General features: G+C 67.1%; 46 protein-coding genes and 1 tRNA gene (2 of these 47 running past the window's edge). 33 read left to right on the top strand and 14 right to left on the bottom strand.

Annotation, left to right across the window (positions count from 1 at the left end):
• The 5 genes from hrpA to WS49_RS29885 all read left to right on the top strand — a co-directional run.
• Positions 1-2,212, top strand: partial view of an ATP-dependent RNA helicase HrpA gene (gene hrpA / locus WS49_RS29905; protein ID WP_059535901.1) — the 3' portion only. Its footprint begins 1,982 nt before the window's first position; 2,212 of the gene's 4,194 nt are visible here — the last part of the coding sequence; its start codon lies beyond the left edge, outside the window; the stop codon is at positions 2,210-2,212.
• A 161-nt stretch (positions 2,213-2,373) separates the two neighbouring features.
• Positions 2,374-3,363 carry a YVTN family beta-propeller repeat protein gene (locus WS49_RS29900; protein ID WP_059535900.1) on the top strand — a complete coding sequence of 330 codons (990 nt, stop codon included), beginning with the start codon at positions 2,374-2,376 and terminating at the stop codon, positions 3,361-3,363.
• Positions 3,364-3,379: 16 nt separating this feature from the next.
• Positions 3,380-4,354 carry a sterol desaturase family protein gene (locus tag WS49_RS29895; protein ID WP_059535899.1) on the top strand — a complete coding sequence of 325 codons (975 nt, stop codon included), beginning with the start codon at positions 3,380-3,382 and terminating at the stop codon, positions 4,352-4,354.
• Between the two features lie 111 nt (positions 4,355-4,465).
• Complete coding sequence (locus WS49_RS29890) at positions 4,466-5,293, top strand: EI24 domain-containing protein (RefSeq protein ID WP_059535897.1); 828 nt, start codon at positions 4,466-4,468, stop codon at positions 5,291-5,293.
• Entirely contained in the window at positions 5,290-6,105 is an 816-nt protein-coding gene (locus tag WS49_RS29885; protein WP_059535895.1) for a competence/damage-inducible protein A, read from the top strand. Before WS49_RS29890 ends, WS49_RS29885 begins: the two co-directional genes overlap by 4 nt.
• Positions 6,106-6,241: 136 nt before the next feature.
• Here WS49_RS29885 and WS49_RS29880 read toward each other — a convergent pair whose 3' ends face one another.
• Positions 6,242-6,706: a rhodanese-like domain-containing protein gene (locus tag WS49_RS29880; protein WP_059535893.1), complete on the bottom strand. Its 465-nt coding sequence runs from the start codon at positions 6,704-6,706 to the stop codon at positions 6,242-6,244.
• A 406-nt stretch (positions 6,707-7,112) separates the two neighbouring features.
• Between WS49_RS29880 and glnA the strand changes: the two genes are divergently transcribed.
• The 4 genes from glnA (at position 7,113) to WS49_RS29860 (ending at position 13,614) form a co-directional block, all read left to right on the top strand.
• Positions 7,113-8,528, top strand: a complete 1,416-nt coding sequence (gene glnA / locus WS49_RS29875) for a type I glutamate--ammonia ligase (protein ID WP_059535891.1) — start codon at positions 7,113-7,115, stop codon at positions 8,526-8,528.
• A gap of 161 nt (positions 8,529-8,689) precedes the next feature.
• Complete coding sequence (glnL, locus tag WS49_RS29870; protein ID WP_059535888.1) at positions 8,690-9,832, top strand: nitrogen regulation protein NR(II); 1,143 nt, start codon at positions 8,690-8,692, stop codon at positions 9,830-9,832.
• 46 nt (positions 9,833-9,878) lie between these two features.
• Positions 9,879-11,408, top strand: a complete 1,530-nt coding sequence (gene ntrC / locus WS49_RS29865; protein WP_059535886.1) for a nitrogen regulation protein NR(I) — start codon at positions 9,879-9,881, stop codon at positions 11,406-11,408.
• Positions 11,409-11,487: 79 nt separating this feature from the next.
• Positions 11,488-13,614 carry a prolyl oligopeptidase family serine peptidase gene (locus WS49_RS29860; RefSeq protein WP_059535884.1) on the top strand — a complete coding sequence of 709 codons (2,127 nt, stop codon included), beginning with the start codon at positions 11,488-11,490 and terminating at the stop codon, positions 13,612-13,614.
• A 25-nt stretch (positions 13,615-13,639) separates the two neighbouring features.
• On the opposite strand, the gene xth is transcribed toward WS49_RS29860, so the two are convergent.
• Positions 13,640-14,416, bottom strand: coding sequence for an exodeoxyribonuclease III (xth, locus tag WS49_RS29855; RefSeq protein WP_218921273.1), 777 nt, complete (start codon positions 14,414-14,416; stop codon positions 13,640-13,642).
• Positions 14,417-14,597: 181 nt separating this feature from the next.
• Here xth and WS49_RS29850 point away from each other — a divergent pair.
• Positions 14,598-14,674 (top strand) — tRNA-Met (locus WS49_RS29850).
• A gap of 82 nt (positions 14,675-14,756) precedes the next feature.
• On the opposite strand, the gene WS49_RS29845 is transcribed toward WS49_RS29850, so the two are convergent.
• A complete protein-coding gene (locus WS49_RS29845) occupies positions 14,757-15,449 on the bottom strand; it encodes an aspartate/glutamate racemase family protein (protein WP_059535880.1) in 693 nt (230 codons plus the stop codon).
• Between the two features lie 170 nt (positions 15,450-15,619).
• Here WS49_RS29845 and dinB point away from each other — a divergent pair, with 170 nt between their 5' ends.
• Positions 15,620-16,825: a DNA polymerase IV gene (gene dinB, locus WS49_RS29840; protein ID WP_059535878.1), complete on the top strand. Its 1,206-nt coding sequence runs from the start codon at positions 15,620-15,622 to the stop codon at positions 16,823-16,825.
• Positions 16,826-16,885: 60 nt separating this feature from the next.
• On the opposite strand, the gene WS49_RS29835 is transcribed toward dinB, so the two are convergent.
• The 4 genes from WS49_RS29835 to fixL form a co-directional block, all read right to left on the bottom strand.
• Positions 16,886-18,973 (bottom strand): M3 family metallopeptidase, encoded by a 2,088-nt coding sequence (locus WS49_RS29835; RefSeq protein ID WP_059535876.1) that lies wholly within the window; start codon positions 18,971-18,973, stop codon positions 16,886-16,888.
• Positions 18,974-19,227: 254 nt separating this feature from the next.
• Positions 19,228-20,085 carry a bifunctional methylenetetrahydrofolate dehydrogenase/methenyltetrahydrofolate cyclohydrolase FolD gene (gene folD, locus WS49_RS29830; protein ID WP_059464202.1) on the bottom strand — a complete coding sequence of 286 codons (858 nt, stop codon included), beginning with the start codon at positions 20,083-20,085 and terminating at the stop codon, positions 19,228-19,230.
• A gap of 244 nt (positions 20,086-20,329) precedes the next feature.
• Positions 20,330-20,968, bottom strand: coding sequence for an oxygen response regulator transcription factor FixJ (gene fixJ / locus WS49_RS29825; protein WP_006493245.1), 639 nt, complete (start codon positions 20,966-20,968; stop codon positions 20,330-20,332).
• The gene (fixL, locus tag WS49_RS29820; protein WP_059464201.1) at positions 20,965-23,481 is read right to left on the bottom strand and encodes an oxygen sensor histidine kinase FixL; all 2,517 of its coding nucleotides are present in this window, start codon (positions 23,479-23,481) and stop codon (positions 20,965-20,967) included. The genes fixJ and fixL overlap by 4 nt, the downstream gene beginning before the upstream one ends.
• Before the next feature lie 273 nt (positions 23,482-23,754).
• Here fixL and aceE point away from each other — a divergent pair, with 273 nt between their 5' ends.
• The 3 genes from aceE (at position 23,755) to lpdA (ending at position 30,210) form a co-directional block, all read left to right on the top strand.
• Positions 23,755-26,451 carry a pyruvate dehydrogenase (acetyl-transferring), homodimeric type gene (gene aceE / locus WS49_RS29815; RefSeq protein ID WP_059535874.1) on the top strand — a complete coding sequence of 899 codons (2,697 nt, stop codon included), beginning with the start codon at positions 23,755-23,757 and terminating at the stop codon, positions 26,449-26,451.
• A 70-nt stretch (positions 26,452-26,521) separates the two neighbouring features.
• Positions 26,522-28,168: a dihydrolipoyllysine-residue acetyltransferase gene (aceF, locus tag WS49_RS29810; protein WP_059535872.1), complete on the top strand. Its 1,647-nt coding sequence runs from the start codon at positions 26,522-26,524 to the stop codon at positions 28,166-28,168.
• Positions 28,169-28,440: 272 nt separating this feature from the next.
• Positions 28,441-30,210 carry a dihydrolipoyl dehydrogenase gene (gene lpdA / locus WS49_RS29805; RefSeq protein ID WP_059535870.1) on the top strand — a complete coding sequence of 590 codons (1,770 nt, stop codon included), beginning with the start codon at positions 28,441-28,443 and terminating at the stop codon, positions 30,208-30,210.
• Between the two features lie 197 nt (positions 30,211-30,407).
• On the opposite strand, the gene WS49_RS29800 is transcribed toward lpdA, so the two are convergent.
• A complete protein-coding gene (locus WS49_RS29800) occupies positions 30,408-30,974 on the bottom strand; it encodes a phasin family protein (RefSeq protein WP_059450463.1) in 567 nt (188 codons plus the stop codon).
• Positions 30,975-31,627: 653 nt separating this feature from the next.
• On the opposite strand from WS49_RS29800, the gene pbpG reads away from it, so the two are divergent.
• The gene (gene pbpG, locus WS49_RS29795) at positions 31,628-32,779 is read left to right on the top strand and encodes a D-alanyl-D-alanine endopeptidase (RefSeq protein ID WP_059535869.1); all 1,152 of its coding nucleotides are present in this window, start codon (positions 31,628-31,630) and stop codon (positions 32,777-32,779) included.
• A gap of 101 nt (positions 32,780-32,880) precedes the next feature.
• Here pbpG and WS49_RS29790 read toward each other — a convergent pair whose 3' ends face one another.
• Positions 32,881-33,690, bottom strand: coding sequence for an IclR family transcriptional regulator (locus WS49_RS29790; RefSeq protein WP_059535866.1), 810 nt, complete (start codon positions 33,688-33,690; stop codon positions 32,881-32,883).
• 183 nt (positions 33,691-33,873) lie between these two features.
• Here WS49_RS29790 and WS49_RS29785 point away from each other — a divergent pair, with 183 nt between their 5' ends.
• The 12 genes from WS49_RS29785 (at position 33,874) to iscX (ending at position 43,017) form a co-directional block, all read left to right on the top strand.
• Positions 33,874-34,596: a (Fe-S)-binding protein gene (locus WS49_RS29785; protein ID WP_059535864.1), complete on the top strand. Its 723-nt coding sequence runs from the start codon at positions 33,874-33,876 to the stop codon at positions 34,594-34,596.
• A 34-nt stretch (positions 34,597-34,630) separates the two neighbouring features.
• Positions 34,631-36,043 (top strand): lactate utilization protein B, encoded by a 1,413-nt coding sequence (locus WS49_RS29780; RefSeq protein WP_059535861.1) that lies wholly within the window; start codon positions 34,631-34,633, stop codon positions 36,041-36,043.
• Positions 36,044-36,170: 127 nt separating this feature from the next.
• Positions 36,171-36,398, top strand: a complete 228-nt coding sequence (locus WS49_RS29775) for a hypothetical protein (RefSeq protein ID WP_059535859.1) — start codon at positions 36,171-36,173, stop codon at positions 36,396-36,398.
• Between the two features lie 101 nt (positions 36,399-36,499).
• Positions 36,500-36,982: a low molecular weight protein-tyrosine-phosphatase gene (locus WS49_RS29770; RefSeq protein WP_059535856.1), complete on the top strand. Its 483-nt coding sequence runs from the start codon at positions 36,500-36,502 to the stop codon at positions 36,980-36,982.
• Positions 36,983-37,101: 119 nt separating this feature from the next.
• On the top strand, positions 37,102-37,641 hold the full coding sequence (iscR, locus tag WS49_RS29765) for a Fe-S cluster assembly transcriptional regulator IscR (RefSeq protein ID WP_009691731.1): 540 nt from the start codon (positions 37,102-37,104) through the stop codon (positions 37,639-37,641).
• Positions 37,642-37,704: 63 nt separating this feature from the next.
• Positions 37,705-38,928 (top strand): IscS subfamily cysteine desulfurase, encoded by a 1,224-nt coding sequence (locus tag WS49_RS29760; RefSeq protein ID WP_059535854.1) that lies wholly within the window; start codon positions 37,705-37,707, stop codon positions 38,926-38,928.
• A 68-nt stretch (positions 38,929-38,996) separates the two neighbouring features.
• Complete coding sequence (gene iscU, locus WS49_RS29755; RefSeq protein ID WP_009691729.1) at positions 38,997-39,404, top strand: Fe-S cluster assembly scaffold IscU; 408 nt, start codon at positions 38,997-38,999, stop codon at positions 39,402-39,404.
• Positions 39,405-39,468: 64 nt separating this feature from the next.
• Positions 39,469-39,792, top strand: coding sequence for an iron-sulfur cluster assembly protein IscA (iscA, locus tag WS49_RS29750; RefSeq protein ID WP_011885413.1), 324 nt, complete (start codon positions 39,469-39,471; stop codon positions 39,790-39,792).
• Positions 39,793-39,886: 94 nt separating this feature from the next.
• Positions 39,887-40,414 (top strand): Fe-S protein assembly co-chaperone HscB, encoded by a 528-nt coding sequence (gene hscB, locus WS49_RS29745; RefSeq protein ID WP_034176899.1) that lies wholly within the window; start codon positions 39,887-39,889, stop codon positions 40,412-40,414.
• A gap of 54 nt (positions 40,415-40,468) precedes the next feature.
• A complete protein-coding gene (hscA, locus tag WS49_RS29740; protein ID WP_059535851.1) occupies positions 40,469-42,337 on the top strand; it encodes a Fe-S protein assembly chaperone HscA in 1,869 nt (622 codons plus the stop codon).
• Positions 42,338-42,421: 84 nt separating this feature from the next.
• Positions 42,422-42,763, top strand: a complete 342-nt coding sequence (gene fdx, locus WS49_RS29735; RefSeq protein WP_059535849.1) for an ISC system 2Fe-2S type ferredoxin — start codon at positions 42,422-42,424, stop codon at positions 42,761-42,763.
• 44 nt (positions 42,764-42,807) lie between these two features.
• Positions 42,808-43,017, top strand: a complete 210-nt coding sequence (gene iscX / locus WS49_RS29730; RefSeq protein WP_040144569.1) for a Fe-S cluster assembly protein IscX — start codon at positions 42,808-42,810, stop codon at positions 43,015-43,017.
• Positions 43,018-43,145: 128 nt separating this feature from the next.
• Here the strand turns inward: iscX and WS49_RS29725 are convergent, their stop codons facing one another.
• The 5 genes from WS49_RS29725 to WS49_RS29700 form a co-directional block, all read right to left on the bottom strand.
• Positions 43,146-43,889 (bottom strand): glycine zipper 2TM domain-containing protein, encoded by a 744-nt coding sequence (locus WS49_RS29725; RefSeq protein ID WP_059535846.1) that lies wholly within the window; start codon positions 43,887-43,889, stop codon positions 43,146-43,148.
• A gap of 348 nt (positions 43,890-44,237) precedes the next feature.
• Positions 44,238-45,764, bottom strand: coding sequence for a lysine--tRNA ligase (gene lysS / locus WS49_RS29720; RefSeq protein ID WP_059535844.1), 1,527 nt, complete (start codon positions 45,762-45,764; stop codon positions 44,238-44,240).
• Between the two features lie 75 nt (positions 45,765-45,839).
• Positions 45,840-46,944 (bottom strand): peptide chain release factor 2 gene (gene prfB, locus WS49_RS29715; RefSeq protein ID WP_107938119.1). Its coding sequence is split into 2 segments (ribosomal slippage): positions 45,840-46,862 and positions 46,864-46,944, totalling 1,104 coding nucleotides; the frame shifts between segments, so codons are not numbered across the junction.
• 161 nt (positions 46,945-47,105) lie between these two features.
• A complete protein-coding gene (gene recJ, locus WS49_RS29705) occupies positions 47,106-48,803 on the bottom strand; it encodes a single-stranded-DNA-specific exonuclease RecJ (protein ID WP_059535842.1) in 1,698 nt (565 codons plus the stop codon).
• A gap of 10 nt (positions 48,804-48,813) precedes the next feature.
• The gene (locus tag WS49_RS29700; protein WP_059535840.1) at positions 48,814-49,890 is read right to left on the bottom strand and encodes a hypothetical protein; all 1,077 of its coding nucleotides are present in this window, start codon (positions 49,888-49,890) and stop codon (positions 48,814-48,816) included.
• Between the two features lie 152 nt (positions 49,891-50,042).
• Between WS49_RS29700 and WS49_RS29695 the strand changes: the two genes are divergently transcribed.
• The 6 genes from WS49_RS29695 to WS49_RS29670 form a co-directional block, all read left to right on the top strand.
• Entirely contained in the window at positions 50,043-51,296 is a 1,254-nt protein-coding gene (locus WS49_RS29695; protein ID WP_059535838.1) for a lipoprotein-releasing ABC transporter permease subunit, read from the top strand.
• A gap of 55 nt (positions 51,297-51,351) precedes the next feature.
• On the top strand, positions 51,352-52,047 hold the full coding sequence (gene lolD / locus WS49_RS29690; protein ID WP_059450449.1) for a lipoprotein-releasing ABC transporter ATP-binding protein LolD: 696 nt from the start codon (positions 51,352-51,354) through the stop codon (positions 52,045-52,047).
• Between the two features lie 64 nt (positions 52,048-52,111).
• On the top strand, positions 52,112-52,900 hold the full coding sequence (locus WS49_RS29685) for a TatD family hydrolase (protein ID WP_059535835.1): 789 nt from the start codon (positions 52,112-52,114) through the stop codon (positions 52,898-52,900).
• A gap of 54 nt (positions 52,901-52,954) precedes the next feature.
• On the top strand, positions 52,955-55,447 hold the full coding sequence (locus WS49_RS29680; protein WP_059535833.1) for a DNA internalization-related competence protein ComEC/Rec2: 2,493 nt from the start codon (positions 52,955-52,957) through the stop codon (positions 55,445-55,447).
• A 134-nt stretch (positions 55,448-55,581) separates the two neighbouring features.
• Positions 55,582-56,427, top strand: a complete 846-nt coding sequence (locus tag WS49_RS29675; RefSeq protein ID WP_059535830.1) for an alpha/beta fold hydrolase — start codon at positions 55,582-55,584, stop codon at positions 56,425-56,427.
• A 174-nt stretch (positions 56,428-56,601) separates the two neighbouring features.
• Positions 56,602-57,671, top strand: partial view of a CTP synthase gene (locus WS49_RS29670; RefSeq protein ID WP_059535827.1) — the 5' portion only. It continues 589 nt past the right edge of the window; only the first 1,070 of its 1,659 coding nucleotides appear in the window; it begins with the start codon at positions 56,602-56,604; the stop codon falls past the right edge of the window.

The raw sequence follows: 57,671 nt of genomic DNA, 5'->3' as shown, positions 1-57,671 counted from the left end.
GACCTACGAGCAGGTCCATCTGGCCCTGTTGACGGGCCTGCTCGGCAACCTCGGCATGAAGGCCGACGACGATCCGCATTACCTCGGCGCGCGCGGGATCAAGTTCTACCTGTGGCCGGGCTCGGCGCTCGCGAAGAAGGCAGGCCGCTGGGTGATGGCGGCCGAACTCGTCGAGACGAGCCGGCTGTATGCGCGCTGTCTCGCGAAGATCGAGCCGGAGTGGGTCGAGAAGATCGGCGCGCACCTGCTGAAGAAATCGCTGTCGGAGCCGCATTGGGAAAAGCGTCCCGCGCAGGTCAGCGCGTTCGAGCGCGCGACGCTGTACGGGCTGCCGATCTACCACCGCCGGCGCGTCTCGTTCGGCAAGCAGGATCCGGCGCGGGCGCGCGAGCTGTTCATCCGCGGCGCGCTGGTCGAGGGCGAGTTCGACACGAAGCTGCCGTTCTTCGCGCACAACCGCAAGCTGCTCGCCGACATCGAGCAGCTCGAGCACAAGTCGCGCCGCCAGGACGTGCTGGTCGACGACGAGCTGATCTACGCGTATTACGACCAGGCGATTCCGGAGGGCATTCACACCGGCGCCGCGTTCGAGCGCTGGTATCGCGACGAGGTGAAGAAGGGCGGTCAGGCGGAGGAGAAGCAGCGCCTGCTGTACCTGTCGCGCGACGACCTGATGCGCCACGAGGCGGCCGGCGTGACGACCGAGCTGTTTCCGAAGCGCGCGACGATGGCCGGTGTCGAGATGGCGCTCACGTACCATTTCGAGCCCGGCACGCCGCGCGACGGCGTGACGCTCGCGGTGCCGCTGTACGCGCTGAACCAGGTCGACGCGCGCCGCTGCGAATGGCTGGTGCCCGGGATGCTGAAGGAAAAGGTGCAGCTGCTCCTGAAGTCGCTGCCGCAGAAGCTGCGCCGGCACTGCGTGCCGCTGCCCGAATACGCGGCCGGCTTCGTCGAGCGCACGGGCCGCGAGCGCTTCGGCGCGGGCGGCCTCGTCGAGGCGCTGATCGCCGACGTGCGCGGCGAGACCCAGGTCGCGATGAAGACGGCCGACTTCAAGCTCGAGACGTTGCCCGCGCACCTGTTCATGAACTTCAAGGTGATCGACGAGCACGGCCGTCAGCTCGCGATGGGGCGCAATCTGGCGCAACTGCGCCAGGAGCTCGGCGCGCAGGCGCAGCAGCAGTTCCAGAAGATCGCGGCGGCGTCGACGATCGCGCCGGGCGGCGAAGCGGGCGACGGCGACGCGGGCGGCGCGCCGGCGCTTGCCGCGGCGGCGGGTTCGACGGCGAAGGGCGGCAAGCCGGGCAAGGGCGCGGCGCCGCACACGGCCGCCCCGGCGGAAGCCGGCGCGACTGCGCTGTACGAGAACCTGACGACGTGGAACTTCGGCAAGCTCCCCGAGCTGCTGGAGATCCGCCGCCGCGGCCAGACGCTGTACGGCTATCCGGCGCTCGTCGATCGCGGCACGCATTGCGACGTCGAAGTGTTCGACTCGCCGGAGGAGGCCGCGCGGATCCACCGGGCCGGCTTGCGGCGGCTGTTCGCGCTGCAGCTGAAGGAGCCGATCAAGTTCCTCGAGAAGAACCTGCCGGGGCTGCGCGAGATGGCGATGCAGTACATGTCGCTCGGCACGCAGGACGAGCTGCGCGATCAGCTGATCGACACGGCGCTCGACCGCGCGTGCCTGCAGGATCCGCTGCCCGACGACGACGCGAGCTTCCACGCGCGCCGCGACGAGGGCAGGAGCCGCCTCAACCTGCTCGCGCAGGAGATCGCGCGGCTTGTCGGGCAGATCCTCGCCGAGTATGCGGGGCTTGCGAAGAAGCTCGCGCAGGCGAAGCCGTTCGCGCAGGCCCATGCGGATCTGCAGCAGCAGCTCGCCGCGCTGGTCGGCAAGCGTTTCGTGATCGACACGCCTTACGTGCAGCTTGCACACTTCCCGCGCTACCTGAAGGGCATCGCGCTGCGGATCGACAAGCTGAAGGCCGACCCGGCGCGCGACGCGAAGCAGTCCGGCGAGCTGCTGTCGCTCGTCCAGCAGTATCAGCGCGCGGTGTCGCAGCGCGGCGGCGTCGCCGATTCGCGCCTCGCGGAATTCCGCTGGTTGCTGGAGGAGTTGCGAATTTCGCTGTTCGCGCAGGAACTGCGCACGCCGATGCCTGTCTCTGTCAAGCGTCTGCACAAGGTGTGGGAGTCGATGCAGCGTTAGCGCATCGGCGACCGGCGGGGCCCGCACCGGTTGCGGACCCCGCCGCGGCCGGCCGCACGGCGGCCGCGACGTGCGTCGAAGTGGCGCAACCCCGCCTTCCGTCAACCGGTGGGGCCCGCCGAGCGTTTTACAATGACTGCTGTTCCACGACGTGAGTCTTCATGCGCACTTTCCTTTCCTTCGGCCGCACGCTTGCGCTGGCCGCCGCCGTGCTGGCGCCCGCCGCACACGCCAATAACGTAATCATCCTCAATTCGGCCGAAGCGACGCTTTCCCTGATCGACCAGCAGACCCGCCAGGTCGTCGGCACGATGCCGACCGGCAAGGAGCCGCACCATCTGATGGCGACGCCGGACAATTCGTCGCTGATCGTCGCGAATTCGGTCTCGAACAGCCTGATGTTCGTCGATCCGAAGACGGGCAAGCTGCAGCGCACGGTCGAAGGCATCGAGGATCCGTACCAGCTCGGCTTTTCGCCCGACAACAAGTGGTTCGTGTCGACCGGGCTGCGCCTCGACCGGCTCGACATCTACGGCTACGACGGCCGCGACCTGCATCTCGTGAAGCGCTTGCCGCTCGCGGTGATGCCGAGCCACATCGCGTTCACGAAGGACAGCAAGACCGTGCTCGTGTCGCTGCAGGTGTCCGGCGAGATCGCGGCGGTCGACCTCGCGACTCAGACGGTCAAGTGGAAGATGAAGGTCGGCAAGGTGCCGGCCGGCCTGTGGCTCACGCCGGACGACAAGTTCCTGCTGGTCGGGATGACCGGCGCGGATTACGTCGCGGTGGTCGACTGGCGCAACCAGAAGATCGTCAAGCAGATCCACACGGGCAACGGCGCGCACAACTTCCGCTCGCTCGCCGACGGCACGCACGTCGCGGTCACGAACCGGGTCGCGAACACGATCAGCATCATCGACGAGAACACGCTCACCAACGTCGGCGACATCACCGGCCTGCTGCCGGGACCGGACGACATGGAACTGTCCGCCGACAAGAAGACGCTGTGGGTGACGTTCCGCTTCGCGAAGAAGGTCGGTATCATCGATCTCGCATCGCGCAAGCTGGTGCAGACGATCGCCGTCGGCCGTTCGCCGCACGGGATCTACTTCTACGACCGCGCGCCGTGGAAGGCTGCGAACGGCGCGTGACGGGCGGAGGCGAGCGATGCTGCACCTGATCGATGCGTTCGTGTCGGACATCCAGACCTGGCTGTACGTCGACGTCGTGCAGCCGCTTCTCTTCAAGTTCAACCTGATGGGCTATGACGAGGACACCTACGACGCGCTGTACTGGGTGATCATCGGCGCGCTGCAGATGGTGCTGATGTTCGTGCTGCTGCGCCCGCTCGAGGCGCTGCTGCCGGTCGAGCGCTGGCAGAACCGCCGCGCGGTGCGGGTCGACGTGATCTATACGGCGATCGCGAAGCTCGGCATCTACGCGCTGTTCTTCTTCTTTGCGCTGCAGCCGGTGTTCGACGGCTTCCAGGCATGGCTGCGCCTGCACGGCGTCGCGAACGTCAACCTCGACTATCTGTGGCCCGGCGTGACGTCGCGGCCGATCGTCGCGTTCGCGATCTACCTCGTCGTGCTCGACTTCGCCGGCTACTGGTATCACCGCTGGCAGCACAAGTTCGGCATCTGGTGGGAATTGCACGCGGTGCATCACAGCCAGCGGCAGATGTCGCTGTGGTGCGACGACCGCAACCACCTGCTCGACGACGTGATCCAGTCGTGCTTCTTCGCGTCGATTGCGCTCGTGATCGGCGTGACGCCGTCGCAGTTCGTCGTGCTGACCGCGGTCACGAACTTCATGCAGAGCATCCAGCATACGAATGCGCGGCTGTCGTTCGGCCGGCTCGGCGAGCGCCTGCTCGTGAGCCCGACCTTCCACCGGCGCCACCACGCGGTCGGCTACGGCCACGAAGGTACCAAGTACGGCTGCAACTTCGGCGTACTGTTCCCGTGGTGGGACATGATGTTCGGCACCGCGTCGTGGAACCGCACGGTCGAGCCGACCGGCATCCGCGAGCAGATCGAAGGCGTGTCCTACGGCGACGGCTTCTGGGCGCAGCACGGCCTCGCGTTCGTGCGCATCTTCCGGCGCCTCGTTCCCGCGAAGCGCGGCGCGGCGTCGGCCTGACCTCGTCACTTTCCCATTGAACGGCTCTCCTGCACGGCCCGCAAGCGCTTTGGCGCATGCGGGCCGTGTGGTTTATCCTTTCCCCGTTTTTCTTCGTCGATACAGGTTCGCATGAACGACTTGCTGCGCTCCTTCGTCCGGGCCTTCGTCAGCGCGCTGCATCCGCGCATGCTGTGGCTCACCCTGATGCCGTTCGTCGTCTCGGCGCTGCTGTGGGGCGTCGTGCTGTGGTTCTCGTGGCAGACGCTGATCGACGCCGCGCGTGGCGCGCTCGACGGCTTCGTGCTCACGGCGGTGCTGTACCGCATGTTCGACGCGATCGGGATGTCGCAGCTGCATGCGGTCGTCGCGCCGTTCGTCGTCGTATCGCTCGCGATTCCGCTGATCGTGCTGACCGTGCTGCTGCTGATCGCGACGATCTCGATGCCGGTCGTGATCAAGCACCTGTCGAACCGGCAGTTCGCCGCGCTGGAGGCGAAGCGGGGCGGCACGTTCTTCGGCAGCGTGTTCAATTCGCTCGGCGCGGCCGTCGTCGGCGTCGTGCTGCTCGTCGTCACGATCCCGCTGTGGCTCATTCCGCCGTTCTTCGCGCTGCTGCCGCCCGTGATCTGGGGTTGGCTGACCTACCGCGTGATGACCTACGACGCGCTCGCGCAGCACGCGAGCCGCGACGAGCGCCGTGCGCTGGTGCGGCAGCATCGCTGGCCGCTGATCGGCATCGGCGTCGCGACCGGGCTGCTCGGTACCGTGCCGACCTTCGTATGGGTGTCGTCGGTCTGGATGATGGTGCTGTTTCCGTTCGTGGCGGCGGCCATGATCTGGGTTTACGCTTTCATCCTCGTCTTTTCGGCGCTGTGGTTCGGGCACTATTGCCTGCGCGCGCTGGACGACCTGCGCGCGAGTTCGCGCGCCACCGCAATCGACATGGGGCAGGCATGAGCATCGGCATCATCATCATCGGCGACGAAATCCTTTCGGGCCGCCGGCAGGACAAGCACCTGGCCAAGGTCATCGAGCTGCTCGGCGCGCGCGGCCTCGCGCTCGACTGGGCCGAATACGTCGGCGACGATCCGGCGCGGATCACCGCGACGATCGCGCGCGCGGTCGCATCCGGCGACATCGTGTTTTCCACGGGCGGGATCGGCGCGACGCCGGACGACCACACGCGCCAGTGCGCGGCCGCCGCGCTCGGCGTGCCGCTCGAGCTGCACCCGGAAGCGAAGGCGCTGATCTCGGAGCGCATCCGCGAGACGCACACCGATCCGGCCCGGCCGGTCGATTTCGAATCGCCGGAAAACCAGCACCGCTTCAACATGGGCGTGTTCCCGGCCGGCGCGACGATCATCCCGAACGGCTACAACCGGATTCCCGGGTTCTCGGTCGGCGATCTCCATTTCGTGCCGGGCTTTCCGGTGATGGCGTGGCCGATGATCGAATGGGTGCTCGACACGAAGTACCAGCATCTCCATCACGCGACGCCGCACGCGGAGCGCTCGTTGTACGTGTTCGAACTGCCGGAATCGACGCTCACGCCGCTGATGGAGAAGATCGAGCGCGATTTCCCGGGCGTGCGCGTGTTCAGCCTGCCGAGCGTCGGCGATGCCGAGCGCGGCGGGATCTACGCGCGCCGGCACATCGATCTCGGCGTGAAGGGCGAGCCGGAGGCGGTCGCGGCCGCGTTCGTGAAGCTGCGCGAAGGCGTGCACCTGCTCGGCGGTGACGTGGTCGAACCGGACGTGCCGCGCGCCTGAGGCCGCGCACCGATCACTGATGCGGGCCGCGCAAGGGCCGCACAAAAACCACGGGCCGCGCAATGCGGCCCGTCATCGGGATGTCATCGCCCGGCTCGACGATGTCGCAGTCGGGCGTGCCTGGGCGGATGCGCCGTCAGGCGCCGATCCACGGCAATTTCCGGAAGCACCAGCCGTCGACCGTCTTGCGGTGGCCTTCGGCATCCTTGCCGCCCTCGAAGCCTTCGAGCAGGTCGAAGGCCTTCGTGAAGCCGGCCTGCGTCGAGGCGACCGCGGCGAGCTTCGAGCGCGCGGCGCTGCGGCACAGGAACAGGATGGGCGTATCGGCCGGGAGGGCCGCTTTCAGTTGATCGACGAATTCGGCGTTCGGCACGCCGCCCGGATAGCGCGTCCATTCGAGGTGCAGGTACTGGCCGTCGCCGACGAGCGGGCGGCCGATCCAGTCGAGCTCGGCGCGGGTGCGCACGTCGACGAGGCGTGCCGACGGGTCGAGCTGCAGCAGTTCGAACGCCTCGACCGGCAGCAGTGCGCCGGCATAGTGGAGCGCACCCTGGGCGCGGCGTTCTTCGGCCTTCGCGTAAAGCTGGTCGAGCGTACTCATGGCAGGAGGTCTCCGTATCGGTCAAACGATCATTCTAGCGCGGCACCGCCGCGCGGATGTCCGGTTGCCCGGCAGGGTATGCACCGCCCACGCATTCACCAAAAAAGTGCAGAATGGCACGCATGCACCAGAATGAATCTGCGGCATGGGCATGCTTCGCCATTTGCACCATGGAGGTGCGGTAATGCGATCGCCGATGCGGCGCCTGGCCCCGGAATCGCGCAGCCGGGCCCTGCCGTGGCGCGGTCTGGCGCGATTCGTGTCGCTTCTGTGCATGGCTGGCACGGTTGCTGCTATATAGAATTCGGTCGACCCGGGGCGCGCTGCGCCAAAGCCAGACTCCGGGCAGCTCGATAAACGAGGCGGTTCCCAGTCCGCCGGAATTGTTCAATCAGGAGAAGAGGTTATGAGTAAAACCGTCGCCGACGTCATGCAGCTCGTGAAGGACGAGGACGTCAAGTTCGTCGATTTCCGCTTCACGGATACGCGCGGCAAGGAACAGCACGTGTCGGTGCCGGTTTCGGCGTTTGACGAAGACAAGTTCGAAAGCGGTCATGCATTCGACGGCTCGTCGATCGCCGGCTGGAAGGGCATCGAGGCGTCGGACATGCTGCTCATGCCGGACCCGACCGCCGCATTCATCGACCCGTTCTACGAAGAATCGACGCTGGTGCTGACCTGCGACGTGGTCGAGCCGGCCGACGGCAAGGGCTACGAGCGCGACCCGCGTTCGCTCGCGAAGCGCGGCGAAGCGTACCTGAAGAGCACGGGCCTGGGCGACACCGCCTACTTCGGTCCGGAGCCGGAATTCTTCATTTTCGACTCGGTCCAGTGGAACACGGACATGTCGGGCTGCTTCGTGAAGATCAACTCGGAAGAAGCGCCGTGGTCGGCAGGCAAGGAATTCGAAGGCGGCAACACGGGCCACCGTCCGGGCACGAAGGGCGGCTACTTCCCGGTCGCGCCGGTCGACACGTTCCAGGACATGCGTTCGGAAATGTGCCTGCTGCTCGAACAGCTCGGCATCCCGGTCGAAGTGCACCACCACGAAGTGGCGGGCCAGGGCCAGAACGAAATCGGCACGAAGTTCTCGACGCTGGTGCAGCGCGCCGACTGGACGCAATGGTCGAAGTACATCATCCATAACGTCGCGCACTCGTACGGCAAGACGGCGACGTTCATGCCGAAGCCGGTCGTCGGCGACAACGGTTCGGGCATGCACGTTCACCAGTCGATCTGGAAGGACGGCCAGAACCTGTTCGCGGGCAACGGCTACGCCGGCCTGTCGGAATTCGCGCTGTTCTACATCGGCGGCATCATCAAGCACGCCCGTGCGCTGAACGCGATCACGAACCCGACGACGAACTCGTACAAGCGTCTGGTTCCGCACTTCGAGGCACCGGTCAAGCTCGCCTACTCGGCACGCAACCGTTCGGCATCGATCCGCATTCCGCACGTGTCGAACCCGAAGGGCCGCCGTATCGAAACGCGCTTCCCGGACCCGATGGCCAACCCGTACCTGTGCTTCACGGCACTGATGATGGCCGGTCTCGACGGCGTGCAGAACAAGATCCACCCGGGCGAAGCTGCGGACAAGAACCTGTACGACCTGCCGCCGGAAGAGGATGCAAAGATCCCGACCGTCTGCGCAGGCCTCGACCAGGCACTGGAAGCGCTCGACAAGGATCGCGAGTTCCTGACGCGCGGTGGCGTGTTCACCGACGGCATGATCGATGCGTACCTCGCGCTGAAGGAGCAGGAGCTGGCGAAGTTCCGCATGACGACGCATCCGATCGAGTTCGAGATGTACTACTCGCTGTAATCGGCGATGGCGCTTCGATTCAGCGCCGTCATGCCGATTCGTTCCCGTCGCGCGGCTTGCGGCGGGAACCGCGGAGTCTGAAAGGGGACGGCGTCCAGCCGTCCCTTTTTTGTTCCGAGCATTTCCATTTTCCGACCCGCTGAGGCGCGACGACACGCACGATGGCTCTGAAGAATCTGATCAAGGCGAAGACGGGGCAGCCCGAGCGACTGACGGAAGACGAGCGCCTCTCGCGCTCGGGCCTGCTTGCCGGGCTGGAAGCGCTGCCGACGGTCGTGATCGTGCTCGACCGCAAGACGCTGCGGGTCGCGTTCGCGAACCCGTCCGCGGAGGCGATGCTCGACATCTCGCGCCGGCAGCTCGCGCAGCGGCCGTGGGGCGAGATTTTCCCGAACGCGAACGAGCTCGCGTCGACGATCACCGCGATCGGCGAGGAGCGCTTTCACGCGACGCATCTCGATACCGTGCTCGACCGGCCCGGTCGCGAACCGCTGCACGTGCATGCGATCGTTGGCTTCCTCGAGACCGCGCCCGATTTCGTGCTCGTCGAGCTGTTCGAGAACGAACGGCAGTCGCGCACCGATCGCGAGGAGCGCATCCACGACCTGACCGCGGTCAACAAGCAATTGATCCGCAACCTCGCGCACGAAATCAAGAACCCGCTCGGCGGCATTCGCGGCGCAGCCCAGCTGCTCGAATTCGAACTGAGCGAGCGCGAGCGCGGCGAGTTGCGCGAATACACGCAGGTGATCATCAAGGAGTCCGATCGGCTGCAGACGCTCGTCGACCGGTTGCTGGAGCCACATCGGCATCCGCACATCGTCGGCGACGTCAACATTCATGAAGTGTGCGAACGCGTGCGCGCGGTGATGCTCGCGGAATTTCCGCGCGGGCTCACCATCGAGCGCGATTACGACGTGAGCGTGCCGGACCTGCGCGGCGACAAGGAGCAGCTGATCCAGGCGCTGCTGAACATCGTGCGCAACGCCGCGCAGGCGCTGCGCGAACGGATCGCGCAGGGCGACGCGAAGATCGAGCTGCGCACGCGCGTCGCGCGCAAGGTGACGATCGCGAAGCGCCTGTACAAGCTGGCACTGGACTTGCACATAGTCGACAACGGGCCCGGCATTCCGGAGGAGATCCGCGACCGGATCTTCTACCCGCTCGTGTCCGGGCGCGACGACGGCAGCGGCCTCGGCCTCACGCTCGCGCAGACCTTCGTGCAGCAGCACGACGGGATGATCGAGGTCGAGAGCCGGCCCGGCCGTACCGAATTTCAGATCCTGCTGCCGCTCGATCACTGAGCGACGGCATGGCGATTCACCGGATTCACCCATACCTGACCGACCTATGAAGCCGATCTGGATAGTAGACGACGACCAATCGATCCGCTGGGTGCTCGAAAAGGCACTCGCCCGGGACAGCTTCGCGACGAAGAGCTTCGCGAACGTGCGCGACGCGCTGGCCGCGCTCGACCACGAGACGCCGCAGGTGCTCGTGTCCGATATCCGGATGCCGGGCGGCTCCGGCCTCGAGCTGTTGCAGGCGATGCACGAGCGCTTGCCGGGCCTGCCCGTCATCATCATGACGGCGTTCTCCGATCTCGACAGCGCCGTCGCGGCGTTCCAGGGCGGCGCGTTCGAATATCTCGCGAAGCCGTTCGACGTCGACAAGGCCGTCGAGCTGATTCGCCGCGCGGTCGAGGAGAGCCTGCGCGGCGGTGCGCCGCAGGACGAGCGCGTCGCCGAGGCGCCCGAGATGCTCGGCCAGGCGCCCGCGATGCAGGACATGTTCCGCGCGATCGGCCGCTTGTCGCATTCGGCCGCGACCGTGCTGATCACCGGCGAATCGGGCACCGGCAAGGAGCTCGTCGCGCGGGCGCTGCACCGTCACAGCCCGCGGGCGAACGGCCCGTTCATCGCGCTGAACACGGCGGCGATTCCGAAGGACCTGCTGGAATCCGAACTGTTCGGCCACGAGCGTGGCGCGTTCACCGGCGCGCAGACGACGCGCCAGGGCCGCTTCGAGCAGGCCGAGAACGGCACGCTGTTCCTCGACGAAATCGGCGACATGCCGTTCGATCTGCAGACGCGCCTGTTGCGCGTGCTGTCGGACGGCCAGTTCTATCGCGTCGGCGGCCACAATCCGCTGCGCGCGAACGTGCGCGTGATCGCCGCGACGCACCAGAATCTGGAGGCGCGCGTGCGGCAGGGGCTGTTCCGCGAGGACCTTTACCACCGCCTCAACGTGATCCGGCTGCGGCTGCCGCCGCTGCGCGAACGCAGCGAGGACATCGCGCTGCTCACGCGCCACTTCCTGCAGAAGAGCGCGCGCGATCTCGGCGTCGAGCCGAAGCGCGTGTCGGACGAAGCGCTCGCGTATCTGACGTCGCTGCCGTTTCCCGGCAATGTGCGGCAGCTCGAGAACCTCGCGAACTGGCTGACCGTGATGGCGCCCGCGCAGACGGTCGAGATCAAGGACCTGCCGCCCGACCTCGTGCCGGCAGGCGCGCCGGTGACCGCGACGGCCGATGGCGCGGATGCACTCGGCGGCGTGAGCGGCGGCGTTGCCGGCGACGCGGCGCGCGCGCAGCTGGCGGCCGGTGTCGTGCCGTTGACGGCGGCGCCCGTCGCGGCCGCACCGAACGGTGCGCCGGCCGGCTATCCGATGTGGGAAAGCGGGCTGCGCACCGAAGTCGCGCGGCTGCTGCGCGAGAATTCGGCCGACGTGATGGACGAGCTCGCGCGCCGCTTCGAGGCGGCCGTGATTCGCGAGGCGCTCGACTTCACGCGCGGCCGCAAGGTCGAGGCGGCGGAGCGGCTCGGCATCGGCCGCAACACCATCACGCGCAAGATCCAGGAACTGCATCTGGAGCCGTAAACCGCTGTCGCGGCATGCGCGGACGTCGCGCATGCCGTGATCGGACATAATCGCGGTTTGCCGTCAGGTGCGTTCCGTCATGTCCGATTCCTTCCGCTGGCCCGCCGGGGCCGATCCCTTCCGCTTTCTCGAAGCGCTCGACAGCAAGCGCGCCCGCGCCTGGGTCGACGAGCAGAACGCGCGCACGCGTGTCGCGCTGCGCGACGACGATGCGTATCGCGCGCTCACCGCGCGGCTCGCGCAGGCGTATCTGCCGCGCGAACGCCCGGTGATTCCGACCCGCTGGCGCGACTGGGCGTACGACCTGTGGCAGGACGATCTCCATCCGAAGGGACTGTGGCGCCGCGCGCGCTGGGACGACTGGCGCGCCGGCCGGCCCGAGTGGGAAACGCTGCTCGACGTCGACGCGCTCGGCGCGCAAGAGGGCGAGTCGTGGGTGTTCGAGCAGGACGCGATCCTGTACCCCGACGGCGACCGCGCGCTGCTGTCGCTGTCGCCCGGCGGGGCCGACGCCGTCGTCGTGCGCGAGTTCGATCTCGTGCAGCGTCGTTTCGTCGACGGCGGTTTCACGATCGACGAGCCGGGGCATCACACGGTCGGCTGGATCGACCGCGATACCGTCTACGTGAGCTGGGATCGCGGTGAAGCGCATGCGACCGCGGCCGGCTATCCGTACGACGCGCGCCGCTGGGTGCGCGGCACGCCGCTCGCCGATGCGCCGGTCGTGTTTCGCGGCGAACCCGACGACATCAGCGCGGGCGCGTGGTTCGACCCGATCGATGGCCGTCACGTCGCGTGGCGCAGCGTGGATTTCTTCGACGCACACGCGTACTGGCTGACCGACGCGGGCGAGTGGGCGCGCTACGACGTGCCGACGCATGTCGAGGTCGGCTTCTGGGAAGGCTGGCTCGTGCTGGAGCCGCGGCTCGACTGGGACTGCGGCGGCGTGCATCACGCAGGCGGCTCGCTGCTCGCGATCCGCGAGCAGGCGTTCCTGGCCGGGTCGCGCGAGCTCACGACGCTGTTCGCGCCGCGGCCGTCGACGTCCGCCTGCACGTGGACGCACACGCGCACGATGCTGATCGCGAGCTGGCTCGACGACGTGCACAACCGCACGATGCTGTGGCAGCCGCGCCAGGGCGAGGACGGCGCGTGGACGTGGGAGGCGCGGCCGTTCGACTGGCCGGGCGATGCGCAGATCGACGTCGAGCCGGTCGAGTCGACGCTGAACGACGACGTGTACGTGGACGTCGATACCTATCTCGATCCGCCCGAATGCTGGCTCGCCGACCTGGCCGATCGCGCGGCCGATGCGCCGTCGCGCCGCGTGCTGCTCGACCGGCCGCCGGTGCGGTTCGATGCGGCCGGGCTCGTCGTGCGCCGCGCGAATGCCCGTTCGCGCGACGGCACGGTGGTGCCGTACACGCTGATCGGGCTGCGTGACGCGCTCGATGCACTCGATGCGCCGGAGCGTGCCGACGGCCGCCCCCGCGTCGCGCGCCCGTGCCTGCTGTCAGGCTATGGCGGCTTCGCGATTCCGAACCTGCCGGGCTACAGCGATGCACTCGGCATTGCGTGGCTCGAACGTGGCGGTGTCGCGGCGTTCGCACACATCCGGGGTGGCGGCGAATTCGGGCCGGGCTGGCACGTCGACGCGCAGCGCGAACATCGGCAGCGCTCGTTCGACGACTTCATCGCGGTGGCCGAGGACCTGATCCGCACCGGCGTGACGACGGCCGCGCAGCTCGGCATCGAGGGCGGCAGCAACGGCGGGCTATTGGTGGGCGCTTGCATGGTGCAGCGTCCGGAACTGTTCGGCGCGGTGCTGTGCCGCGTGCCGCTGCTCGACATGCGGCGCTATCCGAAGCTGCACGCGGGCGCCGCGTGGCTCGACGAGTACGGCGATCCGGACGATGCGCGCGAGGGCGCGGCGCTCGCCGCCTACTCGCCGTATCACCGCGTGCGCGAAGGTGTCGTGTATCCGCCGCTGCTGCTGACGACGTCGACGCGCGACGACCGCGTGCATCCCGCGCATGCGCGCAAGATGGCCGCGCGCATGCATGCGCTCGGACACGAACGGGTGTGGTACTGGGAGAACACCGACGGCGGCCACGGCAGCGCCGACGATCTGGAGCGCGCCGAATCGGACGCGGCGGAATTCGGCTTCCTGTGGGCCCATCTCGGGCCCGCGCCCGCGCGCGATTGAGCGCGGGCGCGAGCGGGCAGGGGGCTCAGCCGACGATCGCGACGACGGGCGCGTGGTCGGACGGCTGGTCCCACGTGCGCGGCACGCGATCGACTTCGCACGACGTGCAGGTGGCGGCGAGCGCCGGCGACAGCAGGACGTGGTCGATACGCAGCCCCGCGTTGCGGCGGAACGCGAACATCCGGTAGTCCCACCACGTGAAGGTCTTCTCCGGCTGTTCGAAACGGCGGAATGCATCGACGAAGCCGAGTTCGATCAGCTTCGCGAAGTGCGCACGCTCCTGCGGCGACACGAGGTTCTGGCCTTCCCATTTCGCCGGGTCGTGCACGTCGCGGTCTTCCGGCGCGATGTTGTAGTCGCCGAGCAGCGCGAGCTTCGGGTGGCGCTGCATCTCGGTGCTCAGCCACGCATGCAGCGCGTCGAGCCACTGCATCTTGTAGACGAACTTGTCGGAGTCGGGCGCCTGGCCGTTCGGGAAATAGGCGGACACGATGCGCACGCCGTCGACCGTCACGGCGATCACGCGCTGCTGCGGATCGTCGAAGCCGGGGATGTTGCGCACGACGTCCGATTCGTCGACGGCGAGCGTGTCGCGCACGAGGATCGCGACGCCGTTGTAGGTCTTCTGGCCCGTGAACCAGCTGCGGTAGCCGGCAGCCTCGAGATCGGCGCGCGGATACTTCTCGTCGGGCAGCTTCAGTTCCTGCAGGCACAGCACGTCGGTTCCGCTTTGCGCGAGCCAGTCGAGCACGTGCTGCTTGCGGACGTTGAGCGAGTTGACGTTCCAGGTGGCGATTTTCATGAACGGGAATGCGTGCGGGGTGAATGCGAAGGCCGCCATCTTACCGCGAGCAAGGGGCGCGAACGCGCGCGACACGCGACGCGAAGCAGGCCCGATGCATTGCGTTATCGACGACCTGCAAAGAAATTGTGACAAAAGTGTTGACGTGAGTACTTCATCACCCTATAATTTATTTCTCTGACGCGGGGTGGAGCAGTCTGGCAGCTCGTCGGGCTCATAACCCGAAGGTCGTAGGTTCAAATCCTACCCCCGCAACCAAGCACACCAGACGATGTGCAGCGCAAGTGACCGATGCGCGCTTCGTCGACAGGAACCCGGCCTCGTGCCGGGTTTTTTGTTTTCAGCCCGCCGCCCACTCGACCGCCGCCTTCGCATGCAGCGCGGTCGTATCGAACACCGGCAGCGGCGAATCGTCCGCACCGATCAGCAGCGTGATTTCCGTGCAGCCGAGTATCACCGCCTGCGCGCCGCGTGTGGCCAGTTCGTCGATGATGGCCACGTAGGTCGCGCGCGACCCGGCATCGATCACACCATGACACAGCTCGTCGTAGATGATCCGGTGCACGTCGCCGCGCGCGGATTCGTCCGGCACCAGCACGTCGAGACCGAATTTGTCGCGCAGACGCGCCGCGTAGAACGGCAGTTCCATCGTGTAGCGCGTGCCGAGCAGCGCGACGCGCTCGACGCCCGCTGCACGCAGCGCGGCGCCGGTCGGATCGGCGATGTGCAGGAACGGCAGCGCCACCGCAGCCTCGATCGCGCCGTGCACGCGGTGCATCGTGTTGGTCGTCAGCACGATGAGGTCGGCGCCGGCCGCTTCGAGCCGGCGCGCGGCATCGGCCATCCGCTCGCCGAGCGCGGCCCAGTCCTGCGCGCGCTGCAGCGCTTCGATCTCCGCGAAATCCACCGTGACCAGCACGCTCTTCGCATTGTGATGGCCGCCGTGCAACGCCTTCGAATGGCGATTGATCATCCGGTAGTACTCCGCCGACGATTCCCAGCTCATCCCGCCGATCAATCCGATCGTCTTCATCCGTCACCCGTGCGTTTCGTAACCTGTGGCAGACGAGTATAGGGGGCGGTCCTTGCGCGCGGCGGTACGATCCGCGCGAAGCGGACCGGTACGGTGCGGCCGTCCGGAACGTGCCGGAACTGCGTGGAGGCGACCGAACGCGACAGCACGCGACAGTTGAAACGGCCACTGTGTTTTTGTACAGTATCGGCACCGTGAATCCGACCATCATCCCGCCTGCCGATCCGCGCGTGCCGCCACCCGGCGACGCGCCGTCGCGCGTGCGCAAGATCATCCATTGCGATTGCGACTGCTTTTACGCATCGGTCGAGATGCGCGACGACCCGTCGCTGCGCAACCGGCCGCTCGCGGTCGGCGGTCGGCCCGACCAGCGCGGCGTGATCGCGACCTGCAATTACGAGGCGCGGCGCTACGGCGTGCATTCGGCGATGTCGTCGGCGCTGGCGATGCGCAAGTGCCCGGACCTGCTGATCCTGCCGTCCGCGATGGACAAGTACCGCGCGGCGTCGCGGCAGATCATGGCGATCTATCGCGACTACACGCGTGACGTCGAGCCGCTGTCGCTCGACGAGGCGTACCTCGACGTCAGCGGCTCCGAACTGTGCCAGGGCAGCGCGACGCTGATTGCGCGGGAGATTCGCCAGCGCGTGTACGACACGGTCGGCGTGACGGTGTCGGCGGGTGTCGCGCCGAACAAGTTCATCGCGAAAATCGCGTCCGACTGGAACAAGCCCGACGGCCTGTTCGTCGTGCGCCCGCATGAGGTCGATGCATTCGTCGCGGCGTTGCCGGTGCGCAAGCTGCACGGCGTCGGCCAGGTGACGGCCACGCGGCTCGACCGGCTCGGCATCCAGACCTGCGCGCAGCTGCGCGACTGGTCGCTGATCGACCTGCATCGCGAGTTCGGCGCGTTCGGCCGGCGGCTCTACCAACTGGCGCGCGGAATCGACGAGCGGCCGGTGCAGGCCGATCAGGAGCGCAAGTCGGTCAGCGTCGAGACGACCTACGTGACCGACCTGACGACGCTCGAGCAATGCGCGGACGAGATCCGCCGCCTGGTCGTGCAGCTCGACGCGCGCATCGCGCGCGCGGGCGCGGCCCGTGCGATCCGCAAGTTGTACGTGAAGATTCGCTTCGCCGATTTCCAGCGCACGACGGTCGAGTGCGTGGCCGACGCGACGAATGCGCAAACGGCCGTCACGCTGCTCGCGAAGGGGCTGCAGCGGCGCGCGCAGGCCGTGCGGCTGCTCGGCGTCGGCGTGCGCATCGACGAGGACACGGCCGAGCGTCACGGGCAGTTTTCGCTGTTCGACGATGAGGCCGACCGCAACACCGACAACACGGACGAAGCCGGCGGCGAGACGCCGGCACCATGAAAAAAGGCACCGCCGAAGCGGTGCCTTTCGATGCTGCCGGACGAGCCGGGCAGCGCATGCTCAGTGCGCGGGGGAAGCCATCCCGTTGTGGCGCAGCAGCGCGTCGATTTCCGGCTCGCGGCCGCGGAACGCCTTGAACGAATCCATCGCCGGCCGGCTGCCGCCGACTTCGAGGATCTCGCGGCGATAGCGCGTGCCGGTTGCCGCGTCGAGCACGCTGCCGCTTGCGGCAGCCGCTTCCTCGAACGCCGCATACGCGTCGGCCGACAGCACCTCCGCCCACTTGTAGCTGTAATAGCCGGCCGCATAGCCGCCTGCGAAGATGTGGCTGAACGTGTTCGGCCAGCGCGAGAACGCCGCCTGCGGGATCACGTGGTAGCGCTCGTTGATCTCGCGCGCGAATGCGTTCACGCCGGTCGTGCCGGCCGGGTCGAAGTCGACGTGCAGCAGCATGTCGAACATCGAGAACACGATCTGGCGGAGCGTGCCGAGGCCGCTCTGGAAGTTCTTCGCGGCGATCATCTTGTCGAACAGCTCGCGCGGCAGCGTGGCGCCCGTATCGACGTGCGACGACATCGACGACAGCACGTCCCATTCCCAGCAGAAGTTTTCCATGAACTGCGACGGCAGTTCGACCGCATCCCATTCGACGCCGTTGATGCCCGACACGCCGAGTTCGTCGACGCGCGTGAGCATGTGATGCAGCCCGTGGCCGAATTCATGGAACAGCGTGATGACTTCGTCGTGCGTGAAGCATGCGGGCTTGCCGCCGACCGGTGCCGAGAAGTTGCAGGTCAGATACGCAACCGGCGTCTGCACGGCGTTGCCGCGCTTCGCGCGCGCACGCGCATCGTCCATCCACGCGCCGCCGCGCTTGCCTTCGCGCGCATACAGATCGAGATAGAACTGCGCGACGAGCGAGCCGTCGCGGTTTTCCACGCGGAAGAAACGCACGTCCTTGTGCCACACCGGTGCGTCGTCCGGCTTGATCCGCACGCCGAACAGCGTTTCGGTGACGGTGAACAGGCCCTTCAGCACGGCCGGTTCCGGGAAATACTGCTTGACCTCGTTTTCCGAGAACGCGTAGCGCTGCTGGCGCAGCCGCTCGGCCGCGAACGCGACGTCCCACGGCGCGAGCTCGGCCAGACCGAGTTCCTTCGCGGCGAACGCGCGCAGTTCGTCCCAGTCCTTGTCAGCGTGCGGGCGCGCGCGCGTCGCGAGATCCTCGAGGAATGCGATCACCTGCTGCGGCGATTCGGCCATCTTCGGCGCGAGCGACACCTCGGCGAAGTTGCGGTAGCCGAGCATCTGCGCTTCTTCGCGGCGCAGCTTCAGTTCGTCGGCGACGATCGCCGTGTTGTCCCATTCGGCCTTGCCGCCGCCGTACTGCGGGCCGAGTTCCGATGCGCGGGTTGCATACGCGCGGTACAGCGTCTCGCGCATCGCGCGGTTCTCGGCGTACTGCAGCACCGGGAAGTAGGACGGGAAATGCAGCGTGAACTTCCAGCCTTCCTTGCCGTCCTTCTGCGCGGCTTCGCGGGCCGCTTCGATCGCGTCGCCCGGCAGGCCGGCCAGCTCGGCTTCGTCGTGCGCGAAATACGCATACGCGTTGGTCGCGTCGAGCACGTGGTCGGAGAACGCCTTCGACAGCGCGGCCTGCTGTTCCTGCAGTTCCGCGAAGCGCGGCTTCCGGTCCTCGGGCAACTCGGCGCCCGACAGGCGGAAATCGCGCAGCGCGTTGTCGAGGATCTTCTTGCGTTCGGCGGACAGCGTCGCGTATTCGGCGCTCGCGGCGATCGCCTTGTACTTCTCGTACAGCGCGAGGTTCTGGCCGACGCTCGACCAGAACTCGGTCACGCGCGGCAGGTTTTCGCCGTAGGCGGCGCGCAACTCCGGCGTATCGGCGACCGCGTTCAGGTGGCCGACGACGCCCCATGCACGCCCGAGCGGCTCCGTTGCCTGCTCGACCGTCTCGACGATCGCGGCCCACGTCGCCGGCGTCTCGGGCGCGCTCGCGGTGTCGACCGCGCGGTTGGCGGCATCGAGCAGCGTGTCGAGCGCGGGCGTCACGTGTTCCGGACGAATCTCGCCGAAGCGGGGCAGGCCGGAGAAATCGAGGAGCGGATTGGTGTTGGCGCTGGCGGACATTAAGACTCCCTGTCTGTTGCCGGATGAACCGGAGTGAAAAGGGTGAGGCGCGATGCGGCGGCGCCCGATACCGACATTATTGGGGCGCATCGCGCGCTTTCCAATCGTTAGTTTCTAACGACGCGATTGGTTGCGCTCGGTGCGGGGTCGGATACGGGGGAGTTTGGTGCAACGGCGCGGCCGCGACGGCGGCCGGCCAGACGCCGGCGCACGAATGCGCGCCGGCTGGGCGGGCAGGGGCGATCGCGTTGCGATCAGGCGGCCGCGGCGGCGCGCTCGGCGGCTTCGATCGTGTTGATCAGCAGCATCGTGATGGTCATCGGGCCGACACCGCCCGGCACCGGCGTGATGTGACCGGCGACTTCCTTCACGCCGGCGAAGTCGACGTCGCCGCACAGCTTGCCCGCGTCGTCGCGGTTCATGCCGACGTCGATCACCGTCGCGCCAGGCTTGACCATGTCGGCCGTCAGGATGTTGCGCTTGCCGACCGCGGCGACCACGACGTCGGCCTGGCGCGTGTGGGCGGCGAGGTCGCGGGTCTTGCTGTGGCAGATCGTCACGGTCGCGCCGGCTTCGAGCAGCAGCATCGCCATCGGCTTGCCGACGATGTTCGAGCGGCCGATCACGACGGCGTTCGCGCCTTGCAGCGGGATGTCATGTGCTTCGAACATCTTCATCACGCCGTACGGCGTGCACGGGCGGAACAGCGGCTTGCCCGTCATCAGCGCGCCGGCGTTCGCGACGTGGAAGCCGTCGACGTCCTTCTCCGGCGCGATCGCCTCGATCACCTTGTGGCTGTCGATGTGCTTCGGCAGCGGCAGCTGGACCAGGATGCCGTGGATCTTCGGGTCGCGGTTCAGTTCGTCGATGCGCGCCAGCAGGTCGGCTTCCGACAGCGTGTCCGGGTACGCATCCTTCAGCGAGAAGAAACCGTTGTCCTCGCACGCCTTGATCTTGTTGCGCACGTAGACTTCGCTCGCCGGGTTGGCGCCGACGAGGATCACCGCGAGACCGGGCTGGTGGCCGCGTGCGGTCAGGGCGGCGGCGCGTTCGGCGGCCTGCGCGCGCAAGGTCTTCGAGAGGGCGTTGCCGTCGATGAGGAGGGCTGTCATGGTGGTGGTCCTGCCGGGAAGTTGGAATGCGGGCGTGCGGCGCGCGAAGCGCCGCAGCAAAACACGCAATTATACCGGTCGCCTGCCGTCGTCCGACAGCGAATATCGGGAAAGCGTCATGGCGGCGGTGCCGGCGCGCCGGGAGGAAGCGCCGGGCCGCGCCGCGCGAGTGGGCCGCATCGCACGGCGCGGCAGGGTGACGGTGCGGCCGGCCGGGCAGGTGCCCCGCGGCCGCGCGCGACGTTCAGGCCTGCTTCTTCGACAGCGCGAGGCGCAGCAGATCGGCGACCGTGTTGACGTTGAGCTTTTCCATGATGTTCGCGCGGTGCGCTTCGACCGTCTTGATGCTGATCCCGAGATCGTCGGCGATCTGCTTGTTCAGGCGGCCGGCGATGATCCGCTCGAGCACCTGCTGCTCGCGCGCGGTCAGCTTCGACAGGCGCTCGCTCGCGGCGCGCTGTTCCTGGACGCTCTTGCTTTCGCTTCGGGCCTTGTCGAGCATCCGCTCGACGAGCTTGCGCAGCTCGGCCTCGTCGAACGGTTTCTCGATAAAGTCCATCGCACCCTTTTTCATCGTCGACACTGCCATCGGCACGTCGCCGTGGCCCGTGACGAAGATGATCGGCAGCGCGGCGTTGTCCGCGATCAGGCGTTCCTGCAGTTCGAGGCCGCTCATGCCCGACATCCGCACGTCGAGGATCAGGCAGGCGATCTGGCCGGCCTGCTGCGCCGGCTGATAGGCATCGAGGAACTGCTCGGCGCTCGAGAAGCATTGCACGCGATAGCCGTTCGCCTCCAGCAGCCAGCGCAGCGAGTCCCGTACGGCCTCGTCGTCGTCGACGACGAAGACAGTTTCCTGAGTGGTGGTGACAGGGCTATTCATAGTTCTCCCGTAACGGTATGTGATGCCGATGCCTCGCGCCCCCCTTGGCCGAGATCAGCGGGTTCCCCAATGGGCAGGCTGCAGTGGAATGTCGCGCCGGAAATGCGGCCGTCCGGTTCGACATTGTTGACCACCCACAGACGCCCCCGATGCGATTCGATGATCGAACGGCAGATGTTCAGCCCCATGCCCATGCCGTCGGACTTGGTGCTGTAAAACGGTTCGAACAGGCGTTCGGCGGTCGCTTCGTCCACGCCCGGACCCTGGTCGATCACGCGGATGTCGACGAAACCCGCGTCGATGTCGGCGACGACGCGGATCACGCCGTCCGCCGACGCCGGCTTCACGTCGGCCATCGCCTCGGCCGCGTTCTTCATCAGGTTAACGAGCACCTGCTCGATCAGCACGGGGTCGACATAAATAATAGGCATTCTTGCGAGGATTTCCGTGACGATCCGGATCCTGCGCTTCCTGGCCTCGATTTCGGCGAGCCCGACCGCGTCGGCGACGATGTCCGCGACCCGCGCCGGCTGGCGCTTCGGCTCGCTGCGCTTCACGAATTCGCGAATCCGCTTGACGATCATCCCCGCGCGCAGCGCCTGCTGCGCGGTCTTTTCCAGCGCGGGCTGCAGCGTCTCGGGCGTGCCGCGGCCGCTCTTCACGAGCGCGAGCGTGCCCGAGCAGTAGTTGTTGATCGCGGCGAGCGGCTGGTTCAATTCGTGAGCAATCGACGACGCCATTTCGCCCATCGTCATCAATCGGCTCGTGAATTGCAGCTTCTCCTCCTGCTGGTGCGCGAGTTCCTGCGCCTTCTTGCGGGTCGTGATGTCGGTCGCGATCTGCATCTGCGCGAGGTGGCCGTCCACCCACTGGATGTACTGGCGGCGCACCTCGAACCACTTCTGGATGCTCTCGACGTACACCTCCTGCGCGTCGGCCGTGCTGCTCGTCAGCGCGGCGGCCGGCAGGCCCGCGAACGCGTCGACCATGTCGATCGAGTCGGACGACGCCTGCGCGCGGTCGAAGCCGCCGCCGGACAGCTCCAGGTGGCCGTCCGGGCGGATCCCGAACAGATGGCGGTAGTAGCGGTTCGCGAACAGCAGCTCGGCTTCGTCGGCGGCGAGCACCGACACGGCGGCGTCGAGGCTTTCGAGCACCGTCGTGAAGCGCTCGTGCGCGGCCGCGAGTTCCTCTCGCGCGCGCTTCGGCTCGGTGATGTCGGTCATCGACGACATCCAGCCGGTCTGGCGGCCCGAGCTGTCGATCAGCGGCGACACGTAGAGGCGCGCATGGAACAGCGTGCCGTTCTTGCGCCGCACGCGCAGCTCGAAGCCCGAGCTCGGCGCCTTGCCGCGCAGCGTCATGTCGAGCTGGCGCTGCATTTCCGGGTAGGCGTCGCGCGGCCAGTACGGGAACGGCGCGACCTTGCCGACGAGGTCGGTCTCGTCCCAGCCCGTCATCCGGCAGAACGCGGGGTTCACGTGCGTGATGCGGCCGTGCATGTCGAGCACGCGCATGCCGATCAGCACCGAGTTTTCCATCGCGCGGCGGAAGAATGCTTCCGCGTACAGCGCCTGCTGCGCCTCGAAGCGCTGGCGCGTGTGCTTCCACAGGCTCCAGAGGCTCCACAGCACGAAGCACGACAGGCCGGCGACCAGCCACACGAGCGTGTTGTTGGTCAGGTTCGTGAGCTGCGGGAATGCGTACACGCGCACGGTCAGCCCCTGGCCGGGCGGATCGAGCGGCAGGTCGTAGTGGGAGTCGCGCGGCAGGCGCGGGCGCGTCGACGTGGAGGACAGCTCGCGGTTGTTCGAGTCGGTGATCGAGATCTTGTACTTCGACGACAGCTCCTGCGGGATGTCGTGCTTCAGGATCCCTTCGACCGAGAACACCGCGGCGATCGAGCCGAGATATTCGCGGTCGCCGCGCATCACGGGCGTCTGCAGCGTGATGAAGCCGTTGCCGAAGTCGTCGTAGATCAGCGGCGAATAGGCCTGGCGGCGCGTGCTGCGCGCCTCGTCGTACGCGCCGCGCACGGCGTCCTGCATCTGCGCGTCGCCGGGCTTCGCGAGCCGCTGGCCGAGCAGCGGCGGGTGCACGGTCGGCCAGCGCTGCACGCCGGGCGCGGTGTACCAGTTCAGATAGAGGATTTCCGGATGCGTCTGCATCACGTCCGCGACCGCCATCTGGAATGCGTTCTGGTCGAGGCGGCCGGACGCGAGATCGCGCGACAGCGCCTGCAGCTGCTCCTGCGCGCCCGTCATCGACAGGCGGATCTGCTGCTGCGCCCACGCGACGTTACGGAACAGGGTGTCTTCCTGCTGCTGCTGTTCGCGGCGATTGAGGCTCCATAGAATCAGGCTCATCACCACGAGGAACACGAGGATCGACAGCAGCGGCGTCAGCAAATAGGAGTTGGACCACCACGGTCCGTGGTGCCAGCGGGACGGCTGCGACTCCGCCGGCGGGCCCGACGGTCGCGCCGAGCGTGCGAAAAGCCGATCGGTCAACATGGCAGGATTGTAGCGCAGCGCAATACATGGAAAACCCATACCGGATATGTTGAACGGAAACGGATTTGTGCTCGCGGCGCGTGCCGGAGAGGCCCGATACGAGGGTGCAGCGCAGCAATATTCCGCATTGCGAGAAAAGATCTCACAATTCGAAAATTTTGTTGCGCGTGGCCGTACACGATCATTACAATCCGTCGGAGCTTGCCCGCAGCCGGCCGCGTCGCGTCGTCTGCACGAGAGCGATCCTCACATTCCAGGACCCAGGAGACGAGAATGTCCGCTGTACCGAACGAAGTGATGAAATATGTCGCCGCCGATCGTGACGACGACCCGCAAGAAACCGTTGAATGGCTCGAGTCGCTCGACGGCGTGATCTCCTCCGTGGGCACCGGCCGCGCGCACTACCTGATCGAAAAGCAGATCGAATTCGCCCGCATGCACGGCGAACACCTGCCGTTCTCCGCCAACACCCCGTACATCAACACGATCCCGGTCGAAGCCCAGGCGAAGATTCCGGGCGACCAGGACGTCGAGCACCGCATCCGTTCGTACACGCGCTGGAACGCGCTGGCGATGGTGCTGCGCGCAGGCAAGGACACGAACGTCGGCGGTCACATCGCATCGTTCGCATCGGCCGCGACGCTCTATGACGTCGGCTACAACCACTTCTGGCACGCGGCATCGGACCAGCACGGCGGCGATCTCGTGTTCGTGCAGGGCCACTCGTCGCCGGGCGTGTACTCGCGCGCGTTCCTGCTCGGCCGCCTGTCGGAAGAGCAGCTCGACAGCTTCCGCCAGGAAGTCGACGGCAAGGGCATCTCGTCGTACCCGCACCCGTGGCTGATGCCGGACTTCTGGCAGTTCCCGACCGTGTCGATGGGGCTCGGCCCGATCATGGCGATCTACCAGGCACGCTTCATGAAGTACCTGGAATCGCGCGGCATCGCGAAGACCGCCGGCCGCAAGGTCTGGGCGTTCCTCGGCGACGGCGAGACGGACGAGCCGGAATCGCTCGGCGCGATCGGCATGGCGAGCCGCGAGAAGCTCGACAACCTCGTGTTCGTGATCAACTGCAACCTGCAGCGTCTCGACGGCCCGGTGCGCGGCAACGGCAAGATCATCCAGGAACTGGAATCGGAATTCCGCGGCGCCGGCTGGAACGTGATCAAGGTCATCTGGGGCAGCCGCTGGGATGCGCTGTTCGCACGCGACAAGACGGGCGCGCTGATGCGCCGCATGATGGAAGTCGTCGACGGCGAATACCAGACGTACAAGTCGGAGTCGGGCGCGTTCGTACGCGAGCACTTCTTCAACACGCCTGAACTGAAGGCGCTCGTCGCCGACTGGTCGGACGACGACATCTGGGCGCTGAACCGTGGCGGCCACGATCCGCACAAGATCTACGCGGCATTCCACGAAGCGACCAACACGAAGGGCGCGCCGACCGTCATCCTCGCGAAGACCATCAAAGGCTACGGGATGGGCGAGTCGGGCCAGGCGATGAACATCACGCACCAGCAGAAGAAGCTGCCGGTCGAGCAACTGAAGAAGTTCCGTGACCAGTTCCGCCTGCCGATCACCGACGAGCAGATCGCCGACGTGCCGTACCTGAAGTTCGAGGAAGGTTCGAAGGAACTCGAATACATGCGCCAGAAGCGCATGGACCTCGGCGGCTACCTGCCGCATCGCCGCGAGAAGGCGACGTCGCTGCCGGTGCCGGCGCTCGACGCATTCGAGCCGCTGCTGAAGGGCACGGGCGAAGGCCGCGAGATCTCGACGACGATGGCGTTCGTGCGGATCCTGAACATCCTGCTGAAGGACAAGGCGCTGGGCAAGCGCGTCGTGCCGATCGTCCCGGACGAATCGCGTACGTTCGGCATGGAAGGCCTGTTCCGCCAGATCGGTATCTGGAACCAGGAAGGCCAGAAGTACGTGCCGGAAGATTCCGACCAGCTGATGTTCTACAAGGAATCGGAAACCGGCCAGATCCTGCAGGAAGGCATCAACGAAGCGGGCGGCATGTGCGACTGGATCGCGGCGGCGACGTCGTATTCGACGCACGGCGAGATCATGGTGCCGTTCTACATCTTCTATTCGATGTTCGGCTTCCAGCGGATCGGCGACCTGGCATGGGCGGCGGGCGACATGCGCTCGCGCGGCTTCCTGCTCGGCGGCACCGCGGGCCGCACGACGCTGAACGGCGAAGGCCTGCAGCACGAAGACGGTCACTCGCTCCTGTGGGCGGCATCGGTGCCGAACTGCGTGAGCTACGACCCGACGTTCGGCTACGAACTCGCGGTGATCATCCAGGACGGTCTGCGCCGCATGGTGCAGGACCAGGAAGACGTGTACTACTACATCACGGTGATGAACGAGAACTACGAGCACCCGGCGATTCCGCAGGGCGAGCACGTGGCGGCCGACATCATCAAGGGCATGTACGCGTTCAAGAAGGCGGACGCCGACCAGAAGGCGCCGCGCGTGCAGCTGCTCGGCGCGGGCACGATCTTCAACGAAGTGATCGCCGCCGCCGACCTGCTGAAGAACGACTGGGGTGTCGCGGCCGACCTGTGGAGCGTGCCGAGCTTCACCGAACTCGCGCGTGAAGGTCACGAAATCGAGCGCTGGAATCTGCTCCATCCGACCGAAGAGCGTCGCCTGTCGCACGTGCAGAAGTGCCTGAAGGACACGCAAGGCCCGGTCATCGCATCGACCGACTACGTGCGCGCGCTGGTCGACCAGATCCGCGGCCAGATCGATCGCCGCTTCGTCGTGCTGGGCACGGACGGCTTCGGTCGTTCGGACACCCGCGAGAAGCTGCGTCACTTCTTCGAAGTCGACCGTCACTGGGTCACCGTCGCCGCGCTGAACGCGCTGGCCGACGAAGGCACGATCGAGCGCAAGGTGGTCGCGGACGCGATTGCCAAGTACAACCTCGATCCGTCGAAGCCCAACCCGATGACCGTTTAACGCACACGCGCCGTGTGATGCCGCGCGCCGCTTCCGGGAGGGGCGCGCGCGGCCATGGAGACACAAAAAGATGAGTCAAGCGATCGAAGTGAAGGTGCCGGATATCGGCGATTACAAGGACGTGCCCGTCATCGAGGTGCTCGTGAAGGTGGGCGACACGGTCGAGCCCGAGCAGTCGCTCGTCACGCTCGAGTCGGACAAGGCGACGATGGACGTCCCGAGCCCGGCAGCCGGCACGGTCAAGGAAGTGAAGATCAAGGTGGGCGATTCCGTATCGGAAGGCTCGCTGATCATCCTGCTCGAAGGCGGCGCCGCGGCGCAGGTGAACGGCGCGGCCGCGCCGGCAGCAGCGCCGGCTCCGGCGGCAGCTCCGGCACCGGCCGCAGCCGCGCCGGCTGCCGCTCCTGCTGCGTCGGGCGGCACGCTCGAGGTGAAGGTGCCCGACATCGGCGACTACAAGGACGTCCCGGTGATCGAGATCGGCGTGAAGGTCGGTGACACGGTCGAGAAGGAGCAGTCGCTCGTCACGCTCGAATCGGACAAGGCGACGATGGACGTGCCGAGCCCGGCCGCCGGCGTCGTGAAGGAAATCAAGGTCAAGGTGGGCGACTCGGTGTCGGAAGGCACGCTGATCGTGCTGCTCGACGCCGCCGGCGCCGCGCCGGCCGCCGCGCCGCAAGCGAGCGCACCGGCACCGGCCGCAGCAGCGCCGGCACCCGCCGCCGCACCGGCCCCCGCGAAGGCCGCGCCGGCTCCGGCTGCTGCCGCGCCGGCCGCTGCACCGTCGGGCGAGTATCGCGCGAGCCACGCATCGCCGTCCGTGCGCAAATTCGCGCGCGAACTCGGCGTCGAAGTCGCACGCGTGCAGGGTAGCGGTCCGAAGGGCCGTATCACGAAGGACGACATCACGGGCTTCGTGAAGGGCGTGATGACGGGCCAGCGCGCAGCGCCGGGCGCGGCAGCCGCGCCGGCAGGCGGCGGCGAGCTGAACCTGCTGCCGTGGCCGAAGGTCGACTTCGCGAAGTTCGGCCCGTTCGAGGCGAAGCCGCTGTCGCGCATCAAGAAGATCTCGGGCGCGAACCTGCATCGCAACTGGGTGATGATCCCGCACGTCACGAACAACGACGAAGCGGACATCACCGAGCTCGAAGCGCTGCGCGTGCAGCTGAACAAGGAGCACGAGAAGGCCGGCGTGAAGTTCACGATGCTCGCATTCGTGATCAAGGCGGTCGTCGCGGCGCTGAAGAAGTTCCCGACCTTCAACGCGAGCCTCGACGGCGACAACCTGGTGTTCAAGCAGTACTACCACATCGGTTTCGCCGCGGACACGCCGAACGGTCTCGTCGTGCCGGTGATCCGCGACGCGGACAAGAAGGGCCTCGTCGACATCGCGAAGGAAATGGCCGAGCTGTCGAAGGCCGCGCGCGACGGCAAGCTGAAGCCGGACCAGATGCAGGGCGGCTGCTTCTCGATCTCGTCGCTCGGCGGCATCGGCGGCACCAACTTCACGCCGATCATCAACGCGCCGGAAGTCGCGATCCTCGGGTTGTCGCGCGGTCAGATGAAGCCGGTGTGGGACGGCAAGCAGTTCGTGCCGCGTCTGACGCTGCCGCTGTCGCTGTCGTATGACCATCGTGTCATCGATGGCGCGGAAGCCGCGCGGTTCAATGCGTATCTCGGTGCGTTGCTCGCCGATTTCCGTCGCATCATTCTTTGATGAGCGGGGAGCGTGCTCGCGGGGCGTGGGTTTTCTTTCGGTGATCCACGCCCTGTCGTTGAACTGGCTTTCTTGACGGTCTGCTATCGTCGCCCCTGCGCGGGGCGGCGGTCACTTTTCTTTGTCTTCCAAAGAAAAGTAACCAAAAGAAAGGCGCGTCCTTGGGCGGACGGCAAAGGTGGTCCTGCCCAAGTGTGCGTTCTCTTGTCAGACCGTAGTTCTTCCGCGAGCGGCTCCCTCTCTGTCTGCAGCTAATCAAGAAGGGGACAGTAATGAGTCTCATCGAAGTCAAGGTTCCGGATATCGGCGATTTCAGCGGCGTCGATGTCATCGAAGTCAACGTGAAGCCGGGCGACGTGATCGAAAAAGAGCAAACGCTCATCACGCTCGAATCGGACAAGGCCTCCATGGAAGTGCCCAGCGACGTCGCCGGCACGGTCAAGGAAGTCAAGGTCAAGGCCGGCGAGAAAGTCTCGCAAGGCACGGTCATCGCCATCGTCGAAGCTTCGGCAGGCGCCGCCGCTCCGGCGAAAGCAGCCGAACCCGCTAAGGCCGCAGCACCGGCTCCGGCCGCTGCGCCCGCCGCCGCTGCGGCACCCGCGCCGCAAGCCGGCAGCTACAGCGGCTCCGCCGACATCGAGTGCGACATGCTCGTGCTCGGCGCCGGCCCCGGCGGCTATTCGGCCGCGTTCCGCGCAGCCGACCTCGGCATGAAGACGGTGCTGGTCGAACGCTACTCGACGCTCGGCGGCGTCTGCCTGAACGTCGGTTGCATTCCGTCGAAGGCACTGCTGCACACGGCGCTCGTCGTCGAGGAAGCCGAAGCGCTCGCGGCGCACGGCATCTCGTTCGGCAAGCCGCAGGTCGATCTCGACAAGCTGCGCGACTTCAAGGGCGGCGTGGTCAAGAAGCTGACGACGGGCCTCGCCGGCATGGCGAAGGCGCGCAAGGTCGAAGTGGTCACCGGCGTCGGCGCATTCGTCGATCCGTATCACATGGAAGTGCAGGGCGAAAACGGCAAGAAGGTCGTCAAGTTCAAGCAGGCGATCATCGCTGCCGGCTCGCAGGCAGTGAAGCTGCCGTTCATGCCGGAAGACCCGCGCGTCGTCGATTCGACGGGCGCGCTCGAACTGCGTCAACTGCCCAAGCGCATGCTCGTGATCGGCGGCGGCATCATCGGCCTCGAAATGGCGACGGTGTACTCGACGCTCGGCACCGAGATCGACGTCGTCGAAATGATGGACGGCCTGATGATGGGCGCGGACCGCGATCTCGTGAAGGTCTGGGAAAAGTACAACGCGAAGCGCTTCGGCAACGTGATGCTGAAGACCAAGACGGTCGGCGCGGAAGCGAAGGAAGACGGCATCTACGTGAAGTTCGAGGGCGAGAAGGCGCCGGCGGAAGCGCAGCGCTACGACCTCGTGCTCGTCGCGGTGGGCCGCAGCCCGAACGGCAAGAAGATCGGTGCCGACAAGGCCGGCGTCGCGGTCACCGACCGCGGCTTCATCGACGTCGACAAGCAGATGCGCACGAACGTCCCGCACATCTTCGCGATCGGCGACATCGTCGGTCAGCCGATGCTCGCGCACAAGGCCGTGCATGAAGGCCACGTCGCAGCGGAAGCCGCGCACGGCGAGAAGGCGTACTTCGACGCGCTGCAGATCCCGTCGGTGGCGTACACGGATCCGGAAGTGGCCTGGGCCGGCAAGACGGAAGACCAGTGCAAGGCCGAAGGCATCAAGTACGGCAAGGCCGTGTTCCCGTGGGCCGCATCGGGCCGCGCGATCGCGAACGGCCGCGACGAAGGCTTCACGAAGCTGATCTTCGACGAGGAAACCCATCGCGTGATCGGCGGCGGTATCGTCGGCCTGAACGCGGGCGACCTGATCAGCGAAGTGTGCCTCGCCGTCGAGATGGGCGCGGACGCGGAAGACATCGGCAAGACGATCCATCCGCACCCGACGCTCGGCGAATCGGTCGGCATGGCCGCCGAGCTGTACGAAGGCGTCTGCACGGACCTGCCGCCGCAACGCAAGAAGTAACGCGACCGGCATGGCCGGCCTCGTGCCGGCCACGAAAAAACGCCGCCGCCCGGGATATCCGGACGGCGGCGTTTTCTTTTGCCTGCAGCCGACGGCAGTGTCCCAACGCGCCGGCGACGACCGGATGCCCGGATGTTCCGACGCCGGAAACGAAAAAAAGCCGCGCAGTGCGCGGCTTCTTCAGGAGCAGGGGGCGCTTACGCGGCCGGCTTGCTCGAACGGCGCGATGCAGCAGCGCTCGCAGCCTTCGTCGCGACAGCGGCAGCCGCGTTGAAGTTCGTTTCGGCGATCTCGACGGCTTGCTTGGCAGCCTTCTGGACCGTTTCGTACGTCGTGTTCGCTGCGTTCAGCGCCGACTTCAGGGCGGCGACAGCCGTTTCCGAACCGGCCGGGGCGTTCTTCGCGACGTTGTCGACGAGCGCCTGGACCTTCTTGTTCTGCTCTTCGAATTGCGCTTCGGCAACCTTCGCGAACTCGGCTTGCGTCGACGACGCGATTTCATACAGGTGACGGCTGTACGACAGCACCTTTTCCGCGACCGGCTGCGACAGGCTCGCTTGCAGCGCGATCAGTTCCTGCGCGTCCTTCACCGACAGCAGGCGCTGCGCGTTTTCCTGGCTTTCCGCCAGCGACGACTTCACGACCTGCAGGTTGAGTTCGATCAGCTTTTCGACGCCTTCGAACGCCTTGGTCGTCAGACCGAACAGGCTTTCGAGGTTGGCTTTCTGTGCGGCGGCGATTTGCTCGGGGGTCAGCAAGGACATGTCAAGCTCCTGAAAAGCGATCGCGTCGATCGCAGGGTAAGGGGCACTACGCTGGGGAACCACGGATGCGCGTGCTTTGTGCAACGCAGCAATGAGTCGTATTTTAGGGCAGAGAAAACGCTTGTCAAGTACTTTTTGTGCGTTGCACAATCGCGACAAATTATCGATAAAACAACGAGTTATCAGGCCCATCCGGAATCGGTTTCAGACGTGATCCCACATGGTGCGCACCGGGCCGGGGAAGGCGCGGCGCACCATGATCATGCACAGGTAAACCTGACAGGCATGTGGAACGTTATGCTTCTGTTCCTGTCGAAAAGCGCGCCGTTTCACTGCGCGTGCCGTGGCGATGTGCCGCCGCCGCGGTCGACACCGGTGCCGCAGGCACACCGAGCGCCGGGTACGTACTTTCCCCGCTTTAATTCGTCGCCAAAGTGACGTTATCTCAATTAACCGTGTGGTAATCGGGAGACGGGTGCTGTCGGGCAGCGCATCTCATCAATTTTTTCGATGGGAGCGGGAGGGTTGATCGACTCGTCGTTGGTCAACTCTTACATTCCGGTTTAACGACGATCGGTAAGTGCCTAATATTGCTCTTTTTTTCAGCTTTAACTACACTTGCGGAAACTCCCGCCCGCTTTGTCCAGACCCCAATGAAAGCCGAATCGTTTTCACCGCGCAGATTGTTGCAGAGCATGACGCTCGGCACGGCTGTGTCGGTCGCCGTCGCCTTGCTGGCGACCGCTGCGTCCGTCGCACCCGCTGACGCCTTTGCCGCCACTGCGAAGACCCATCAGGCCGCCAAGAAAGCCGCTTCCACTTCTTCGGCGAAGAAGAAGACGGTGAAGGCCGCCTCCGCGAAATCCGCCAACGTCGCGTCGGCCGATGCGCCGAAGGCAACGCGCAAGCGCGCGACGCTCGCGTCGAACGTGCACGGCCACCGCGGTGCGGTGCGCAAGGTCGCGTTCCAGCCGCGTCGCCCGACGGTCGGTCAGGCATTCGGCCTGCACGACACGCCGGACGCGCTCGCGCTGCGCTCGAGCGTCGCGTACGTCGTCGACCAGAACACCGGCGAGCCGCTGTTCGACAAGAATTCGCACGCCGTCGTGCCGATCGCGTCGATCTCGAAGCTGATGACGGCGATGGTCGTGCTCGACGCGAAATCGCCGATGACCGACCAGCTCGAAGTCACCGACGAAGACCGCGACTACGAAAAGGGCACGGGCTCGCGCCTGTCGGTCGGCTCGGTCCTGTCGCGCGAGGACATGCTCCACATCGCGCTGATGGCGTCGGAAAACCGTGCCGCTGCCGCGCTGTCGCGCTACTACCCGGGTGGCCGTCCGGCATTCATCGCCGCGATGAACGCGAAGGCGAAGTCGCTCGGCATGAACGACACGCACTTCGAGAATTCGACGGGTCTGTCGAGCTCGAACGTGTCGAGCGCGCGCGACCTCGTCAAGATGGTCAACGCGGCGTACCAGTACCCGATGATTCGCCAGTTCTCGACCGATCGCACGTACGACGTCAATACGGGCAAGCGCAATCTGGTCTACAACAGCACGAACGCGCTGATCCGCGGCAACGGCTCGTGGGACATCGGCCTGCAGAAGACGGGCTTCATCAACGAGGCAGGCGAATGTCTCGTGATGCAGGCGACGATCCACGGCCGGCCGATGGTGATGGTGCTGCTGGATTCGTTCGGCAAGTATTCGCGTTTCGCCGACGCGGCGCGCCTGCGCAACTGGCTCGACGCCGGCGGCGGCGAGCGCCTGACGGCGGCCAACACGGCGAGCGGCGGCACCTGATCGCGCCACGGCGGTTCGCCGCCGTACCGTCGCCGCAAAGAAAAAGCCCCGCAATCGCGGGGCTTTTTTTCGTCCGGCCGCAGTGCGGCGGGCGGTGCGGGTCATGCGTGCCGTTGCAGCCCTTCGGCGTCCTTCGCGGGCTCCGGCCGATAGCCGAGCGATTCCGAAATGGTGAGGGCGGTGCGGCTCAACTGGCCGAGCCACGCGTCCTGCAGGCGATCGGCCGGTGCCGACAGCGAGAGGCCCGCGACGAGCTTGCCCGAGTCGTCGTAGATGCCGGCCGCGATACAGCGCACGCCCAGCTCCAGTTCCTCGTTGTCACGCGCGCACGATTGCTGGCGCACGAGCGTCAGTTCGCGCTCGAGCTTCGCGATGTCGGTAATGCTGTTCTGCGTATGGCCGGACAGCCCGGTGCGCGTCGCGTAGGCGCGCACGCGCGACGTTTCGTCGACCGCGAGAAACAGCTTGCCGACCGACGTCAGGTGCAGCGGCGCGCGGCCGCCGATCGCGCGGACGACCTGCATCCCCGAGCGCTCCGAATACGCGCGCTCGATATAGACGATTTCGTCGCCCTGGCGTACCGACAGGTTCACGGTCTGGCCGGTCAGGCGGTGCAGTTCGCGCATCGGCATCAGCGCGGCGTCGCGTACCGACAGGCGCGCCTTCACGAGGTTGCCGAGCTCGAGCAGCCGCATGCCGAGCCGGTAGGTGCCGGGGTCGGAGCGGTCGACGAGGCGGCAGGTCACCATGTCGTTGAGGATGCGGTGCGCGGTCGACGGATGCAACTCGGTGCGCTGCGCAAGCTCCTTCAGGCTGACGGGGTCGCTGTGCGCGGCGAGCGCGTCCAGCAGCCGCATCATGCGTTCGATCACCTGGATCGACGTTTTGGAATCCGGGGTGGGTTGGCTCATGTCGGGGGAGAATCGGTTGACGCATCAAGCGGTGGTTGCGTCGATTGTATCTCGTATCGTGAAAAAAGCGAACGCCGTTCGAGGAAGTCCTCGTTTCCGGCCGTGCGTGCTTGCGCGCGCGCCGGCGTTGGTCTTGCCGGCCAAACGGCGGATAATGAGAGCCGTTTTCTCGAAGGAGCGCATATGCGAGTCGGTTTGTTCGTGACCTGCCTGGTCGACCTGATGCGTCCGGAAATCGGTTTTTCCGCGCTGAAACTGATTCGCGAAGCCGGCTACGAGGTGTTCGTGCCGCCCGCGCAAACCTGCTGCGGCCAGCCGGCCTACAACTCGGGCGACCGCGCGCTCGCACGCGATCTCGCGGAAAAGACGCTGCGCGAGTTCGAGCAGTTCGACTACGTCGTCGCGCCGTCGGGCTCGTGCGGCGGCATGATCCGCACGCACTACGGCGACCTGTTCCGCGACGACCCCGAACTGATGGGGCGCTATGCGCGATTTCAGCAGAAAGTCTATGAACTGACCGATTTCCTCGCGAACGTCGCGAAGGTGACGCTTGCGCCCGGCGAATTCACGGGGCCCGTCACCTATCACGACTCGTGCTCGGGCCTGCGCGAGCTCGGCGTGAAGGCGCAGCCGCGCGCGTTGCTCGCGCAGCGCGGCGTGGCCGTCACCGAGATGAAGGACTGCGAGCACTGCTGCGGCTTCGGCGGCACGTTCGCGGTCAAGTACGGCGACATTTCGGCGGCCATCGCGGATGAGAAATGCGCGAACGTGCGCGCATCGGGCGCGGGCGCCGTCGTGCTCGGCGATCTCGGCTGCATGCTGAACATCGAAGGGCGGTTGCGCCGCACGGGCGACCGCGACACGCGCGTGCTGCACGTCGCGCAGGTGCTGGCGGGCGACGTCTGACGCCCGGTTCCGCTCACTTTTCCCCGATACCGCGATGCAAGTCCAATCGATGCATTTCAAGGCCCGTGCCGGCCAGAAGCTGGCCGACCAGCGCCTGCAGCAGAACCTGAAGAAGCTGTCGACGAAGTTCGTGTCCGCACGCGCCGACGCGATGACCGCGATCGACTTCCAGGCGACGCGCGCCGCGCTGAAGGCGCGCCGCGACCGTGCGCTGGAGAATCTCGACGTGTGGCTCGAGGCGTTCGAACGCGAGGCGACGCGGCGCGGCACGACGGTGCTGTTCGCGGAAACGACCGCCGACGCCGCGCGGCTCGTCGCCGACATCGCGCGACGCCACGACGTGAAGAAGGTCATCAAGACGAAGTCGATGGTGTCCGAGGAAATGCGCCTGAACGCGGTGCTCGCCGAGATGGGCGTGCAGTCGATCGAGACCGACCTCGGCGAATACATCCTGCAGATCAACGACAACGAGCCGCCGAGCCACATCATTGCGCCCGTCGTGCACAAGGACAAGGACGAGATTGCGGACCTGTTCGCGCGCACGCACCACCGCGAGCGGCTGACCGAGATTCCCGACATGACGCGCGAGGCGCGTGAGGTGCTGCGTCCGCATTTCCTGTCGGCCGACATGGGGGTGACGGGCGGCAACTTCGTGATCGCCGAGACGGGGTCGGTCGCGGTCGTCACGAACGAAGGCAACGAAGGGATGTGCACGGTGATGCCCCGCGTGCATGTCGCGGTGACGGGCATCGAGAAGGTGCTGCCGACGCTCGAGGATCTCGCGACCGCGATGCGTCTGCTGCCGCGCTCGGCGACCGGGCAGAAGACCTCGAACTATTTCTCGCTGCTCACCGGGCCGCGCGGCCCCGGCGACGAGGACGGTCCGGAGCACAACTACGTGGTGCTCGTCGACGGCGGTCGCACGGGACTGATCGGCGGCCAGTTCCAGGAGATGCTGCGCTGCATCCGCTGCGGCGCATGCATGAACCACTGCCCGGTATATCAGAAGGTCGGCGGGCACGCGTACGGATGGGTCTATCCGGGCCCGATGGGCTCGGTGCTGACGCCGAGCTACGTGGGGCTCGATCGAGCGCTCGACCTGCCGCAGGCCGCGACGCTGTGTGGCGAATGCGACAGCGTGTGCCCGGCCGGGATCCCGTTGTCGCACTTGCTGCGCACGCTGCGCGAGAAACAGGTCGAGCGGCATCTGCGGCCGTGGCGCGAGCGCGCCGCGCTCGCCGCGTGGGGCTTTGTCGCGCGCCGGCCGATGCTGTACGCGCTCACGACCAAGCTCGCGGTGCGCATCCTCGAGCGGCTGGGCGGCAATGGCGGCACGCTGCGGCGCCTGCCGATGATGGGCGGCTGGATGGACACGCGCGACATGCCGACGCCGACCGGACGCACCTTCCGCGAACTGTACGCGGCATCGCAAAGCCACCTCGGCTGACGACTGTTCATCGAGCGACAACAGTGCGTTCGCTATTCATGTATTTATCTCGATAGGTGCGGCCTATAGAATCCTGCCTGTAGTCCCCGGAATCGGGTTTCGGGGCATGAGGTCAAGGAGCCGCATCATGAGAAAGACAATATCGATGTACTGGCCGCTGGCAATCGTCGTTCCGCTCGCCGCGGTCGCTTATCTGCACGCGATGGCCGACGCGCCGTCGCGTGGCCCGCTCGCCGTTCATCAGGCATCGGCCGAGCTCGCGCGCGCGGTGTCGTTCGGGCTGGTCGGCGACGCGGCGAAGCCGTTGCCGACCGTATCCGGCGACGTCGTGCTCGCCGCACCCAAGGCGCTGTAAGGCACGCCGCCGTCGCTTTGCGCGGCGGCGCGATTCCGGGCGCCTTTGTATAATGGCGCGTTCTTCTTCCGCGCGGTTCGCCGCGGCTTTTCGATAGTGCGATGACCCGCGTTGCGATCTGTTTCGTCTGTCTCGGCAACATCTGCCGTTCGCCCACGGCCGAAGGCGTGATGCGCCACCAGGTCGATGCGGCCGGGCTGGCCGACCGGATCGCGATCGACTCGGCCGGGACCGGCGACTGGCACGTCGGCGAGCCGCCCGACACGCGTGCGCAGGCGGCGGCCCGCACCCGCGGCTACGACCTGTCGGCGCTGCGGGCGCGGCAGGTGAGCGCGGTGGATTTCGAGCGGTTCGATCTGCTGCTGGCGATGGATGAAGCCAATTTCGCGGAATTGCGGCGGCGCTGCCCGCCCGAGCATCGCGACAAGGTGCGCCTCTTGATGGAATTCGCGCCGGGCGCGACCGAGACCGAAGTGGCGGATCCTTATTTCGGCGGCGCGCAGGGCTTCGAACAGGTGCTCGACCAGGTCGAGCACGCGTGCGCGGGCCTGCTGGACACCCTCCAGCGCGGCGCCGCACGCTGATCGCGGCGGGGCGTATTCAGCGATTTGCGAATACCCTGTCGAAGACATGGATACTTGACTAAAAACGTCAAATATTTATACTTGACCAAAATCGTCAAGATTGCAGTCCCCTAGACACCATGAGACTCACCACCAAAGGCCGTTTCGCCGTCACGGCGATGATTGACTTGGCACTGCGCCAGGAGCAGGGCCCGGTGACGCTTGCAGGCATCAGCCAGCGCCAGCGGATTTCGCTCTCGTATCTCGAACAGCTGTTCGGCAAGCTGCGCAGGCATGAAATCGTCGAATCCGTGCGCGGCCCGGGCGGCGGCTACAACCTCGCGCGCCGCGCGCAGGACGTCACCGTCGCCGACATCATCATCGCGGTCGATGAACCGCTCGACGCCACGCAGTGCGGCGGCAAAGGCACGTGCGACGGCTCGAAGCAGCCCGACGGCCATTGCATGACGCACGAGCTGTGGTCGACCCTGAACCAGAAAATGGTCGAATACCTCGATTCGGTATCGCTGCAGGATCTCGTCGATCAGCAGCGCGCACGCGAGGGCGCACCCGCGGTGCTGCGCGACCGGCGCACGCCGGAGCCCGTCGCGGCGCCGGCCGAACCGGTGCGCACGATGCCGCTCGGTCCCAATTCGGTGTTCAACATCGCGAGTTCGTGAGCGCGAACGCGCCGCACACCCCATAACGCACATAGTCCCTGCACAGAATTCCCGGAGCGACAGATGACCCAAGAGACTCTCCACCTGCCCATCTATATGGATTACAGCGCGACGACGCCGGTCGACCCGCGCGTGGTCGACAAGATGGTGCCGTATCTGCGCGAGCAGTTCGGCAACCCGGCGTCGCGCAGCCACGCATACGGCTGGGACGCGGAACGCGCGGTCGAGGAAGCGCGCGAGCAGGTGGCCGCGCTCGTGAACGCGGATCCGCGCGAGATCATCTGGACGTCCGGCGCGACGGAGTCGGACAACCTCGCCATCAAGGGTGCCGCGAACTTCTACAAGGGCAAGGGCAAGCACATCGTCACGGTGAAGACCGAACACAAGGCCGTGCTCGACACCTGCCGCGAGCTCGAGCGCGACGGCTTCGAAGTCACCTATCTCGACGTGAAGGAAGACGGCCTGATCGACCTCGACGTGTTCAAGGCCGCGCTGCGCCCGGACACGATCCTCGTGTCGGTCATGCACGTGAACAACGAGATCGGCGTGATCCAGGACATCGAGACGATCGGCGAGATCTGCCGCGAGAAGGGCATCGTGTTCCACGTCGACGCCGCACAGTCGACCGGCAAGGTCGAGATCGACCTCGCGAAGCTGAAGGTCGACCTGATGTCGTTCTCGGCGCACAAGACTTACGGTCCGAAAGGCATCGGCGCGCTGTACGTGCGCCGCAAGCCGCGCGTGCGCATCGAAGCGCAGATGCACGGCGGCGGCCACGAGCGCGGCATGCGTTCGGGCACGCTGGCGACGCACCAGATCGTCGGCATGGGCGAAGCGTTCCGCATCGCGCGTGAAGAAATGGCGACCGAGAACGAGCGCATCCGCATGCTGCGCGACAAGCTGCTGCGCGGCCTGTCGCAGATCGAGGAAACGTACGTGAACGGCGACATGGAGCACCGTGTCCCGCACAACCTGAACATCAGCTTCAACTTCGTCGAAGGCGAGTCGCTGATCATGGCGATCAAGGACGTCGCGGTGTCGTCGGGCTCGGCGTGCACGTCGGCGTCGCTGGAGCCGTCGTACGTGCTGCGTGCACTCGGCCGCAACGACGAACTCGCGCACAGCTCGATCCGCTTCACGGTCGGCCGCTTCACGACGGAGCAGGACGTCGACTTCGTGATCGCACTGCTGAACAGCAAGATCGCGAAGCTGCGCGAACTGTCGCCGCTCTGGGAAATGCATCAGGAAGGCATCGATCTGTCGACGATCGAATGGGCCGCACACTGAACACCGCATTGAATACATTCGCGGGCGGATTTGCGCACGCAGACGTAACGAGTCAAGGAGTCTGAGTCATGTCATACAGCAACAAGGTTCTGGATCACTACGAAAACCCGCGTAACGTCGGTTCGTTCGCGAAAGACGACGACGCGGTCGGCACGGGCATGGTCGGCGCGCCGGCCTGCGGCGACGTGATGAAGCTGCAGATCCGCGTCGGCGCGGACGGCGTGATCGAAGACGCGAAGTTCAAGACGTACGGCTGCGGTTCGGCGATCGCGTCGAGCTCGCTCGTGACCGAATGGGTGAAGGGCAAGACCCTCGACGAGGCGCTGTCGATCAAGAACACGCAGATCGCCGAAGAGCTGGCCCTGCCGCCGGTGAAGATTCACTGCTCGATTCTCGCGGAAGACGCGATCAAGGCAGCCGTGGCCGACTACAAGAAGCGCCACGACACGAAGGAAGGCGATCAGGCAGCGGCCTGAGCGGCATCGAGCGGCTTGTGAAGGAACGCGGCGGGCCCGGGTGGCGCGCCGCGGCAAGGACATCATGGCAATTACACTGACCGAAAAAGCAGCACAGCACGTCCAGAAATACCTCGTCCGTCGCGGCAAGGGTGTGGGCCTGCGGCTTGGCGTTCGCACGACCGGGTGCTCGGGGCTCGCGTACAAGCTCGAGTATGTCGACGAGCTGGCCCCCGAGGATCAGGTGTTCGAGAGCCATGGCGTGAAGGTCGTCGTCGACCCGAAGAGCCTCGCGTACATCGACGGCACCGAGCTCGACTTCGCACGCGAAGGCCTGAACGAAGGGTTCAAGTTCAACAACCCGAACGTGAAGGACGAGTGCGGTTGCGGCGAATCGTTCCGCGTGTGACGCGGGTATCCGCGCGATGCGGGCAAGAGGCGGCACGAGCCGCCTTTTTAATGTGCGGCGTTTGCCGCGCGACGAACCGGAATTGAACGCGACGATGGTTTCGCTGAAAGACAGCCACTTCGATCTGTTTCACCTGCCGGCGCAATTCGCGCTCGACGAGGCTGCGCTCGACAGCGCATATCGCACGGTGCAGACGCAGGTTCACCCGGACCGCTTCGCGGCGGCCGGCGACGCGCAAAAGCGCATCGCGATGCAATGGGCGACCCGTGCGAACGAAGCCTACCGCACGCTGCGCGATCCGCTGAAGCGCGCGACCTATCTGCTGTCGCTGCGCGGCGTCGACATCGGTGCCGAAAACAATACCGCGATGGAGCCCGCGTTCCTGATGCAGCAGATGGAGTGGCGCGAAGGCATCGAGGATGCCGCGGCCGCCCGCAACGTCGACGCGCTCGATGCGCTGCTCGCCGAACTGCGCGACGAAAAACGCGTGCGCCTCGAGCGCCTCGGCACGCTGCTCGACAGCGCCGCCGACCAGGCCGCCGCCGAAGCCGTGCGTCAGCTGATGTTCATCGAACGGGTCGCGTCGGAAGTGGGCGCGCAGATCGAGCGCCTCGAAACTTAACCGCGTGCCTCACGGCACGCGCAGCAAACGGGCCGAGCGCCCGAACGAACCAAGATGGCTTTACTGCAAATTTCCGAACCGGGCATGGCGCCGGCGCCGCACCAGCGGCGACTCGCTGTCGGGATCGATCTCGGCACGACGAACTCGCTCGTCGCGGCCGTGCGCAACAGCGTGCCCGAAGTGCTGCCGGACGAGGCAGGCCGCGCGCTGCTGCCGTCGGTGGTCCGTTATCTGGAGCAGGGCGGCCGCCGCATCGGCCACGAAGCGAAGGAACAGGCCGCGACCGATCCGCGCAACACGATCGTGTCGGTCAAGCGCTTCATGGGCCGTGGCAAGGCGGAAGTCGAAGGCGCGGCGAACGCGCCTTACGAATTCGTCGATGCACCGGGCATGGTGCAGATCCGCACGATCGACGGCGTGAAGAGCCCGGTCGAAGTATCGGCCGAGATTCTCGCGACGCTGCGTTACCGCGCGGAAGACACGCTCGGCGACGAACTGGTCGGCGCGGTGATCACGGTGCCCGCGTACTTCGACGACGCGCAGCGCCAGGCGACGAAGGACGCCGCGCGTCTTGCGGGCCTCAACGTGCTGCGTCTGCTGAACGAACCGACCGCGGCCGCGATCGCCTACGGTCTCGACAACGCGGCCGAAGGCCTCTACGCGGTGTACGACCTCGGCGGCGGCACGTTCGACCTGTCGATCCTGAAGCTGACCAAGGGCGTGTTCGAAGTGCTGGCCGCGGGCGGCGATTCCGCGCTCGGCGGCGACGATTTCGACCACGCGCTGTTCGGCCACGTGCTCGCGCAGGCCGGCATCGATGCGAAGGCGCTCGCGCCCGAGGACGTGCGCCTGCTGCTCGATCGCGTGCGCGTGCTGAAGGAAGCGCTGTCGTCCGCGCCGCAGGCGTCGCTCGACGTGACGCTGGCGAGCGGTGCCCGGATCGAGCAGACGATCTCGCACGACACGTTCGCCGCGCTCGTCGAGCCGCTCGTGCAGCGTACGCTGACGCCGACCCGCAAGGCATTGCGCGATGCGCAGGTGAGCCCGGCCGACATCAAGGGTGTCGTGCTCGTCGGCGGCGCGACGCGTATGCCGGTGATCCGCGAGGCGGTCGCGAAGCATTTCGGCCAGCCGCCGCTCGTCAATCTCGATCCGGACCAGGTCGTCGCGCTCGGCGCGGCAATCCAGGCCGACCTGCTCGCCGGCAATCGCGGCAGCGGCGACGACTGGCTGCTGCTCGACGTGATCCCGCTGTCGCTCGGCGTCGAGACGATGGGCGGTCTCGTCGAGAAGATCATTCCGCGCAATTCGACGATTCCGATCGCGCGTGCACAGGAATTCACGACCTTCAAGGACGGACAGACCGCGATGGCGATCCACGTCGTGCAGGGCGAGCGCGAGCTCGTCGCCGACTGCCGGTCGCTCGCGCGCTTCGAGCTGCGCGGCATCCCGCCGATGACGGCCGGTGCGGCGCGCATTCGCGTGACCTACCAGGTCGATGCGGACGGGCTGCTGTCGGTGTTCGCGCGCGAGCAGCATTCGGGCGTCGAGGCGTCGGTCGTCGTGAAGCCGTCGTACGGCCTCGCCGACGACGACATCGCGAAGATGCTCGAGGACAGCTTCAAGACCGCCGAGATCGACATGCGGGCGCGCGCGCTGCGCGAAGCGCAGGTCGAGGCCGAGCGGATGATCGAGGCGACGCAGGCGGCGCTGGCGGCCGACGGCGAATTGCTCGACGACACCGAACGCACGCAGGTCGACGCGCTGGTCGCCGCGCTGCGCACGATCGCGCAGGGCGACGACACGGACGCGATCGAAACCGCGACCAAGACGCTGGCCGACGGCACCGACGAATTCGCGGCGCGCCGGATGGACAAGAGCATCAAGCGCGCACTGTCGGGCCGACGGCTCGACGAGATCTGAACGAACTGCGCGCGGGCCGTCGACGGCCCGCGCGATATTGAACCGTGCGGCGCCAGTCGCCGCACCCTGACTGACGGAACGGACATGCCTCAACTGGTGGTGCTGCCTCACGTCGAACTGTGCCCGGACGGCGCAGTGATCGACGCGACGCCCGGCAAGAGTATTTGCGACAACCTGCTCGACAACGGGATCGAGATCGAGCATGCGTGCGAGAAGTCGTGCGCATGCACGACCTGCCACGTGGTGATCCGCGAGGGCTTCAACGATCTCGACCCGTCCGAGGAGGACGAAGACGACCTGCTCGACAAGGCGTGGGGCCTCGAGCCGACGTCGCGTCTGTCGTGCCAGGCAATCGTGAAGGAAGATTCTGACCTGGTGGTCGAGATCCCGAAGTACTCGATCAACCACGCTAAGGAAAATCACTGAGGGATCGGCGGGGCGGACTCGCCGCGTACACGGGAGAGCAGGCCATGAAATGGACCGATTCGCGCGAAATCGCCATCGCGCTGGCAGACAAGCATCCGGACGTCGATCCGCAGCGGATCAATTTCGTCGACCTGCGCCAATGGGTCATCGAACTGGACGGCTTCACCGACGACCCGGCGCACTCGGGCGAGAAGATCCTCGAAGCGATCCAGGCCCACTGGATCGATGAATCCGACTTCGACGACGAAGACTGAGATTCGCGCTGGCGCCTCGCGCCATGCGGCTCCGGCAACGCTCCCGCAAACAGAAAAGGCTCGTGAAGCATCACGAGCCTTTTTCATTTCCGGCGCGGCGCAAGGGCCGCCCGGCGAGACGTCAGGCGTTACGCGCCGACCAGCGTCCCGTTCTCGATCCGCACGCGCTGGCCCTGGCCGAACGGCGGCGGGTTGTGGTACGTGAACGTGCGCGTCGCGCCGCTTTCCATCTGGACCTGCACCTGGTAGTCGGTTTCCGCGCGCACCTGCTTCTCGACCTGATTGCCGGCGAGACCGCCGCCGAGCGCGCCGATGATCGTCATCGCCGTGCGGCCGTTACCGTGACCGAACTGGTTGCCGAGCAGGCCGCCGGCCGCTGCGCCGCCGACCGCGCCGATCCCCGAGCTCTGGCCCGGCGTACGCGTCTGCGTGATCGCGACGACGGTGCCGCAGGTCTGGCAATAAGCCGCCTGCGCGGGCGCGGACGGCTGCTGCGCGTATTGCGGCGGTTGCGGCGCCGGCGTATGGCGGCGGTGCGTGGCGGCAGGGCGCGGCGCGGGCTTCGGTTCGGCCTGGGCTGCCGCCGCTTTCTCGGCCGCCGCCTTCTGCTGCGCGGCCTGTTCGGCTGCCTGCTGCTGCGCTTGCGCGGCGAGCGCGGCGCTGGCCGCAGCGGCCGTATCGACGGCCGGCTGCGACGCGATCAGCGCGGCCTGGGTCTGGCCGTTCTGCGCATTGTTGCTGTTCGCCTTCGGGAAGATGCCCGTGATCGCCGCGGTGGCCGCGAGGCTCGCGACGATCACGGCGCCTGCCGCGGTCGCGATGAGCGGGTGAAGGCGTTGCTTTTGCGGCGTGGTTTGATTCTGGTTGTCCATTTTGTTCTCTCCGGTGTCGACCTGGCTTCGCACGTTGGTGCCGGCCGGATCCCACGCTCGGGAGCGAGCAGACTCGGCGTTCCGGCGCCGCGTTCTGGTCCCGTGGTCATGCGTGGTGACGCAACAGGAGTGTCGTCCACGGGCGAGGGTCGCACCGTATCAAGGTGTAACGAATTGCAGCGCGGGGGCGGCGGGCGTTGCAGGGAAAACCCGGAGAAGGCCGTCGCGACGAGGAGATAAAACGGGGGAGGATCGAAAACCGGCGAACGCCGGCGGGCGGGATTTACGCGTGGTTACAAAGCTGACGCGTGCGCGCCGCAGGGCGCGGCGCACACGCGGGCTCGGCCGTCAGTCTTCGCGGCGCAGGTGCGGGAACAGCAGCACGTCGCGGATCGTCGGGCTGTCGGTCAGCAGCATCACGAGACGGTCGATGCCGATCCCGCAACCACCCGTCGGCGGCATCCCGTGTTCGAGCGCGCGGATGTAGTCGGCGTCGAAGAACATCGCTTCCTCGTCGCCCGCATCCTTCTGCTCGACCTGCTTCTTGAAGCGCGCGGCCTGGTCTTCCGGATCATTCAGCTCCGAGAAGCCGTTCGCGATCTCGCGGCCGGTCATGAACAGCTCGAAACGCTCGGTAATGCCCGGCACCGTATCCGATGCGCGTGCGAGCGGCGACACCTCGACCGGGTAATCGATGATGTAGGTCGGCTCCCACAGCTGCGATTCGGCGGTTTCCTCGAACAGCGCGAGCTGCAGCGCGCCGATGCCGGCGTTCAGGAAGGCCGGTTGCGACACGTCCACGCCGAGGCGCTTCAGTTCGGAGCGCAGGAACGCGTCGTCCGACAGCTGGCCGTCGGTGTACTGCGGTGCGTATTTCTGGATCGCCTGCGTGATCGTCAGGCGGTGGAACGGCTTCGCGAGGTCGAGCTCGCGGCCCTGGTACTGGATCGTCGCGGTGCCGAGCGCATCGATCGCCGCCTGGCGGATCAGCTGCTCGGTGAAGTCCATCAGCCAGCGGTAGTCGGTGTACGCGGCGTAGAACTCCATCATCGTGAATTCCGGGTTGTGGCGCGGCGATACGCCTTCATTCCGGAAGTTGCGGTTGATCTCGAACACGCGCTCGAAGCCGCCGACGATCAGGCGCTTCAGGTACAGCTCCGGCGCGATGCGCAGGAACATCTGCATGTCGAGCGCGTTGTGGTGCGTGACGAACGGCTTCGCCGCGGCGCCGCCCGGGATCGGGTGCAGCATCGGCGTTTCGACTTCCATGAAGTCGGCGTTGTCCATGAACTTGCGGATCGACGCGATGGTCTTGGTGCGCGCGCGGAACGTGTCACGCGTTTCCGGCGTGACGATCAGGTCGACGTAGCGCTGGCGATAGCGCATTTCCTGGTCGGCGAGGCCGTGGAACTTGTCCGGCAGCGGACGCAGCGCCTTCGACAGCAGGCGCAGCTCCTTGCACTGGACCGACAGCTCGCCCTTGTTGGTGCGGAACAGCACGCCGCGCGCGGCGACGATGTCGCCGAGGTCCCACTTCTTGAATGCGTCGTAGGTTTCCGCGCCGACGTCGTTCGGCGTCACGAAGAACTGGATCTGGCCCGAACCGTCCTGCACCGTCGCGAAGCTCGCCTTGCCCATCACGCGCTTGAGCATCATGCGGCCGGCGACCGATACCTCGACCGGGTTCGCCTCGAGCGCGGCCTTGTCCGAGTCGGCGAATTTCGCCTGGAGATCGGCGGCGTGATGCGTCGGCCGGAAATCGTTCGGATAGGCGACGCCTTGCTCGCGCAATGCGCGCAGCTTCTCGCGGCGCTCGGCGATGATCTGGTTTTCGTCCGCCGCGACGGCGGGCTGCGTTTGGGTCGGTTCGGTCATGATGGTCGGAATTCGGAGTGGGTGCGGCAACGCAACGGGAAGGGCGGCGCGACCGCAGGGGCCGCGCCGCGGCGCTTACACGCCCTGTTTGAGGCTCGCGCTGATGAAGTCGTCGAGATCGCCGTCGAGCACGGCCTTCGTGTTGCTCATTTCGACGTTCGTACGGAGGTCCTTCACGCGGCTCTGGTCGAGGACGTACGAGCGGATCTGGTGACCCCAGCCCACATCGGTCTTGCTCGATTCGAGCTTGTCCTGCTCGGCCTGGCGCTTGCGCATTTCGGCTTCGTACAGGCGCGACTTCAGCATGGCCATCGCTTCGGCGCGGTTGCGGTGCTGCGAGCGGTCGTTCTGGCACTGCACGACGATGCCGGTCGGCATGTGCGTGATCCGCACCGCCGAGTCGGTCTTGTTGATGTGCTGGCCGCCCGCGCCCGATGCGCGGTACGTGTCGATGCGCAGGTCGGCAGGGTTGACCTCGACTTCGATCGAGTCGTCGATTTCCGGATACACGAACACCGACGAGAACGACGTGTGGCGGCCGCCCGACGAGTCGAACGGCGACTTGCGCACGAGGCGGTGAATGCCGGTTTCGGTGCGCAGGAAGCCGTACGCGTATTCGCCCGACACCTTGATCGTCGCGTTCTTGATGCCCGCTACGTCGCCGTCGGACTCTTCGAGCACTTCGGCCTTGAAGCCCTTGCGTTCGCAGTAGCGCAGGTATTGGCGCAGCAGCATCGACGCCCAGTCGCACGCCTCGGTGCCTCCGGCGCCGGCCTGGATGTCGATGAAGCAGTTGTTCGGGTCGGCCGGGTTCGAGAACATCCGGCGGAATTCGATGTCGCCGACGCGCGCTTCGAGCTTCTTCGCGTCGTCTTCGGATGCGACGAGGGTGTCTTCGTCGCCTTCCTCGCGTGCCAGCTCGAACAGGTCGAGCGCATCGCGCAGGTCGCTATCGAGTGCCGTCAGCGTCGTGACGACGCCTTCGAGCAGCTTCTTCTCGCGGCCGAGTGCCTGGGCGTTCTTCGAATCGTTCCAGACGTTCGGGTCTTCGAGTTCCTTGTTGACTTCGGTCAGACGCGCAGATTTGGCGTCGTAGTCAAAGATACCCCCGAAGCTCGCCCGCGCGCGTGCGCAGGTCGAGCAGGGAGCTTTCGATCGCGTTGAGACGTTCCGCTTCCATGATCGTTCGCTATTCTTGCTTCGTAAAAAAGCGGAATTATAGCCGATCGGCGGGGTTTCCCGGTGACGCGGAACGTGCTTGCATGCGCGCCGCGGCCCCGTTCGGCGCGGCGCGCATGCGGCCCGCGCGTGTCGCGGGCGGGTTGGCCGGGCGGGCGGCGCTCAGCCGGCCGCGTGTTCGACGATCAGCTGGACGCGCGTCACGCCGTTCCACGTGTCGGCCACGACGCGGTACGCGATCAGCGCGCTCGCCGGCAGCGGCTCGGTGTGGTTGAACCAGATCGCGTTGAAGCGCTGGCGGCCGCGCGCCAGCTGCAGCTTCAGGTGCTTTTCCTTCACGAGCGACTGCGACACGACGTCGAATTCGCCGGAGAAAAGCGGGGCCGGAAAGCCCTGGCCCCAAACGGCTTCGTCGAGCAGCCCGACGAACTGCGGCGTGAAATACGCTTCCTCGAGTTCGCCGTCGGTCTCGATCACGCGCGCCAGCGCGTCGTCGGACAACCACTCGCGCGCGACGGCCTCGAATGCAGCCGCGAAGCGCGGCACGTTGTCTGTGTCGAGCGTGAGGCCGGCCGCCATCGCGTGGCCGCCGAACGCGACGATCAGGTCGGGTTCGCGCTTCGATACCAGGTCGAGCGCGTCACGCAGGTGGAAGCCGGGAATCGAGCGGCCCGAACCCTTGACCCGCGTGCCGGCTTCGTCCGCATGCGCGAACGTGAACGACGGGCGGTGGAATTTCTCCTTGAGCCGCCCGGCGACGATGCCGATCACGCCCTGGTGCCATTCGGGGTTGAACAGCGTGATCGTGCACGCGTCGGCCGGATCGACGTCGGCGAGATCGGCCAGCGCCTGCTGCTGCATGCCGGCCTCGATCTCGCGGCGCTCGCGGTTCATCGTGTCGAGCTGCTGCGCGAGGTCCCATGCGCGGCCGATGTCGTCGGTGATCAGGCACTCGATGCCGAGCGACATGTCCGAGAGCCGCCCGGCGGCGTTCAGGCGCGGGCCGAGGCCGAAGCCGAGGTCGAAGCCCGATGCGGTGCGCGCCTCGCGGCCGGCCGCGCGGAACAGCGCGGCGATGCCCGGCTGCATGCGGCCGTTGCGGATGCGCTGCAGCCCCTGCGCGACGAGCACGCGGTTGTTGCCGTCGAGCCGCACGACGTCGGCGACGGTGCCGAGCGCGACGAGGTCGAGCAGCCCGTCGAGGCGCGGTTCGGCCTCCTTGCTCGCGAACGCGCCGCGGCGGCGCAGCTCGGCGCGCAGCGCGAGCAGCACGTAGAACATCACGCCGACGCCGGCGATGTGCTTGCTCGGGAATGCGCAGCCGGGCTGGTTCGGGTTGACGATCGCGCGCGCGGCGGGCAGCGCGTCGCCGGGCAGGTGGTGATCGGTGACGAGCACGTCGATGCCGCGCGCGTTCGCGGCTTCGACGCCCGCGACGCTCGCGATCCCGTTGTCGACGGTGATCAGCAGGTCGGGCTTGCGCGCGGCCGCGAGTTCGACGATCTCGGGCGTGAGCCCGTAGCCGTATTCGAAGCGGTTCGGCACGAGGTAGTCGATCTGCGCGCCGAACATCCGCAGGCCGCGTACCGCGACCGCGCAGGCGGTCGCGCCGTCGCAGTCGTAGTCGGCGACGACCAGCAGGCGCCGCTTGTCGGCGATCGCGTCGGCGAGCAGCGCCGCGGCGTCCGCGCAGCCTTTCAGTTCGGTGGGCGGGACGAGGCGCGCGAGGGCCGTCTCGATGTCGGTCGGGGACTGCACGCCGCGCGACGCGTACAGGCGCGCGAGGACAGGATGCAGGCCGTGGCGCGCGAGCGCTTCGGCGTCGGCGGGCGCGACGGGGCGGGTAACGATCCGGGTCATACAGGTCGGGTTATTCGAACAGGGATGCCAGCGCGCGGCGGCGCCAGAACTTGCGCAGGTCGCCGCGCGTCGCGTGCAGCGTCACGGAGCTGGTGTCGCCGCACAGCGTGAAATCGACGCCGGCCAGCTCGCCGTTCTGCAGCGCGGCGAGGGACGGCGCGAACCAGTCGCGCTCGAGCGCGGCGAGCGCATCGTGCCAGCGTGGCCAGTCCTGCTCGATGTACGGGGCGGACAGCGTGGGCAGCTCGACGAGCGTCGCGCCGGCGGCGGCGGGCAGTGCGTCGAGTGCGGCCGGCACGCCGCCGGCTTCGGCTTGCGCGGCGCGCGCGAGGCCGAGCGCCGCGGGCGACGCGGACAGCACGCGCGCGAACGGCTTGCCGACCGGCTTCAGCGTGCCTTGCGCATGGAACCAGATCGAATTGACGGCGGGCAGCCCGCGCGCTTCGCGCGCTTCGTTGACCGGATGCTGGAACCACGCCATCTGCACTTCGTTCTGCAGCTTCATCCACATCCGCGAGCGTTCGCCGGTGTGCGCTTCGTGCGGCAGCCAGATCTCGATGTTGCGGCCGCTCGCGCGCAGCGGCGCTGCGCCGGCGAGGCGCGCGAGCTGCTCGCTGGACAGGTACCAGCGCGCCGGCTGCGGGGCCTCCAGCCGCACGCCGAGCTCCTCGATCAGCGGGCGCGCGACCGCCAGCAAGGCGGCGGCGTCGCCGTCGTCGAGCGCGAGGCTCGCCGGGTCGACGAGCACGAGGTGGTCGTGAGCGATTTCGACGTGGACGGGTTCGACGCACGCCCAGGCCTGGGTGCCCGGGTCGCCGCCGTCCGCCAGCAGCATGTAGGGCGCGAGCGGCGCCTCGTCGGCGGCGTTGCCCTGGGCCGCGCCGAACTGGCGGGCCAGCCAGCGTTCGTGCGGCAGCGTGCGCTGGAAGTCCTCGCCGGCCACGCGCTCGACGAGGCTTGCGCGGGCGAGCAACTTTTCGAGCGCGGGGCTGTCCAGCGTGTGCAGGGACGAGGTCGCATCGGCCGCCGACGGCAGCGCGAACGGAACGAGAAAATGGAGGCGTCGGTCGTGCATGATGGTGCGCATTGTATGGCAAACTGCGCGCGTGATCGGGCCGGCGGACGGCACGATTGCGTCCGGCGACCGTTTTTTCGGCCGTGCCCGGGCGGCCGGCCGCCGCCGGACGGCGCTCCGGCCACGGGCCGCCATCCCCGCCGTAACCAGCAGAAAGGATTCGCTTGAAACTTCCGTACGAATGGCAGATCGGCTGGCGCTACACGCGCGCCGGCAAACGCACGACCGGCAACGGCTTCATTTCCTTCATCGCGCTCGTTTCGATGCTCGGGATCGCGCTCGGCGTCGCGGCGCTGATCGTCGTGCTGTCCGTGATGAACGGCTTCCAGAAGGAAGTGCGCGACCGCATGCTGTCGGTGCTTGCGCACGTCGAGGTATTCTCGCCGACCGGCTCGATGCCCGATTGGCAACTGACCGCGCAGGAAGCGCGCCGCAATACGTCGGTGATCGGCGCGGCGCCGTACGTCGACGCGCAGGCGCTGCTCACGCGCCAGGACGCGGTGAGCGGCGTGATGCTGCGCGGCGTCGAGCCGTCGCTCGAACCGCAGGTGTCGGACATCGGCAAGGACATGAAGGCGGGCCAGCTCGCCGCGCTCGTGCCCGGCCAGTTCGGCATCGTGCTCGGCGACGCGCTCGCCGGCAACCTCGGCGTGACGGTCGGCGACAAGGTCACGCTCGTCGCGCCCGAAGGCACGATCACGCCGGCCGGGATGATGCCGCGGCTCAAGCAGTTCACGGTGGTCGGCGTGTTCGAGTCGGGCCACTACGAATACGACAGCACGCTCGCGATGATCAACATCCGCGATGCGGAGGCGCTGTTCCGGATGTCCGCGCCGACCGGCGTGCGGCTGCGGCTCACCGACATGCAGAAGGCGCCGCAGGTCGCGGTCGAGCTGTCGCATACGCTGTCGGGCAGCCTGTACATCCGCGACTGGACCCAGCAGAACAAGACCTGGTTCTCGGCCGTGCAGATCGAGAAGCGGATGATGTTCATCATCCTCACGCTGATCATCGCGGTGGCCGCGTTCAACCTCGTGTCGTCGCTCGTGATGACGGTGACCAACAAGCAGGCCGACATTGCGATCCTGCGCACGCTCGGCGCGCAACCGGGCTCGATCATGAAGATCTTCGTCGTGCAGGGCGTGACGATCGGCTTCGTCGGCACCGCGTCGGGCGTCGCGCTCGGCTGCCTGATCGCGTGGAGCATTCCGTGGCTGATCCCGATGATCGAGCATCTGTTCGGCGTGCAGTTCCTGCCGCCGTCGGTGTACTTCATCAGCGAGCTGCCGTCGGAGCTCGTCGCGGGCGACGTCATCAAGATCGGTCTGATCGCGTTCGTGCTGTCGGCCGTCGCGACGCTCTATCCGAGCTGGCGCGGCGCGAAGGTGAAGCCGGCGGAGGCGCTGCGCTATGAATGATCGCGCGACCGCATTGGCGGATTCACGACAACCCATCAGACAGGATTCGGCAGGTATGCAGGAATACGTGCTTCAGGCGCGCGGGATCACGAAGGCGTTCGTGCAGGGCGGCTTCAACGTGCAGGTGCTCAACAACACCGAGCTGACGGTGCGGCGCGGCGAGAAGCTCGCGGTCGTCGGCGCGTCGGGCTCCGGCAAGAGCACGTTGCTGCACGTGCTGGGCGGCCTCGACGAACCGAGCGCGGGCGAAGTGTCGCTGCTCGGCAAGCCGTTTACGCAACTCGCCGAGCGCGAGCGCAACGAGCTGCGCAACCGCGCGCTCGGCTTCGTCTACCAGTTCCATCACCTGCTGCCGGAATTCACCGCACTCGACAACGTCGCGATGCCGCTGCGCATCCGCCGGATGACGACCGAGGATGCACGCGCGCAGGCACAGGCGATGCTCGAACGCGTCGGTCTCGGGCCGCGTGCGAAGCATCGGCCGGGCGAGCTGTCGGGTGGCGAGCGGCAGCGCGTGGCGATCGCGCGTGCGCTGGTGACGAAGCCCGCGTGCGTACTCGCCGACGAGCCGACCGGCAACCTCGACGGCACGACCGCCGACACGGTGTTCAACCTGATGCTCGAACTGTCCGAGACGCTCGAAACGAGCTTCGTGATCGTCACGCACGATCCCGAGCTCGCGGCGCGCTGCGACCGCATCATGCGCCTGCGCGACGGCGTGCTGCACGAGGAGCCGGCGCTGCCGGTGTGAACGAACGCCCCGCCGTGCCGCCGGGCGAGTCCCGGCGCGGCGGCGAGGGCGCAGGAAAGCCGCCATGTGGATCGATACGCATTGCCATCTCGATGCCGCCGAGTTCGACGCCGACCGCGACGCCGTCGCGCACGCGGCGCGCGCGGCCGGCGTGTCGCGCATCGTGATTCCGAGCATCGGACGCGACAATTTCACGACCGTGCGCGAACTGGCGCAGCGCACGCCGGGTGCCGTCTACGCGCTCGGCATCCATCCGATGTATACGCCGCACGCGCGCGACGAGGATCTCGACCGCCTGCGCATGGAGATCGAGGCGAGCCTCGACGATCCGCGCTTCGTCGCGATCGGCGAGATCGGTCTCGACTACTTCGTGCCGGGCCTCGACGAGGAGCGCCAGCAATTCTTCTATCAGGGGCAGCTCAAGCTCGCGCGCGAATTCGACCTGCCGGTGTTGTGCCACGTGCGCAAGTCGCAGGACCGCGTGCTCGCCGGGCTGCGCCGCTTCGGCGTGCGGCGCGGCATCGCGCATGCGTTCAACGGCAGTTTCCAGCAGGCCGATGCGTATCTCGCGCAGGGGCTGCATCTCGGTTTCGGCGGCAACGTGACGTTCGGACGCGCGCTGCAGATCCGGCGGCTCGCCGCGCAGTTGCCGCTCGACGCGATCGTCGTCGAGACGGACGCGCCCGACATCGCGCCCGAGTGGGCGTACAAGTCCCGCAACGCGCCCGACCAGGTGCCGCGCATCGGCGGCGTGCTCGCCGAACTGCGCGGGATCGACGCGCACGCGCTGTCCCTATCCACAACGGCTAACGCGCTCGCCGCGCTGCCGCGCCTCGCACTTTCGTCCGCATAATCGTTGCCGGAAGGTGCCGCATCGACGGCGGCGCCAGGTCGACGAGGAGGTGCGATGCGCGTGTGGTGGATCGCGTTTGCGCTCGGCGTCGTCGTGCTGCAGCGGCAGGCGGCGTTGCCGGGCATGGGCGGCTGGGTAGGCGGGGCGGTCGTGCTGGCCGGTTGCGGCGCGCTGCTCGCAGGGTGTGCGCGGCGCCGTCGAACCCGCGCGATCGTCGCGCTCCGGTGGATGCTGTGCGCATGCGCCGCCGGTGCGATCGGATTCGGCTATGCGGCCGCACGTGCCGAATGGCGGCTGCGTGACAGCCTGCCTGTCGAGCGGGAAGGGCGCGATATCCTCGTCACGGGCGTGATCCGCGGGTTGCCGGTGATCGACGATACCGGCGCGCGACTGTTGCTGGCCGTCGAATCGAACGATGCGGGGCTGGCCCGTTTCCCTCCGCTGATCCGGTTGTCGTGGCGCACGTACGGCGCGCGCGCAGCACGCGACGCGATGCCCGATTTGCGCGCCGCGCAGCGCTGGCGTCTCGTCGTGCGCCTGAAGCGCCCGCATGCCGAGGCGAATCCCGGCGTGCGCGACAGCGAGGCGGCGTGGCTTGCCGCGGGCATTCGCGCGATCGGCTATGTGGTCGCGCCCGAGCGGGCGGAGCTGCTCGATGCGCGGGCATCGGGATGGCGCGCATCGATCGATCGGCTGCGCGACGCGCTGCGCAACGGTATCGGTGACGCGCTCGGCAGCGACGCGCGCCATCGCGGCATCGTGACCGCGCTCGCGGTCGGCGATCAATCCGGCGTCGGCGACGACGCATGGCGCGTGCTGCGCAATACCGGCACGAGTCATCTGGTCGCGATTTCGGGCCTGCACGTCGGGCTCGTCGGCGCGCTCGCGGGCGGGATCGTATCGTGGGTCTGGCGGCGTCTGCGCTGGCGCGGACATGCCGCGGCGCTCGCGATGCCTGCGCCGTATGCGGCTTCGGTGGCGGCGCTGACGGCCGCCGCCGGCTATGCGGCGCTTGCCGGGTTCAACGTGCCGGCGCAGCGCGCGTGGTGGATGATCGCGGCCGGGGCGGCTGGCTATCTCGCCGGACGCAGTGTGCCGCCGTCCGCCGTGTTGTGCGCGGCGCTCGGCGGCGTGCTGCTGGTCGATCCGTGGGCGGTGGTGTCGGCCGGGTTCTGGCTGTCTTTTGGCGCGGTCGCCGTGATCCTGATGGCCGTGGCGGGCTGGCGCGCGGTGCGCGAATTCGACGGCGGCGACGACCGCGGGACGGACGGCGCTGCCACGGTCGACCGCTGGCACCGCCTGCGCGCGTGGTGCCAGCGTGCCGGGCGCCGTGTCGCGGAGGCGACACGCGTGCAGTACGCGGTGACGATCGGTCTTGCGCCGCTGACGGCCGCGTGGTTCGCTCAAATCTCGGTATCGGGCCCGTTCGGCAATGCGTTTGCGATCCCGTGGGTCAGCGCCGTGGTGACGCCGATCGTGCTCGCCGGGATCGGGTTGCCCGCGCCGTTGGACGCGTATGCGTTCCGGCTCGCGCATGCGGCGCTCGAACCGATGATGGCGCTGCTCCGGCACCTCGCCGACTGGCCGGCCGGCGTGTTCTGGCTGCGCATGCCCGACTGGCCGGTTCTGGCGCTTGCGTGCGTGGGTGTCGCGTGGGTCTTGATGCCGCGCGGCTGGCCGCTGCGCTGGGCGGCGCCGATGACATGGCTGCCGCTGGTCGCGCCGGCACCCGATGCGCCGCCGCCCGGCGGCGTCCGGCTGACCGTGCTCGACGTCGGGCAGGGCGCGTCGGTGCTGGTGGAGACCGCGCGCCGGACCTTGCTGTTCGACGCGGGACCGGGGGCGGAGTCGACCCATGCCGGTGCGCGGATCGTCGCGCCGGCGTTGCGTGCCCGCGGAATCCGTACCGTCGATTCGCTCGTCCTGAGTCATGCGGATGCCGATCACGCGGGCGGCGCGGCGGCCGTCTATGCGGCCGCCGAGGTCCGCCAGCTGCTCGCCGGCATTGCGCCGCGGCACCGGCTGTGGCGCGACGCGCGGGCGGCCGGCGTGGCGGATCGGCTGCCGTGCGCGGCCGGACAGCGGTGGATCTGGGACGGCGTCGTATTCACGATGTTGTGGCCGCCGGGCGTTGCCGGCGCGGGTTCCTCGAACGAGAAATCGTGCGTGCTGCGCATCGACGCGGGTGACACGTCGGCGCTGCTGACGGGCGACATCGAGGCACGCGCCGAGCGCCGTCTGGTGGAGGATGCGCGCGATGCGCTGGCCGCGCAGATCCTCGTCGTGCCGCACCACGGCAGCCGCACGTCGTCGGTCGAGCCTTTCCTCGATTCGGTCGGGCCGCGCGTCGCGGTATTTCCTGTAGGCTATCGCAATCGATTCGGGCATCCGCACCGGACGGTCCTCGCGCGCTACGAAACGCGCGGGATTCCGCTGCCGCGCACCGATCGCGACGGGGCCGTGAGGTTCGACATCGCCCCGGCGGGCGGCGGCTTCGCGTTCGAGCGTCATCGCGATGCGCAGCGGCGGTACTGGATGGACCGGTGAGCGGCTCGACGGCGCGGGTCAAGAAGGCGGAGGCCGGAGGTGGTGCTGAAGGGCCAGCCCCGGCCGACCGCGAAGCATGGGACCGGAGTCAGCTCGAGCGCGCTGACTTCGGTCGACAAAGGAGACATCGGCGTTTGAAGGACATCCTCCATTTCTCGCATGCGAACGGTTTTCCGGCATCGACGTACCGGACGATCTTCGCCGAGCTGGCAGACGATTACGAGCTGCGCTACATCGAGCGCATCGGTCACGACCGCCGCTACCCGGTGACGCGCGACTGGCCGCATCTCGTCGAGCAGCTGCTCGACGACATCGGCAGCCGCTACGAGCGCCCGGTCTGGCTCGTCGGCCATTCGCTCGGCGGCTACCTGTCGCTGATGGCCGCGCTGAAGAAGCCGCACTGGGTGCGCGGCGTGGTGATGATCGATTCGCCGATCATCGCGGGATGGCGCGCCGGCGCATTGCGCGCGAGCCAGTGGGCCGGGCTCGACGAACGGCTGTCGCCGGCTGCCGCGACGCGCAACCGGCGCACGCGCTGGGTGAGTCGCGACGAAGCCTGGCGGCACTTTCACGAGAAACCCGCGTTCGCGCGCTGGGACGAGCGGATGCTGTCCGACTACATCGACTACGGTATTCCACAGGCGGGCGCCGACGGCGAACGCGTGCTCGCGTTCGACCGGCAGGTCGAATACCTGATCTACCGGACACTGCCGCATACGCTCGGTCCGCGGCTCGCGCACGGCGCGCCGGTGCCGCTCGGCTTTCTCGCCGGCACGCGCTCGCGCGAAGTGCGGCAGGTCGGGCTCGATGCGACGCGTCGCGCGGCGCGCGGGCGCATCGAATGGCTCGAGGGTAGCCACCTGTTCCCGATGGAGCGGCCGATCGAGACGGCCCGCGCATTGCAGCGGATGCTGAGTTCGCTGAAAACGGCGGAGGGCGGCGTGCCGCGCGACAGCGCGGCGCTCGCGAAAAGCGCCTGACGCATCGACCCGGTGCACCGGGCCGGCGTGCGCGGTTGCACCGACCGGCCGGCCGGTTCGCCCCGGCGCGCACGGCTGGCGCGGCACAGCGCGAAAGGGCGCGATCATCGCGTCAATTGCTGAGAGAAGGGCGGGCTTTACGGTATAATCCGTTTTTCCCGCGAGCATCCAGCGATGACCAAATATGTTTTCGTCACCGGCGGCGTAGTTTCTTCCCTCGGCAAGGGTATTGCCGCCGCCTCTCTCGCCGCGATCCTCGAATCGCGCGGTCTGAAAGTCACCCTCCTCAAACTCGATCCCTACATCAACGTCGACCCCGGCACGATGAGCCCGTTCCAGCACGGCGAAGTGTTCGTGACGGAAGACGGAGCGGAGACCGACCTCGACCTCGGCCACTATGAGCGCTTCATCAGCACGAAGATGCGCAAGGCCAACAACTTCACGACCGGCCAGATCTACGAATCGGTGATCCGCAAGGAACGCCGCGGCGACTATCTCGGCAAGACCGTGCAGGTGATTCCGCACATCACGAACGAAATCCAGGCGTTCATCGAGCGCGGGGCGGCATCGGCCACCTGCGGCGAGCCGGACGTCGCGATCGTCGAGATCGGCGGCACGGTCGGCGACATCGAGTCGCTGCCGTTCCTCGAGGCCGCGCGCCAGATGAGCCTGCGCCTCGGCCGCAACAGCGCGTGCTTCGTGCACCTGACGCTCGTGCCGTACGTCGCGACGGCCGGCGAGCTGAAGACGAAGCCGACCCAGCACAGCGTGCAGAAGCTGCGCGAGATCGGCATCCTGCCGCACGTGCTGCTGTGCCGTGCGGATCGCCGCATCCCCGACGACGAATCGAAGAAGATCTCGATGTTCTCGAACGTGCCGGAAGACGCCGTGATCTCGGTGTGGGACGCCGACAGCATCTACAAGATTCCGCAGATGCTGCACGACCAGGGCCTCGACCGGATCATCTGCGAGGAACTGAAGCTGTCGCCGAAGGACGCCGACCTGAGCATGTGGTCGGAGCTCGTCGAGAAACTGGAAAACCCGAAGCACGAAGTCACGATCGGCATGGTCGGCAAGTATGTCGACCTGACCGAGTCGTACAAGTCGCTGATCGAGGCGCTGCGCCACGCATCGCTGCACACGTCGACCAAGGTCAACATCGAGTACATCGACTCGGAAGAGATCGAGACGAACGGTGTCGACAGCCTGAAGCATCTCGACGCCGTGCTGGTGCCGGGCGGTTT

The organism is Burkholderia sp. RF7-non_BP4 (assembly GCF_001521935.1).
GTDB lineage: Bacteria > Pseudomonadota > Gammaproteobacteria > Burkholderiales > Burkholderiaceae > Burkholderia > Burkholderia diffusa.
The sequence above is the reverse complement of the archived record's forward strand: the minus strand, read 5'-3'. Positions and strand labels throughout refer to the sequence as shown.

Excerpts from the sequence above, each read along its gene's own strand:
- WS49_RS29885 (WP_059535895.1), top strand. The coding sequence starts at position 5,290 with ATGAGCATCGGCATCATCATCATCGGCGACGAAATCCTTTCGGGCCGC.
- WS49_RS29880 (WP_059535893.1), bottom strand. The coding sequence starts at position 6,706 with ATGAGTACGCTCGACCAGCTTTACGCGAAGGCCGAAGAACGCCGCGCC.
- ntrC (WP_059535886.1), top strand. The coding sequence starts at position 9,879 with ATGAAGCCGATCTGGATAGTAGACGACGACCAATCGATCCGCTGGGTG.
- hscA (WP_059535851.1), top strand. The coding sequence starts at position 40,469 with ATGGCTTTACTGCAAATTTCCGAACCGGGCATGGCGCCGGCGCCGCAC.
- xth (WP_218921273.1), bottom strand. The coding sequence starts at position 14,416 with ATGAAAATCGCCACCTGGAACGTCAACTCGCTCAACGTCCGCAAGCAG.
- WS49_RS29860 (WP_059535884.1), top strand. The coding sequence starts at position 11,488 with ATGTCCGATTCCTTCCGCTGGCCCGCCGGGGCCGATCCCTTCCGCTTT.
- iscU (WP_009691729.1), top strand. The coding sequence starts at position 38,997 with ATGTCATACAGCAACAAGGTTCTGGATCACTACGAAAACCCGCGTAAC.
- WS49_RS29685 (WP_059535835.1), top strand. The coding sequence starts at position 52,112 with ATGTGGATCGATACGCATTGCCATCTCGATGCCGCCGAGTTCGACGCC.
- glnA (WP_059535891.1), top strand. The coding sequence starts at position 7,113 with ATGAGTAAAACCGTCGCCGACGTCATGCAGCTCGTGAAGGACGAGGAC.
- pbpG (WP_059535869.1), top strand. The coding sequence starts at position 31,628 with ATGAAAGCCGAATCGTTTTCACCGCGCAGATTGTTGCAGAGCATGACG.
- WS49_RS29790 (WP_059535866.1), bottom strand. The coding sequence starts at position 33,690 with ATGAGCCAACCCACCCCGGATTCCAAAACGTCGATCCAGGTGATCGAA.
- fixL (WP_059464201.1), bottom strand. The coding sequence starts at position 23,481 with ATGTTGACCGATCGGCTTTTCGCACGCTCGGCGCGACCGTCGGGCCCG.
- iscR (WP_009691731.1), top strand. The coding sequence starts at position 37,102 with ATGAGACTCACCACCAAAGGCCGTTTCGCCGTCACGGCGATGATTGAC.
- iscX (WP_040144569.1), top strand. The coding sequence starts at position 42,808 with ATGAAATGGACCGATTCGCGCGAAATCGCCATCGCGCTGGCAGACAAG.
- WS49_RS29780 (WP_059535861.1), top strand. The coding sequence starts at position 34,631 with ATGCAAGTCCAATCGATGCATTTCAAGGCCCGTGCCGGCCAGAAGCTG.
- fdx (WP_059535849.1), top strand. The coding sequence starts at position 42,422 with ATGCCTCAACTGGTGGTGCTGCCTCACGTCGAACTGTGCCCGGACGGC.
- WS49_RS29725 (WP_059535846.1), bottom strand. The coding sequence starts at position 43,889 with ATGGACAACCAGAATCAAACCACGCCGCAAAAGCAACGCCTTCACCCG.
- aceE (WP_059535874.1), top strand. The coding sequence starts at position 23,755 with ATGTCCGCTGTACCGAACGAAGTGATGAAATATGTCGCCGCCGATCGT.
- lysS (WP_059535844.1), bottom strand. The coding sequence starts at position 45,764 with ATGACCGAACCGACCCAAACGCAGCCCGCCGTCGCGGCGGACGAAAAC.
- glnL (WP_059535888.1), top strand. The coding sequence starts at position 8,690 with ATGGCTCTGAAGAATCTGATCAAGGCGAAGACGGGGCAGCCCGAGCGA.
- lolD (WP_059450449.1), top strand. The coding sequence starts at position 51,352 with ATGCAGGAATACGTGCTTCAGGCGCGCGGGATCACGAAGGCGTTCGTG.
- WS49_RS29680 (WP_059535833.1), top strand. The coding sequence starts at position 52,955 with ATGCGCGTGTGGTGGATCGCGTTTGCGCTCGGCGTCGTCGTGCTGCAG.
- recJ (WP_059535842.1), bottom strand. The coding sequence starts at position 48,803 with ATGACCCGGATCGTTACCCGCCCCGTCGCGCCCGCCGACGCCGAAGCG.
- WS49_RS29775 (WP_059535859.1), top strand. The coding sequence starts at position 36,171 with ATGAGAAAGACAATATCGATGTACTGGCCGCTGGCAATCGTCGTTCCG.
- WS49_RS29800 (WP_059450463.1), bottom strand. The coding sequence starts at position 30,974 with ATGTCCTTGCTGACCCCCGAGCAAATCGCCGCCGCACAGAAAGCCAAC.
- WS49_RS29835 (WP_059535876.1), bottom strand. The coding sequence starts at position 18,973 with ATGTCCGCCAGCGCCAACACCAATCCGCTCCTCGATTTCTCCGGCCTG.
- WS49_RS29890 (WP_059535897.1), top strand. The coding sequence starts at position 4,466 with ATGAACGACTTGCTGCGCTCCTTCGTCCGGGCCTTCGTCAGCGCGCTG.
- iscA (WP_011885413.1), top strand. The coding sequence starts at position 39,469 with ATGGCAATTACACTGACCGAAAAAGCAGCACAGCACGTCCAGAAATAC.
- WS49_RS29760 (WP_059535854.1), top strand. The coding sequence starts at position 37,705 with ATGACCCAAGAGACTCTCCACCTGCCCATCTATATGGATTACAGCGCG.
- fixJ (WP_006493245.1), bottom strand. The coding sequence starts at position 20,968 with ATGAATAGCCCTGTCACCACCACTCAGGAAACTGTCTTCGTCGTCGAC.
- WS49_RS29700 (WP_059535840.1), bottom strand. The coding sequence starts at position 49,890 with ATGCGCACCATCATGCACGACCGACGCCTCCATTTTCTCGTTCCGTTC.
- folD (WP_059464202.1), bottom strand. The coding sequence starts at position 20,085 with ATGACAGCCCTCCTCATCGACGGCAACGCCCTCTCGAAGACCTTGCGC.
- WS49_RS29895 (WP_059535899.1), top strand. The coding sequence starts at position 3,380 with ATGCTGCACCTGATCGATGCGTTCGTGTCGGACATCCAGACCTGGCTG.
- WS49_RS29845 (WP_059535880.1), bottom strand. The coding sequence starts at position 15,449 with ATGAAGACGATCGGATTGATCGGCGGGATGAGCTGGGAATCGTCGGCG.
- hscB (WP_034176899.1), top strand. The coding sequence starts at position 39,887 with ATGGTTTCGCTGAAAGACAGCCACTTCGATCTGTTTCACCTGCCGGCG.
- WS49_RS29900 (WP_059535900.1), top strand. The coding sequence starts at position 2,374 with ATGCGCACTTTCCTTTCCTTCGGCCGCACGCTTGCGCTGGCCGCCGCC.
- WS49_RS29770 (WP_059535856.1), top strand. The coding sequence starts at position 36,500 with ATGACCCGCGTTGCGATCTGTTTCGTCTGTCTCGGCAACATCTGCCGT.
- WS49_RS29785 (WP_059535864.1), top strand. The coding sequence starts at position 33,874 with ATGCGAGTCGGTTTGTTCGTGACCTGCCTGGTCGACCTGATGCGTCCG.
- lpdA (WP_059535870.1), top strand. The coding sequence starts at position 28,441 with ATGAGTCTCATCGAAGTCAAGGTTCCGGATATCGGCGATTTCAGCGGC.
- aceF (WP_059535872.1), top strand. The coding sequence starts at position 26,522 with ATGAGTCAAGCGATCGAAGTGAAGGTGCCGGATATCGGCGATTACAAG.